At 55.3% G+C, this 50,468-nt stretch carries 46 protein-coding genes and 1 riboswitch; of the genes, 27 read left to right on the top strand and 19 right to left on the bottom strand.

Annotation, left to right across the window (positions count from 1 at the left end):
- The 11 genes from B1757_RS06150 to B1757_RS06100 all read left to right on the top strand — a co-directional run.
- A partial coding sequence (locus B1757_RS06150; protein ID WP_101537485.1) for an MFS transporter occupies positions 1 to 1,209 on the top strand: 1,209 nt, incomplete at its 5' end.
- Between the two features lie 189 nt (positions 1,210 to 1,398).
- Complete coding sequence (phnG, locus tag B1757_RS06145) at positions 1,399 to 1,869, top strand: phosphonate C-P lyase system protein PhnG (RefSeq protein WP_101537484.1); 471 nt, start codon at positions 1,399 to 1,401, stop codon at positions 1,867 to 1,869.
- Positions 1,866 to 2,423 carry a phosphonate C-P lyase system protein PhnH gene (phnH, locus tag B1757_RS06140; RefSeq protein WP_101537483.1) on the top strand — a complete coding sequence of 186 codons (558 nt, stop codon included), beginning with the start codon at positions 1,866 to 1,868 and terminating at the stop codon, positions 2,421 to 2,423. The genes phnG and phnH overlap by 4 nt, the downstream gene beginning before the upstream one ends.
- A 3-nt stretch (positions 2,424 to 2,426) precedes the next feature.
- Entirely contained in the window at positions 2,427 to 3,548 is a 1,122-nt protein-coding gene (locus B1757_RS06135) for a carbon-phosphorus lyase complex subunit (RefSeq protein ID WP_101537482.1), read from the top strand.
- On the top strand, positions 3,538 to 4,359 hold the full coding sequence (locus tag B1757_RS06130; RefSeq protein ID WP_101537481.1) for an alpha-D-ribose 1-methylphosphonate 5-phosphate C-P-lyase PhnJ: 822 nt from the start codon (positions 3,538 to 3,540) through the stop codon (positions 4,357 to 4,359). Before B1757_RS06135 ends, B1757_RS06130 begins: the two co-directional genes overlap by 11 nt.
- The gene (locus B1757_RS06125; RefSeq protein ID WP_101537480.1) at positions 4,353 to 5,168 is read left to right on the top strand and encodes an ATP-binding cassette domain-containing protein; all 816 of its coding nucleotides are present in this window, start codon (positions 4,353 to 4,355) and stop codon (positions 5,166 to 5,168) included. The genes B1757_RS06130 and B1757_RS06125 overlap by 7 nt, the downstream gene beginning before the upstream one ends.
- Positions 5,165 to 5,881 (top strand): phosphonate C-P lyase system protein PhnL, encoded by a 717-nt coding sequence (gene phnL, locus B1757_RS06120; protein WP_101537479.1) that lies wholly within the window; start codon positions 5,165 to 5,167, stop codon positions 5,879 to 5,881. The genes B1757_RS06125 and phnL overlap by 4 nt, the downstream gene beginning before the upstream one ends.
- Positions 5,859 to 7,016 carry an alpha-D-ribose 1-methylphosphonate 5-triphosphate diphosphatase gene (locus B1757_RS06115; RefSeq protein WP_101537478.1) on the top strand — a complete coding sequence of 386 codons (1,158 nt, stop codon included), beginning with the start codon at positions 5,859 to 5,861 and terminating at the stop codon, positions 7,014 to 7,016. Before phnL ends, B1757_RS06115 begins: the two co-directional genes overlap by 23 nt.
- Positions 7,017 to 7,020: 4 nt before the next feature.
- Entirely contained in the window at positions 7,021 to 7,698 is a 678-nt protein-coding gene (locus B1757_RS06110; protein ID WP_101537477.1) for a DUF1045 domain-containing protein, read from the top strand.
- Positions 7,695 to 8,237, top strand: coding sequence for a ribose 1,5-bisphosphate phosphokinase PhnN (locus B1757_RS06105; protein WP_101537476.1), 543 nt, complete (start codon positions 7,695 to 7,697; stop codon positions 8,235 to 8,237). Before B1757_RS06110 ends, B1757_RS06105 begins: the two co-directional genes overlap by 4 nt.
- Positions 8,234 to 8,986: a GntR family transcriptional regulator gene (locus B1757_RS06100; protein WP_101537475.1), complete on the top strand. Its 753-nt coding sequence runs from the start codon at positions 8,234 to 8,236 to the stop codon at positions 8,984 to 8,986. Before B1757_RS06105 ends, B1757_RS06100 begins: the two co-directional genes overlap by 4 nt.
- On the opposite strand, the gene B1757_RS06095 is transcribed toward B1757_RS06100, so the two are convergent.
- Entirely contained in the window at positions 8,934 to 9,872 is a 939-nt protein-coding gene (locus B1757_RS06095) for a YihY/virulence factor BrkB family protein (RefSeq protein ID WP_101537474.1), read from the bottom strand. The genes B1757_RS06100 and B1757_RS06095 overlap by 53 nt on opposite strands.
- Positions 9,869 to 10,600 (bottom strand): DnaA regulatory inactivator Hda, encoded by a 732-nt coding sequence (gene hda, locus B1757_RS06090; protein WP_101537473.1) that lies wholly within the window; start codon positions 10,598 to 10,600, stop codon positions 9,869 to 9,871. The genes B1757_RS06095 and hda overlap by 4 nt, the downstream gene beginning before the upstream one ends.
- Positions 10,601 to 10,905: 305 nt before the next feature.
- Here hda and B1757_RS06085 point away from each other — a divergent pair, with 305 nt between their 5' ends.
- From B1757_RS06085 to purN, 3 genes are all read left to right on the top strand, one after another.
- Positions 10,906 to 11,523: a superoxide dismutase gene (locus tag B1757_RS06085; RefSeq protein WP_101537472.1), complete on the top strand. Its 618-nt coding sequence runs from the start codon at positions 10,906 to 10,908 to the stop codon at positions 11,521 to 11,523.
- Between the two features lie 141 nt (positions 11,524 to 11,664).
- Positions 11,665 to 12,702 (top strand): phosphoribosylformylglycinamidine cyclo-ligase, encoded by a 1,038-nt coding sequence (gene purM / locus B1757_RS06080; protein ID WP_101537471.1) that lies wholly within the window; start codon positions 11,665 to 11,667, stop codon positions 12,700 to 12,702.
- The gene (gene purN, locus B1757_RS06075; RefSeq protein ID WP_101537470.1) at positions 12,695 to 13,360 is read left to right on the top strand and encodes a phosphoribosylglycinamide formyltransferase; all 666 of its coding nucleotides are present in this window, start codon (positions 12,695 to 12,697) and stop codon (positions 13,358 to 13,360) included. The genes purM and purN overlap by 8 nt, the downstream gene beginning before the upstream one ends.
- A gap of 1 nt (position 13,361) precedes the next feature.
- On the opposite strand, the gene B1757_RS06070 is transcribed toward purN, so the two are convergent.
- Positions 13,362 to 14,033 carry an SIMPL domain-containing protein gene (locus B1757_RS06070; RefSeq protein ID WP_101537469.1) on the bottom strand — a complete coding sequence of 224 codons (672 nt, stop codon included), beginning with the start codon at positions 14,031 to 14,033 and terminating at the stop codon, positions 13,362 to 13,364.
- 15 nt (positions 14,034 to 14,048) lie between these two features.
- On the bottom strand, positions 14,049 to 14,645 hold the full coding sequence (locus B1757_RS06065; RefSeq protein WP_101537468.1) for a cytochrome b/b6 domain-containing protein: 597 nt from the start codon (positions 14,643 to 14,645) through the stop codon (positions 14,049 to 14,051).
- Between the two features lie 232 nt (positions 14,646 to 14,877).
- Here B1757_RS06065 and ppsA point away from each other — a divergent pair, with 232 nt between their 5' ends.
- Genes ppsA through B1757_RS06050 form a run of 3 tightly spaced genes read left to right on the top strand, consistent with a single transcriptional unit; the run spans position 14,878 to position 20,281 of the window.
- A complete protein-coding gene (gene ppsA, locus B1757_RS06060; RefSeq protein WP_101537467.1) occupies positions 14,878 to 17,283 on the top strand; it encodes a phosphoenolpyruvate synthase in 2,406 nt (801 codons plus the stop codon).
- A complete protein-coding gene (gpmI, locus tag B1757_RS06055; protein WP_101537466.1) occupies positions 17,280 to 18,803 on the top strand; it encodes a 2,3-bisphosphoglycerate-independent phosphoglycerate mutase in 1,524 nt (507 codons plus the stop codon). Before ppsA ends, gpmI begins: the two co-directional genes overlap by 4 nt.
- Positions 18,800 to 20,281 carry an MFS transporter gene (locus tag B1757_RS06050; protein ID WP_253253744.1) on the top strand — a complete coding sequence of 494 codons (1,482 nt, stop codon included), beginning with the start codon at positions 18,800 to 18,802 and terminating at the stop codon, positions 20,279 to 20,281. The genes gpmI and B1757_RS06050 overlap by 4 nt, the downstream gene beginning before the upstream one ends.
- Positions 20,282 to 20,321: 40 nt before the next feature.
- Here the strand turns inward: B1757_RS06050 and B1757_RS06045 are convergent, their stop codons facing one another.
- A complete protein-coding gene (locus tag B1757_RS06045; protein WP_101537465.1) occupies positions 20,322 to 20,711 on the bottom strand; it encodes a hypothetical protein in 390 nt (129 codons plus the stop codon).
- Positions 20,692 to 21,138 carry a DUF423 domain-containing protein gene (locus B1757_RS06040; RefSeq protein ID WP_101537464.1) on the bottom strand — a complete coding sequence of 149 codons (447 nt, stop codon included), beginning with the start codon at positions 21,136 to 21,138 and terminating at the stop codon, positions 20,692 to 20,694. Before B1757_RS06040 ends, B1757_RS06045 begins: the two co-directional genes overlap by 20 nt.
- A gap of 125 nt (positions 21,139 to 21,263) precedes the next feature.
- On the opposite strand from B1757_RS06040, the gene B1757_RS06035 reads away from it, so the two are divergent.
- On the top strand, positions 21,264 to 22,313 hold the full coding sequence (locus B1757_RS06035) for a complex I NDUFA9 subunit family protein (RefSeq protein ID WP_101537463.1): 1,050 nt from the start codon (positions 21,264 to 21,266) through the stop codon (positions 22,311 to 22,313).
- Between the two features lie 60 nt (positions 22,314 to 22,373).
- On the opposite strand, the gene B1757_RS06030 is transcribed toward B1757_RS06035, so the two are convergent.
- From B1757_RS06030 to B1757_RS06015, 4 genes are read right to left on the bottom strand one after another with little or no spacing between them, the layout of a single operon-like run.
- Positions 22,374 to 22,826, bottom strand: coding sequence for a tetratricopeptide repeat protein (locus B1757_RS06030; RefSeq protein WP_253253743.1), 453 nt, complete (start codon positions 22,824 to 22,826; stop codon positions 22,374 to 22,376).
- A complete protein-coding gene (mdoH, locus tag B1757_RS06025) occupies positions 22,798 to 24,885 on the bottom strand; it encodes a glucans biosynthesis glucosyltransferase MdoH (RefSeq protein WP_101537461.1) in 2,088 nt (695 codons plus the stop codon). Before mdoH ends, B1757_RS06030 begins: the two co-directional genes overlap by 29 nt.
- 1 nt (position 24,886) lies before the next feature.
- Positions 24,887 to 25,390 carry a DUF885 domain-containing protein gene (locus B1757_RS06020; protein WP_101537460.1) on the bottom strand — a complete coding sequence of 168 codons (504 nt, stop codon included), beginning with the start codon at positions 25,388 to 25,390 and terminating at the stop codon, positions 24,887 to 24,889.
- Positions 25,391 to 25,395: 5 nt separating this feature from the next.
- Positions 25,396 to 26,940 (bottom strand): OpgD/OpgG family glucan biosynthesis protein, encoded by a 1,545-nt coding sequence (locus B1757_RS06015; RefSeq protein WP_101537459.1) that lies wholly within the window; start codon positions 26,938 to 26,940, stop codon positions 25,396 to 25,398.
- A 348-nt stretch (positions 26,941 to 27,288) separates the two neighbouring features.
- Here B1757_RS06015 and B1757_RS06010 point away from each other — a divergent pair, with 348 nt between their 5' ends.
- Positions 27,289 to 28,722: a dihydrolipoyl dehydrogenase family protein gene (locus B1757_RS06010; protein ID WP_101537458.1), complete on the top strand. Its 1,434-nt coding sequence runs from the start codon at positions 27,289 to 27,291 to the stop codon at positions 28,720 to 28,722.
- Between the two features lie 9 nt (positions 28,723 to 28,731).
- Here the strand turns inward: B1757_RS06010 and B1757_RS06005 are convergent, their stop codons facing one another.
- From B1757_RS06005 to B1757_RS05995, 3 genes are read right to left on the bottom strand one after another with little or no spacing between them, the layout of a single operon-like run.
- Positions 28,732 to 29,208, bottom strand: coding sequence for a DUF4149 domain-containing protein (locus B1757_RS06005; protein ID WP_101537457.1), 477 nt, complete (start codon positions 29,206 to 29,208; stop codon positions 28,732 to 28,734).
- Positions 29,205 to 29,873, bottom strand: coding sequence for an alpha/beta hydrolase (locus B1757_RS06000; protein WP_253253742.1), 669 nt, complete (start codon positions 29,871 to 29,873; stop codon positions 29,205 to 29,207). Before B1757_RS06000 ends, B1757_RS06005 begins: the two co-directional genes overlap by 4 nt.
- On the bottom strand, positions 29,866 to 31,194 hold the full coding sequence (locus B1757_RS05995) for a sigma-54 interaction domain-containing protein (protein WP_101537455.1): 1,329 nt from the start codon (positions 31,192 to 31,194) through the stop codon (positions 29,866 to 29,868). The genes B1757_RS06000 and B1757_RS05995 overlap by 8 nt, the downstream gene beginning before the upstream one ends.
- A gap of 255 nt (positions 31,195 to 31,449) precedes the next feature.
- On the opposite strand from B1757_RS05995, the gene B1757_RS05990 reads away from it, so the two are divergent.
- The 4 genes from B1757_RS05990 to B1757_RS05975 are packed head-to-tail and all read left to right on the top strand — an operon-like array spanning position 31,450 to position 35,179.
- Positions 31,450 to 32,175: an MBL fold metallo-hydrolase gene (locus B1757_RS05990; RefSeq protein ID WP_101537454.1), complete on the top strand. Its 726-nt coding sequence runs from the start codon at positions 31,450 to 31,452 to the stop codon at positions 32,173 to 32,175.
- A 10-nt stretch (positions 32,176 to 32,185) separates the two neighbouring features.
- The gene (locus B1757_RS05985) at positions 32,186 to 33,820 is read left to right on the top strand and encodes a cytochrome ubiquinol oxidase subunit I (protein ID WP_101537453.1); all 1,635 of its coding nucleotides are present in this window, start codon (positions 32,186 to 32,188) and stop codon (positions 33,818 to 33,820) included.
- Positions 33,821 to 33,832: 12 nt separating this feature from the next.
- Positions 33,833 to 34,966, top strand: a complete 1,134-nt coding sequence (gene cydB / locus B1757_RS05980; protein ID WP_101537452.1) for a cytochrome d ubiquinol oxidase subunit II — start codon at positions 33,833 to 33,835, stop codon at positions 34,964 to 34,966.
- A 15-nt stretch (positions 34,967 to 34,981) separates the two neighbouring features.
- Entirely contained in the window at positions 34,982 to 35,179 is a 198-nt protein-coding gene (locus tag B1757_RS05975) for a cytochrome bd oxidase small subunit, CydX/CbdX family (protein ID WP_101537451.1), read from the top strand.
- Between the two features lie 233 nt (positions 35,180 to 35,412).
- Here B1757_RS05975 and thiC read toward each other — a convergent pair whose 3' ends face one another.
- Positions 35,413 to 37,299, bottom strand: a complete 1,887-nt coding sequence (thiC, locus tag B1757_RS05970) for a phosphomethylpyrimidine synthase ThiC (protein WP_101537450.1) — start codon at positions 37,297 to 37,299, stop codon at positions 35,413 to 35,415.
- 62 nt (positions 37,300 to 37,361) lie between these two features.
- Positions 37,362 to 37,458: riboswitch (TPP riboswitch) on the bottom strand.
- A 152-nt stretch (positions 37,459 to 37,610) separates the two neighbouring features.
- Here thiC and B1757_RS05965 point away from each other — a divergent pair.
- A complete protein-coding gene (locus B1757_RS05965; RefSeq protein WP_101537449.1) occupies positions 37,611 to 39,236 on the top strand; it encodes an ABC-F family ATPase in 1,626 nt (541 codons plus the stop codon).
- Here the strand turns inward: B1757_RS05965 and B1757_RS05960 are convergent.
- Entirely contained in the window at positions 39,199 to 39,489 is a 291-nt protein-coding gene (locus B1757_RS05960; RefSeq protein ID WP_101537448.1) for a hypothetical protein, read from the bottom strand. The genes B1757_RS05965 and B1757_RS05960 overlap by 38 nt on opposite strands.
- Complete coding sequence (locus B1757_RS05955) at positions 39,482 to 40,933, bottom strand: phosphomannomutase (protein ID WP_101537447.1); 1,452 nt, start codon at positions 40,931 to 40,933, stop codon at positions 39,482 to 39,484. Before B1757_RS05955 ends, B1757_RS05960 begins: the two co-directional genes overlap by 8 nt.
- Before the next feature lie 175 nt (positions 40,934 to 41,108).
- Here B1757_RS05955 and B1757_RS05950 point away from each other — a divergent pair, with 175 nt between their 5' ends.
- From B1757_RS05950 to B1757_RS05940, 3 genes are all read left to right on the top strand, one after another.
- Positions 41,109 to 44,435, top strand: coding sequence for a DEAD/DEAH box helicase (locus B1757_RS05950; protein ID WP_253253741.1), 3,327 nt, complete (start codon positions 41,109 to 41,111; stop codon positions 44,433 to 44,435).
- 115 nt (positions 44,436 to 44,550) lie between these two features.
- Complete coding sequence (locus B1757_RS05945) at positions 44,551 to 44,922, top strand: hypothetical protein (RefSeq protein WP_101537445.1); 372 nt, start codon at positions 44,551 to 44,553, stop codon at positions 44,920 to 44,922.
- Positions 44,919 to 46,868 carry a lytic transglycosylase domain-containing protein gene (locus B1757_RS05940; protein WP_253253740.1) on the top strand — a complete coding sequence of 650 codons (1,950 nt, stop codon included), beginning with the start codon at positions 44,919 to 44,921 and terminating at the stop codon, positions 46,866 to 46,868. The genes B1757_RS05945 and B1757_RS05940 overlap by 4 nt, the downstream gene beginning before the upstream one ends.
- A gap of 9 nt (positions 46,869 to 46,877) precedes the next feature.
- Here B1757_RS05940 and B1757_RS05935 read toward each other — a convergent pair whose 3' ends face one another.
- The 3 genes from B1757_RS05935 to B1757_RS05925 form a co-directional block, all read right to left on the bottom strand.
- Complete coding sequence (locus B1757_RS05935; RefSeq protein WP_301179156.1) at positions 46,878 to 48,539, bottom strand: EAL domain-containing protein; 1,662 nt, start codon at positions 48,537 to 48,539, stop codon at positions 46,878 to 46,880.
- Between the two features lie 202 nt (positions 48,540 to 48,741).
- The gene (locus tag B1757_RS16015) at positions 48,742 to 49,134 is read right to left on the bottom strand and encodes a hypothetical protein (RefSeq protein ID WP_368233151.1); all 393 of its coding nucleotides are present in this window, start codon (positions 49,132 to 49,134) and stop codon (positions 48,742 to 48,744) included.
- 43 nt (positions 49,135 to 49,177) lie between these two features.
- A partial coding sequence (locus tag B1757_RS05925; protein WP_101537243.1) for an ISAs1 family transposase occupies positions 49,178 to 50,468 on the bottom strand: 1,291 nt, incomplete at its 5' end.

The raw sequence follows: 50,468 nt of genomic DNA, 5'->3' as shown, positions 1-50,468 counted from the left end.
GCTGCGACCCTTGCCGGAGCGGCGCTGGGTGGCCTGATTGGTGGACGCATAGCGGATCGCTTCGGTCGCAAGGTGCTTTATCTGATTGATGTCGCTACATTTTTTATAGCTGCGATTGTTTCCGGTTTTGCCTGGGATGTGACTTCTTTGATTGTTTTGCGTTTTGTGCTTGGCATTGGCGTCGGCATGGATTATCCGTTGAGTTCCAGTTATATCGCCGAATTCATGCCCAAAATGCAACGGGGCAGTGGGCTTTCCTGGGCTTTTACGCTGTGGATGATTGGTGCGGCGGTTTCTGCCGTGGTCGGGCTGCTGCTCCTGCAAACCGGACCCGAAGCCTGGCGCTGGATGTTTGTCAGTGGTGCTCTACCGGCGCTGGCAGTGCTGTGGTTACGCCGCAATCTGCCGGAAACACCGCGCTGGTATATTGCGCACAACCGACCAGAGGATGCGCTTCGCGTCCTGCGCCAGATTTCACCAGAGGTAGATGAGGCCACGTTGCATGCAGCCATGGCGGACCAGCAAAAAGACGAGCGTCCGCTGCGGGCCTGGGCAACTCTGTTTCAGTCTTCCTGGCTGCGCAGGACCCTGCTGATTTTGCTTCCCTGGATGATGATGGATATCAGTGGCTACGGCCTGATTATTTATCTGCCTACCCTGCTCGGCAGTTTTGGTGTGCATTCCCATACGGCGGCGCTGATATGGAATATCATTTTTGATCTGGTGGCATTGGGCGGCATCGCCCTGCTGGCTTTGACTACCCGCAGATTAGGGCGACTTCTGCCCCAAAACATCGGGTTTGCCCTGGACGTTCTGTTTCTCGGAACCCTCGGCCTGGTAGCCCTGTTTACCGCCCCACCCCTCTGGTTACTGGCCATTGCCTTGTTCGGCTATACCTTTGCCAATAACTTCGGACCTGGATCTACGACCTGGTTTTTGCCGGTGGAATTATTCCCGACGGATTTACGGGCTTCTGCCCACGGTCTCGCGACGGCTTGTTCGCGGGTGGCCGCCGCGACTTCGGTTTTCCTGCTGCCATCCGTACATGCAGCGGTTGGCGATGGCTGGTTGATGTTGATCCTTGCATCTACTGCACTTTTGGGACTGATTGTGACCTTGTTGCTGGGTAAAAACATGGAACCGGGCAACCGCAGTCTGGAAGAAATCAGTACGAGCCCAGAGGAAGAAGTTCTGCAACCTGCTGCTTGAGTGGGCAGCTAGCACTCAGCATTCCGGGCCGGAGCCATCTGAAGGGCTTGCCGGGAGCTTTGCCTATATCACTGCGCGGCAACTGACACTGATGCACCAGTAGAAGCCATGACTGAAAAGTTCAGCGCAGTTTGATGAAGCTTCTCCACCCTGATAAGATTTAGTTGTCTAGATGACTTATGGAATAGCATGGATAACAAAGCTAAGCAGGAACAAGCCACCCACCCGCAACGCGCCCTCTGGATGCAGGAGTTGGCACAGTCCAGCTTGAAGACGCTGCAAGCCCTGGCGGCCACTGTATCCTCCTGGCCCGATTATCAGGTTCTGGAAGGTCCGGCAATTGGTACTATCCTGATTCATGGCCCTATTGCCGGCAATGGCGGTACTTTTCCGGTGGGCGATTGTACGATCACCCGTTGCCGGGTGCAGGATAGTCACGGTCATGAGGGATTTTCCTGGATATTGGGCCAACAGCCCGAAATCGCTCTCTGGGCAGCCCGCTGGGATGCCTTGTTGCAGAACCCGGAGCAACTGGCGGTCCACTGGGACACCAGCATCAGACAACTGCGGCAGGAGCGTCGGCAACGGGAACAAGACACTGTTAGCACCATGCAAAAAACCCAGGTCCGCTTTTTCAGTATGGAAAACATGCGCACATGAACCCGGAACAACAACAGCAGATTTTTCGAACCCTGCTCAGCGCCATGTCGGCACCGGGCGAAATCATGAGCATACCAGCCCGTCCAGAACCTGCGCCGCTATCCCCTGCTTGTGCCGGCGTGTGCCTGACCTTATTGGATGCCAGCAGTGCCGTTGCTCTCACAGGCATGGCCCCGACAGTAGCGCCCTGGCTGAACGATCACTGCCGCGCCCCCATGGTTTCCTTGGATGAGGCGCAATTTGTGCTGGGCATGGGCAAACACTGGAACTGGGAATCATCCCAAGCGCCTATCGGCAGCGAGGAAGAGCCTGAGCAAGGCGCAACCCTCATTCTGGAATTGGATAACCTGAACGCGGGTATCCCTCTGCAACTCACGGGCCCGGGCATTTCCGGCACCCGCAATATTGCCCCCCGCCTCGGCACAGGATTTCTGGCCTTCTGGCAAAAACAGCAGTCCCAGTATCCCCGAGGCGTGGACCTGATATTGTGCAGTCAGGATCAATGCCTCTGTCTGCCCCGATCCGTCACCATTTGCCGCTTCGAGGAGGCATAACCCATGTCTTATGTGGCCGTAAAAGGCGGTGCCGGAGCCATTGGCGCTGCCCATCAACTTATCGCAGAGACGCTTTATCCCAAAGATAACGCCTCCGATACGCCCGTAGATCAGATCCAACAGCAACTGGACCAGCATTTGCGTCTCGGCATTGATCGCATCATGGCGGAAGCCTCTCTCTATGATCGCGACATTGCCGCCCAGGCGTTTTTGCAGGCTCAGGGGGATAGTATCGAAGCGGTGTTCATCGTCCGCGCATACCGGGCCACCCTCAGCCGTTTTCTGGATGCCGAGCCGCTCAAACTCTCCGACAGTCAGCCCCAACGCCATGTTTCTGCCGCCTTCAAAGACGTTCCCGGCGGTCAGCAGTTAGGGGCCACCTATGATTACTCCCATCGCCTGCTCGGCTATTTCCTGCATCTGCCCGCGCCGCAAAACGCTGCAGAACCAACCACCAAACCCGAAGATGACGCATCAGAAACCAGGCATTCCGGGGTCATGCAACTCCTCGAACAGGAAGGGTTAATCGAAACCAGCACAGCCGCACTGACCGAAGAAAATCGCGACATCACCCAGATTCCTCCCGGCTTTCCGGCCAGCCGCGCGCAGCGCCTGCAAACCCTGGCGCGGGCCGACGAAGGATTCCTGCTGGGCATGGCCTATTCCACCCAACGCGGTTACGGGCAGAATCATCCCTTTATTGCTGAACTTCGTCAGGGTAGCGTGAATGTGGAAATTACCCCTCCGGAACTCGGTTTCACGATCTGCATTGGCCAAATAAGCATGACCGAATGCCAGATGATCAATCAGTTCCACGGCGATACACCGGAACAAGCCACCTTTACCCGGGGCTACGGACTGGTCTTCGGACACAATGAACGTAAGGCCATTGCCATGGCATTGTTGGATCGCGCCTTGCGCGCCCCGGAATTGGGAGAAAAAGTCCAGGCACCGGCCCAGGATGAAGAATTTGTGCTCAGCCATTGTGACAATGTCGAAGCCACCGGTTTTGTGGAGCACCTCAAACTTCCCCATCATGTGGATTTTCAGAGCGAAATAGCTACCTTGCGGGCGCTGCGCGCGCATCCGAAAAAGGGCCGGACGGAGCATCCCGATGGACTATAATTTTGCCTACCTCGATGAACAGAGCAAACGCGCCATTCGCCGGAGTCTGCTCAAGGCCGTCGCCATTCCAGGTCATCAGCTTCCCTTTGCCAGCCGGGAAATGCCCCTGCCCTATGGCTGGGGTACGGGGGGTATTCAGCTCACTGCGGCCATTATCGGCAAAAATGACGTACTCAAGGTGATTGATCAGGGCGCCGACGATACGACGAACGCGGTTTCCATCCGCCAGTTTTTTGCACGCGTAACCGGGGTCGCCACTACCACTAAAACCGTAAAAGCCAGCATCATCCAGACCCGCCACCGGATACCCGAAACGCCTCTGCAAGAGGGGCAAATCATGGTGTATCAGGTCCCGATGCCCGAGCCACTCTTCAAACTGGAACCGCGCCGTACGGAAACCCGGATCTTGCACGCCCTGGGAGATTACAGCCTGATGTATTTGCAGCTCTACGACCATATTACCCGCTATGGACGGGTTGCCATTGGTTATGATTTTCCGGTCATGGTCCATGATCGTTACCTGATGTCACCCTCCCCCATCCCCGCCTTCGATGTCCCGAAAATGCACATGAGCCCCGCCTTGCAGATTTTTGGCGCGGGGCGGGAAAAACAGCTTTACGCCGTGCCTCCCTACTCCCGGGTCGTGCCGCTGGCCTTTGACGATTACCCCTTCGCGCCCCTACAAGCCCAGGCCCCCTGTGCCATTTGTGGTTCCCAACATTCCTACAAGGATGAAATCATCCTCGACGATAAAGGGACCAGACAGTATATCTGCTCCGATACGGACTACTGCGAGCAACACAGATGCTGACGTCTTCCAGCCCTGCGCACGCTCCCAAGCCTACCACAGCGCTCGGCCCTGTGCTGATAGCGCAAAATCTGTATTTTCAGTTCGGTAACCAGATAGTGCTGCGCGATGTTTCCCTAGAAGTCTTCCCCGGTGAAGTCCTGGCCATTGTCGGCGAGAGCGGCTCCGGAAAATCCACCTTGCTCAATCTTCTTTATGGCAACCTGACACCCAGTCAGGGGATCGTACAAGCCATCAGTACGACCGGACTCCAACCTTTGTCGGCCCTCAGCCAGCAGACACTCCGCCAGCTTCAGCGCAGCCGCTGGGGATATGTCTGCCAGAATCCCCGCGATGCCCTGCGCATGACCATCAGCGCCAGCGGCAACATCATCGAAAGACGCATGGCCATGGGCCTGCGCCATTATGGCACCCTGCGTCAGGAGGCCCGGCACTGGCTGGAAAAAGTGGAAATCGACCCGGCCCGTCTCGATGATTTACCCGAGACCTTTTCCGGGGGCATGTTGCAACGCCTGCAGATAGCCCGGACCCTCATCAGTCAACCCGCCCTGCTCTATCTGGATGAGCCGACCAGCGGCCTGGATGTGTCGGTGCAGGCCGCCCTGCTCGACCTGCTGCGCAAACTGGTCAGCAAAGAGCAGATGGCGGTGCTGCTGGTCACCCACGATCTGGCCGTAGCCCGCCTCCTCGCCCAGCGCATTGCTGTCATGCGCCACGGCGAAATCATCGAAGCAGGGCTCGCCGATCAGGTGCTGGATGATCCCCAGCATCCCTACACCCAATTGCTGGTCAGCTCGGTACTCCCCGCATGAATATTCTCGAAGTCGAAAATCTCGGCAAAAAATTTGTCCTGCACCTGCGCGGCGGCTGGCATTTACCGGTTTTGCAGGGGGTCGCATTCACTGTGGCTGCGGGGGAATGCGTGGCCATCACCGGCACTTCGGGTAGCGGTAAATCCTCCCTGCTGCGCACCCTCTACGGCAATTATCGCAGCGACAGCGGCACGGCACGGCTGCGCACCGAGCAGGGCATGGTCGATATTCTCCAGAGTTCCCCCCAACAAATCCTCGCGCTGCGTCGCCATGTCATGGCTTACGCCAGCCAGTTTCTGCGGGTCATCCCCCGGGTATCCACCCTGGAAATCGTCGCCCAACCCCTGATGGAGCAAGGTCTGGACCAGCAGATGGCCGGGGAGCGTGCCGCCGCCATGCTCAGCGCCCTGAATCTGCCCCGTCATCTGCACCCATTGCCACCCGCCACCTTCTCCGGCGGGGAACAGCAACGGGTCAATCTGGCCCGGACTTTCGTCGGGCAGCACCCCCTGGTCATGCTGGATGAACCGACAGCCTCACTGGATGGTGACAATGCCGCTGTAGTACAAAAACTGATCATGGAGGCCAAGCACTCCGGGCGGGCGGTACTCGCCGTATTTCATGATCCGGCCATGGTCCGGCAGGTCGCCGACCGGCAGTATTTCATTCCATCCCTATCGGAGCATTCTCATGAAAACCCTGAGCTTCAGTAATTTTCGCATGGTGCTGGCAGATCGGATTGTCCACGGCGCCCTCGAACTGGACGAACATGGCACTATTGTCGCCCTGGATGAAGACCCTCACCCCCGCCCCGGCAGTGAAGATGGGCAAGGTGACTGGTTGCTGCCGGGATTGGTAGATGTCCATACCGATAACCTCGAACGTCAGGTGCAGCCGCGCAGCAATGTCCGCTGGCCGTCCCGCTCGGCGTTTCTGGCCCATGACAGCCAGTGCGCGGCGGCGGGCATCACCACTGTCGCCGATGCTCTCTGTGTGGGCGATGCCGGTTTTGAAAGCCAGCGCATTCAGACCCTCCGCGATGCCATCGTCGATCTGACCTTTCTGGAAAAACAGGGCCTGCTCCGTTCCGACCATGTGCTGCATCTGCGCTGCGAACTACCCACCCCCAACATGCAGGCATTATTTGAAACCGCCATGGCCCAGGCACCGGTGCACATGATCAGTCTCATGGACCACACCCCCGGCGTCGGTCAACACGCCAATCTGGATAAATTCCGGGAAAGCCGGCGCGGCGATGGCTACAGCGAAGCCGAGCTGGAGCAGATGATTCAGGAATCCCAGCAACGCCGCGAAACCTATAGCGAAAAAAACCGCCATTACCTCCTGCACGCCCTGCAGGAAATGGCCGACAGACAAGGAACCCATTTACAGATCGCCAGTCACGATGACCGCACTGCCGAAGAAATTCAGCGCAATGCGAAAGACGGTATCCGCATCGCCGAATTTCCGGTGAGCATGGAAGCCGCTCAGGAAGCTGGCCGGCTGGGCATGGCCACGGTAGCCGGTGCGCCCAATGTGGTGCGCGGCGGTTCCCATTCCGGCAATGTCGCCGTGAAAGACCTCGTGGCCGCCGGACTGGTGCAGGTGCTGGCTTCGGACTATGTGCCCCATGCCCTGCTGGAGGCCGCCTTTGCCCTGACCCGGATGGGCTTGACGGATCTGCCCGGCGCGCTGCGCATGGTCAGCCTCGCGCCGGCGCAAATGCTCGGCCTGGAAGATCGCGGTGCCATCGCTGTCGGCTTGCGCGGTGATCTGCTCCGGGTCGGTAGCGCTGCCGATCTCCCCCACTTGCGCGCCGTCTGGAAAGCCGGCGAAAGGATCGCCTGAAGCCATGCGGGTCGCCATTTACTATCTGCCGGAAGCCGACGATCCCCTCTGGGAGGCGGGCTGTCGCTGGTTGGGCTGGAATCCCGAAAGCGCCCTGCCCTGTGCCCGCCCTGCCGTGGATGGCCTTGCCGAAGCTTCGCGGCGCGCCAGCCGTTACGGTTTTCATGCCACCATCAAGGCGCCCATGCCCCTGCAAGGTGACCTGGACAGCCTGGTCCAGATCCTGAGCAAAGAACTGGCTGCGTTTCCCGCTTTTACACTGCCGCCGCTGCAATGCGTCCAGGACGAAGGCTTTGTGGCTCTGCGCCTCAGTCGGGCCTCAGCCGAACTGGCCCGACTCGCAGACTCCTGCGTACGCAGCCTCGAACCATGGCGGCGCCCCTACACTGCTGAAGAACTGGCCGCCAGAAGCCGGAAACTGCAGCATGACCGCCAGCGCCAATATCTGCAGCAATGGGGTTATCCTTATGTGTTTGAGGAGTTCATCTTTCATATGACCCTCAGCGACCAACAACCCGACAGTCGCCTGCTGGAAGCGGCCCAAAGCTATTTCGGCAATCTGCCTGCACAACCACGCCTGGTCCGCAGCCTGGCGGTGCTTGTCGAAAACAGTCCCGACGCTCCCTTTACCCTCCTCCAGCGCGTACCTCTAGCACCTTGCCTCGTGCCAGGCCCCAGATGAAACTGGTTCTCGTAGCCGGACCTTCCGGTGCTGGTAAAGACTCGGTGATTCGTGGTGCAGCAGCTCTGCTGAAAGACGATCCCCGCTTTTATTTTGCCTGCAGAATGGTGACCCGCAGCCATCCCCAGCCGGGTGAAATCCCCGTTTCCACAGAGACTTTCGACCAGCTCACGGCCTCCGGCCAATTTGCTAAAATCTGGCAGGCCCATCAGCTTTCCTACGGATTGCCACACGAAGAAATGCAGCCCGTCCATCCCGCTGTGCAGATCATCATCGCCAATGTATCTCGCACGGTGCTCCATGAGCTACTTGCCGAACATGGGGGACATGTTTTATACATTACTGCATCACCCACGGAAATCCGCCGCCGCCTTGAAAAACGCCACCGCGAAAGCCCAACATCCATCCAGGGAAGAATCGAGCGCAGTGTGCCTTTGCCGGAACACCTGCCCATGACCACCATCCACAATGATGGACTCCTGGAAGAAGCGATCAAGCAATGCGTGCAAACCTTGCAGAGTCTACTGGAAGTCAGATGATACATCCCCACAAAGGGCACTTTGTCCCCGGAATCACCATCTGGAAACAAATCGTTGATGATCTCCAGGCGCGCATTGATTCCGGTGAACTCGTCGTCCATCAAAAGCTGCCCGGCGAAGCGGATCTGGCCGAAGCCTACGGCGTCAACCGCCATACCATGCGCCGCGCTCTACAGGAGCTGGCGGCCCTGGGCAAGGTGCGCATTCAGCACGGGCGCGGCACTTTTGTGGCCAACAATGTGTTTGACTACGAACTGGTAGAACGTCCGCGTTTTTCCGAATGGGTCAAAAAATACAACAAGCCGGGGCACAACCAGATTCTTGAAGCAGAAATTCTGCCTCTGGCCGATCTACCGGAGTTGCCGCGCATTCAACAGTATGGGGTTTTTCCCGAATATCCCCGGGTGGCCATGGTCAAAACCCTGGGGCTGGTGGGAGAAGAGCCCATCTCCATCGCCAGACACCTGTTTTTTGGCGCGGCCCTCCTGCCCCTGGTGGAAGATTTACGTAACGGAAGAGGCATCACCGAATCCCTGCGTCTGCATGGCGTGCACGATTACACCCGGATGCGCTCCACCATTTCTGCAGCACCTTCTGCAGCTCAGGATCGCCAACTCCTGAAACTCGACAAAGGTGAAACGGTTTTCATTTGTGAAAACGTCAATATTGATAGTGACGGGGTGGGGATTGAATTTTCTACGGTGATTTATCCGTCGGCGCGGGTGCGGCTGGTGTACGAGCCGGGTTAGCTTGCCCTGCCTGTAGATATGCTCCCGACTCGGCCATTTCCGCGCCAAACAAAATGCTGGCCCAGGCCACATACAGCCAAAGCAAAAACACCGGAAAAGCGCCCAATGCCCCATACACCGTTTCAAAAGTAGAAAAGCGCAGATAAGCCGACAATCCGAACTTATCCAGCTCAAAGAGCAGCGCCACGGTAATTCCCCCCAGCAACGCATCCCGCCAGCGCGGTGATGCGGCAGGCATAATCTTGTAGAGCAAGAGCATCATCACGGTCACCACCCCAAAAGTCAGCAGATGACTGAAAAAAGGCGGCAGTATCGGAATATCTCCCAGAAAGCGCAACAGCGGCTGGAGCGGCCCCAGCAGCGGCAGAAGCAGCGTTACACTCAGAGGTGCCACCACCAGCATGGCTAGGTAACGCAATGTCCGGCACCACCAGCAATGGGGCTGCACCCCCCAGATGGCATTGAGATGACGTTCCACCGCATGCAAGAGAAATACGGCAGTGACCGACAGGCCCAACACGCCCAACAGCCCCAGTTGCGCACCCCTGGCGGCCAGCAGATTGACTTCATGCAAAATGGTATAGCCCGTCTGGGGCACGAAACTCCGCAATATCAGCCGATCCACCTGGCCGCGATGAATGACGCTGAAACCCACCAGGTTCCACATGCTGAACACCAACACCGCCAAAGGGATCAAGCCAAATAACGTCGTGTAGGAAAGCAATCCGGCGCGATCAATACAGTCATCCTTCCAGAAGCCATGCCAGGCTCGATACACCCGAAAACCTGATCGTACCAGGAGACTGGCCTGCGCAGCCGCCCGGGGACGGGGTCCATCTCCTTTCTGCTTGAAGCATTGCTTACCGTCTTTGTGTTCCGTGCTCACACCCCGGCCTCCGTCTCCAGACAGTGACGTACAAAGGGAATAGTCAATTGTCTTTGCTGCGCCCAGCTGTGGGCATCCAGCTTTTCCAGTAAAAGCTCCAGAGCGCCCATGTCCCGGGTCTGGTGGCGTAACATGTATCGCGCCACTTCCTCATCCATGCGCAGGCCCCGGCGCAGAGCCATCGCCTGCAAAATCTGCAAGCGCTCGGCATCGTCCGGTAATTGCAGGGCTATCTGCAGGCAGGCTGTTACCCGACTGGCCCAATCGGGCAAAATCCAGGGCAGTTGCCGGGGCGACTCCCGCCCCGCCAGTAACAACGGGCGTCCGCGCTGGAAGCGCTCATTATACAAACCATACAAAAACATCTCGCGATCATGTCCGCCCACCCAGACATCCACATTATCCAGACAGACTAGCGGCGCATCGATCAGGCTAGCAAAAGCATCGGGTAGCAAAAATGCGCCAACCTCTTCCCCCATCACAGCACAGTCCAAATAGGGCACCCAGCTCGGACCGAATTGTGCCGCGCCCTGCAGCAGATGGCTTTTACCCACCCCCGCCGGTCCATGCAGGTATAGGCCAAATACTGGCGATGGCTGCTGCAACAGGCTGCGCACCGCATCCAGCGCCGCCCCATTGGCCGCGCGATAAAAAGTCTCGAGAGAGGCGGCCGCCTTCAAGCCCAGTGGCAACAATAACTGGCCGGGGGCGCCCGTGAAGGGTTTCACAGGCGTGGTTCCGCAGCGCTATTGCGTGCCGCTGGATCGTCCAGGCAGCAGCATAGCCGCTGAATACGCCAGTAATCAAAGATAATGTACGAGCAAAAATCGGACGTTGGCATGAGCAAGAAGCTAGGCAAGGGGTTACTGCATGTCAAGCAGATTATGATGATGAAAGCCTTGCCCGTAAAGGACAGGGCACACCTGGAACGGTTCAACGCAACATCAGACGACCATCAGGTCGTTTGCAGCGCCCCCTGCCACTGACTACAATCTAAGAGATTCCTTTCATCCGACAAGCAGGAGAGTAAGCAATGTCTGAATACACAGTACGTGAAGAATTGAAGCCCAGCGGTCTGGACGGTATTTCCGACGCACAGATCAACGATCACTGGGGTTTGTACACCGGCTATGTCAACCAGAGCAACGCCCTGCACAAAGAACTGGAAGAAATGCGAGCTGCCGGCAAAACCGCTTCCCTGACCTACGCCGACCGGCGCCGGCGTTTTGGCTTCGAATATAACGGCATGGTGCTCCACGAATACTACTTTGCCCAGATGAAACCCGGCGTCAGCCTGGATCAGGCTCCCGGCTTCAAGGCTGCAGTTACCGAACAGTTCGGCAGCCCCGAAGCTTGGCACGAAGATCTCGTGGCCGCCGCGAAAAGCCGGGGTATTGGCTGGGCTATCGCCTATTACGACGGTACCACCGGGCAGATCAACAATCATTTCATTCAGTTTCATGAAAATGGAAATGTGGGCGGTTTCGCACCGCTGGTGATCGTGGATGTCTGGGAGCACGCCTATATGGTGGATTGGAAAGCCATGGGCCGGGGTGATTATCTGGCCGCCCTGCACAAAAACATGAACTGGAGCATCATTGAAGCCCGCTTCCAGGCTGCCAAAAGCGGTCAGATTTTCAAGCGCTTCTAAGCAGCTTCTGTTACGCCTCTCGACGCAGTCACCGGCTGCGTCGACCCCAGTTTTCTCCCAAGAGCGGCCCTGCCGCTCTTTTCTTTTGACAGCCGCCAGATGCCCCCCTAACATGACCGAAAATCACCGGAGGAAGAAGCTGTGGACAGCCCCAAACCGCTCAGTTATCGCAGTGCAGGAGTCAACATCGATGCAGGAAATGCGCTGGTGGACCGGATCAAACCCCTGGCCCGCAGCACCCAGCGTCCCGGCGTGCTCGGTGGCCTCGGCGGCTTTGGCGGCCTGTTTGAATTACCCGGCGGCTACCGCGAGCCGGTGCTGGTATCCGGCACCGATGGCGTCGGCACCAAACTCCTGCTTGCCCTTGAAGCCCAGCAGCATGATGGCATCGGCATTGACCTGGTCGCCATGTGCGTCAATGATATTCTCGTATCCGGTGCCGAACCTCTGTGGTTTCTGGATTACTACGCCTGCGGGCAACTGGACACCCAGATCGCCGAAACGGTCATCGCGGGTATTGCTGAAGGCTGCCGACAGGCGGGCTGCGCCCTGCTCGGCGGCGAAACCGCCGAAATGCCCGGCATGTATCCCGATGGTCATTATGATCTGGCCGGTTTTGCGGTCGGTATTGTTGAAAAAAGCGAAATCCTCAGCAGTGCCGTCTGTCAGGAAGGCGACGCCCTCATCGGTATGGCCTCCTCTGGCGCCCATAGCAACGGCTATTCCCTGATCCGCGAAATTCTGGTTCGCAGCGGTGCCCATGCCCATATCCAGCTGCAGGGCGAAGGTCTGGTGGATCTGCTTCTTCGGCCCACCCGCATTTATGTCCGCGCCATACAGAATCTGCGTCAAGTCGTCCCGGTCCACGCCCTCGCCCATATCACCGGCGGTGGTCTCACCGAAAACCTGCCCCGCTCCCTGCCCGCTCATCTCAGCGCCCACATCGATCCGAAAAGCTGGCTCATTCCCGCTCTGTTCGGATGGTTACAGGAACAAGGGCAAGTCACGACGGAAGAAATGCGTCGGGTATTCAACCTCGGCATCGGTATGGTCGCCATCGTCCCCTGGGAATCCCGACAGAGCGCTTTGGAGTCCCTGGCGGCCAGCGGCGAGCAGGGTTTTATCATCGGTCAACTGGCTCCCAGACAGAAAGATACCGGAGTTGTTTATCTTGACTAACAGACTGGTGCTGCTCATTTCCGGGCGCGGCAGCAATTTGCAGAGTATCCTCAACGCCTGTCAGAGTGGGCAAATATCCTCTACGGAAATCGTCTGCGTCATCAGCAATCGCGCCGAAGCCCCCGGACTGGCTGTGGCTATCCAGGCGGGTATTCCTACGCAAGTCATCGCCCACCGCGACTATGCCAGCCGCGAAGATTTTGATGCGGCCCTGCGCCGGAGCATCGACGCCCATCACCCCGACTTGGTGGTATTGGCAGGCTTCATGCGCCAATTGACGGCAGCTTTTGTCAGCCATTATCTCGGCCGTATGGTCAATATCCACCCTTCCCTGCTCCCGGCTTTTCCTGGTCTTCACACCCATGCCCGCGCTCTGGAAAAAGGCGTATGCTGGCATGGGGCTACAGTTCACTTTGTCACTCCTGAACTGGACGCCGGGCCCATCATTGTTCAGGCTGCCGTCCCCGTCCTCGCTACTGATGACCCCGCCAGCCTTGCCGCCCGCGTACTCGAAGCCGAACACCAGATTTATCCCCAGGCGCTGGCGGCCATCCTCAGCGGCCGCTGCCGACTGGAAGCAGGCCGGGTACATTGGTCAACGCCATTGCCGGGCGCTGAGGGAACAGTGGTTCATCCGGTGTTGGCCGCGCCGGCCTGATTTAATGACTTCCCAAACACTTTACTGAACCGGACACTTCGACCGCGAGGGCAGATTCACCCGGAGCACTTGCCACTGGTGCCCGCACGGCCATCATCATTGGCACCGGACTTGGTGAAACTCGCGGGGTCGAAATACGGACCACATCCAGGATATTCTGGCTGTATCCAAAATCCCTACAATAATTGCTGGCACGTTCTCTGAATCGCGTTATGGCCTGCTTGGCGGCTTGCGCTTCGGCCGCCTGACGCGCGCTTTCACTGGGTTCAGCGCGCAGGGAAATCAGCTCCAGGCGAGACTGCAATTTACCGAGAACATGATCGAGCTGCGACGACTGGGCACCACGGATCTGCAATATCTGTTTTACCGTCCAGCCCGAGGGTTTACCATTTACATAATCGCGCTGGGAATTGTAATTCTGGGTTTGGCCCTGCAATCCTTGTTCAGCATTCAGCTGCTGCAAAGCCCAATGCATTTTGGCGTTGACTTGTTGCGCCAGATCCGCCGCGTTAGCTCCGCTGGCGCTGGCTTGCATTTGCGCCAGCATGACCGAATTTTTTACGTGATATGCTTGCTGTACTTCCAGTTGAATCAATTGTGTCCCCGTATCTGCTGAAGCCAGCAGTGAAAAAGGTAACAAGATCCAGAGTGATAATTTTATGTATTGATTCATGTTTTCCTCGCTTATTCAATTACCCAGACGAAAAATATCAAGAATCCGATCCCGCCGCAGCCAGTGCACACAAAACATTCCCACATGACCTATCCAGTAGGTCCATACCAGATAGACCAAGGCTTTGTGTAATGGAATCACATTCAACAACACTGCTCCCGGTGACGTGCCGCCCTGGGGCAGGAAAAAGAAAATAACGGTCCCCGTCAACGCCATCCAGCTAATCAAAAGCAAACCCAGTCCATGTATCAGAGCTGCCAATCCGGGAGCAGGCCCCGGTCGGCGGAGGCGACCATGATACAACGCCCGCAGATCATCCCAAACGGGCTGCCAGGGTCCTCGCCAAGGGAAAAATTGCCGGCGCATCGGGGCAGATGTGGCTATCCAAAGCCACTGCCAGAGCAGAAATAGCGCCGTTGTCAGACCTATCCAGGCATGAAAACTGAATAGCACCTGGGTGAAGCCGGCATAATCCGCATGTTGCCAGTCAGGCGTCATCCACAGAGAAGTCAGTAATTGCAGAGTCACCCCGGTGGCGATGCCCGCATGCAGCCAGCGGGCTTCCTGTGGCCAAAGATTTTGCTGTTTTACTGCAGAATCGGAGTCGTTCATCCATCCTTACCTGATTACATGAGTGCATTTGAAGGCTTAAACTACCTGACTTCAAGCGCGTATTCGAGAGGTCCTTCACGGCGACATGAAGATTTCCTACGCATCCTTGAATCAGCATCCGGAATCCTCGATAAGGACACCACCAGAATATCAGCAACGGGCTTGTCCAGAAGGCTTTCCTTGACTATCTTTAATTCAGAGTCCGCCCTCGGATTAATAGAGAGAAAATCCCATGCCTGGAAAATATATTCGTTTTTTCAAAGAAATACGCATTGAAGATGTCCCCCTGGTAGGAGGCAAAAATGCGTCGCTGGGGGAAATGTATCGGGAGCTTACTCCCCAGGGAGTCCGAGTTCCCAACGGCTTTGCCATTACCGGTGAAGCCTATCATCACCTGCTGGATCAGGCGGGGGCCTGGCCCGCCCTGCATAGGGCGCTGGATGACCTCGATCCCGATGACGTGCGCGATCTCGCCCGGCGCGGCGCCAAAGCCCGGGAAATTGTCTATAGCGCTCCACTTCCCCAGGACCTGCAGGATGAAATCCTTGCAGCCTACGCCCAATTGCGCCAGGAGTACGGAGACAATCTGTCTCTGGCCGTCCGTTCATCAGCCACGGCTGAAGACCTGCCCACGGCCAGCTTTGCCGGACAACAGGACACCTACCTGAACATTTCCGGAGAGGCTGCACTGCTGGATGCCTGCCGACGCTGCTTTGCCAGCCTCTTTACAGATCGGGCTATTCATTACCGCATTGACCAGGGTTTTGATCATTTCAAGGTAGCCTTGTCCATTGTCATCATGAAAATGGTGCGCTCGGACCTGGCTACCAGTGGGGTCATGTTTTCCCTGGATACCGAAACCGGATTCCGGGATGCCGTATTTATCACCGCATCCTGGGGACTCGGGGAAAACGTAGTGCAGGGTACTGTCAATCCTGATGAATATTATGTATTCAAGCCTGCCTTCAAGCAGGGCAAAAAAGCGGTGCTGCGCCGGGTGTTAGGCAGCAAGAAAATCAAGATGGTATATACCGAAGGAGATACCCGCCACGGAACGCGTAATGTGCCCACCCATCGCGAGGAACAGGAACGCTTTTGTCTGAAAGATGAAGATATATTCGTCCTCGCCGATTACGCCATCAAAATTGAAAACCACTACAGTCAAAAAATAGGGGAAAATCGGCCCATGGATATGGAGTGGGCCAAAGATGGTCTGGATGGATTTATCTATATGGTGCAGGCGCGGCCGGAGACCGTCGCCTCCCAAAAGAAAGGGCAGATTCTGGAAACCTATGTGCTCGACCAACGTGGAGAAAGCGTAGGAAGTGGCCGCGCCGTGGGCAGCAAAATTGCCTCGGGACTCGTCCGGATCATCCGGGATATTCAGCAGCTCGGTGACTTTCGTCCCGGTGAGGTTCTGGTGGCGGACACCACTACTCCAGACTGGGAGCCCGTGATGAAACATGCGGCAGCCGTTATCACCAATCGCGGGGGACGCACTTGCCATGCCGCCATTATCGCGCGGGAGTTGGGCATTCCTGCCGTTGTCGGTGCAGAAACAGCCACAGAAATATTGCATGATGGGGATGCCGTCACGGTTTCCTGTGCTGAAGGCGATCTAGGGATGATTTATGCCGGACGCCTGCCTTTTACTGTGCAGCATACGGATCTTGCTGTTCTGCCCCGACCCAAAACCAAAATCATGATCAATCTTGGCAATCCGGAAATTGCTTTCCAGACTGCCAGCTTGCCCAATGATGGCATTGGTCTGGCGCGGATGGAGTTCATCATCAGCAACACCATCAAAGCCCACCCCATGGCGCTGCTGTATCCCGAAAAAGTGCAAGACGCTCAGGAGCGTCTTGCCTTGATCCAGTTGACCCAGGGCTATGCACAACCACAGGATTTTTTTGTGGAAAGGCTTTCTGAAGGTGTGGGTACCCTGGCCGCCGCTTTTTATCCCAAACCAGTGGTGGTGCGCATGTCCGATTTCAAAAGCAACGAATATGCCTCCCTGCTCGGCGGCCGTTATTTCGAGCCCGAAGAAGCTAACCCCATGCTCGGCTTCAGGGGCGCATCCCGCTACGCCCATCCCGCCTACAAGGAAGGCTTTCATCTGGAATGTCTGGCCATGAAAAGGGTGCGCGAAACCATGGGTCTAGATAATGTCATTATCATGCTGCCCTTCGTCAGGCGTGTTCAGGAGGCAGACGCCGTGCTGGCGCAGATGGCAGAATTTGGTTTGCAACGGGGTGAAAATGGTCTGAAAATTTATGCCATGTGTGAAATCCCCAATAATGTGCTGTTGATTGACGCTTTCGCCCAGCGCTTTGATGGTTTTTCCATTGGCAGCAATGATCTGACCCAACTCACCCTCGGCGTCGATCGGGACTCGGAAATAGTGGCTTTTGACTATGACGAACGGGATGAGGGGGTCAAGACACTGATTCGTCTGGCAGTAGAGGGTTGCGCCCGCAACGGCATCCATTCCGGACTCTGTGGTCAGGCGCCCTCGGACTATCCGGAAATGGCAGAATTTCTGGTGGACATCGGCATCCAATCCATGAGTCTCAATCCCGATACCGTCATCAAAACCACCCTGCACGTACTGGAACTGGAAAAGCGAGGAACACATTGAATATTCAACCGGTATTACTGGTGATTTTTGACGGGTTCGGCCTGAATCCCAATCGCGCTTATAACGGCTGGGCCCAGGCCCATACCCCGCACCTCGATCATTATTTTGCCAGCTTCCCCCACACCGCCCTGCAGGCCTCCGGGCGGGCCGTGGGTTTGCCTGACGGCCAGTTCGGCAACTCCGAAGTCGGTCATTTGACACTCGGTTCCGGACGTATCCTGCTTCAGGATATGGTCCGCATATCCGACAGTTTGAGCGATGGCAGCTTCTCTCAAATTCCAGCCTGGCAAAACAGTCTCAAAGCTGCGAAGCGCCTTCATCTGCTTGGAATGGTCTCGGATGGAGGCGTACATTCTCATATTGCCCATTTGCTGGACATTCTCCCCTTGGTCGTCGATGCTGGTGTGGAACCCATCATCCACATGATCACTGATGGTCGGGATACTGCTCCACAATGTGCCGACCAGTTCGCAGGGATTCTGGAAAAGCGTTTACATGAATTGGGCAAGGGCCAAATTGCGACTATCTGTGGCCGCTATACGGCCATGGATCGCGCCAATCACTGGGAGCGCACCCAACAAGCCTGGGCGGCGGTAGTCAGGGGTGAGGGCCAACAGGCCGACAGTGTCGAAGCTGCCATCCATGCGGCCTGGCAGCGTGGTGAGGGTGATGAATTCATTCAGCCGACCATCATCGGTAATCCTCATGAAAACCGTATTGGCGAGCATGAACCGGTATTTTTTTTCAACTTTCGCTCAGATCGCATGCGGCAACTGAGCGCAGCTATCGCCATGCCTGAATTTTCCCATTTTGACCGGGGCTCCGAAAAAGCCCGTAATGCTCTGTGTATGACTTCTTATAATGATGAATACCCCTTCCCGGTTCTTTTTCCGCCGGAAATTCCGGAGAAGGTGCTCGCAGAAGTCATCAGTGAAGCCGGACTGCAGCAATTTCATTGTGCAGAAACCGAAAAATATGCCCATGTGACCTATTTTTTCAACGGCGGGCGAGAGGAGCCATTTCCCGGAGAAGATCGGGAGATCATTCCCTCACCCCAGGTCGCCACTTATGATCTCCAGCCGGAAATGAGCGCCGCCAAAGTGGCGGACCGGATTATCGCCGCTCTGGAATGCCAGAAATACCACTTTATCATCGTCAACTTTGCCAATGGCGACATGGTCGGCCACACGGCCAAAATTCCGGCCATCCTCCGTGCCGTGGAAACTCTGGATTTACAATTCCATCGGATTGTCCAGGTCGCGCAGCAACAGGACTTCAAAATTATCCTCACAGCGGATCATGGCAATTGTGATGAAATGATCGACCCCCTCAGCGGCGAACCCCATACCCAGCATACGGTCTATCCGGTACCCATGCTGCTCATAGGTCACGACAATGCCAGGCTGGGTATCGGCCGTGGAACGGCTGATATTGCCCCCACCATTCTCGATCTCATGGGCCTTCCCCACCCCCCGCAAATGACGGGGAAAAGTCTGCTCCTCAAGAATCATCCATATTGAACGGAAAGTCACTGGTGCTCGCTGGCCAGACAGTACACCCGGATCATGCCGCCATGACCGGAATTCTCGACACCAGTCCGATGCTGCCACTGCATTATCGGATATGGGCATTATCCACCGGAGGTACACTGTTAAGCGGGGTCTCCATGTTTTTATTGGGCGTTACCCTGCCCCTGGTCATCCCCCGCTTTGCAATGCCGGCCAGCAGTGTCGGCATGATGGCTGCCATGCTCATGGGTGGCACCGTGATTGGTGCCCTTCTCGGTGGTCATCTGGCTGATCGCTGGGGACGTAAACCCATCATGATCAGCGATATGATAGTGTTGATGGCGGCTGCAACATTGGCGGCCTTTGCGCCCAACGCGACCATCCTGACCCAGGCTGAATTATTGGTGGGAATTGGTGTCGGGATGGATTTCCCGGTTGCCAGCAGCTATCTGGCCGAATTCATGCCCCAGGGAAAACGGGGACGTATGATGGCGGCATCTATCGCTATCCAGTCCATCGGTATGTTGTCCGGAGCTGCCCTGGCTATTTTATGGTTGCAGCATGCCCATTCTGGTGATGAAACCTGGCGCTGGTTGCTGGCTGCTGAAATTCTTGTGGTTTTTCCTTATCTTATCGGGCGTCTGAGTTTACCCGAAAGTGTGCGCTGGTGCATGGGTCATGGCCGCAACGCGGAGGCAGCGAGCATACTGATGCGCATTGCTCCGGATAAAAAAATGCAATTACAGCAACTAGCCAAAAACCTTGGCAGAAAAAAACATCATGTGGCCAAAACCTCCCCTGGCCACCACTTGGGTCTGGCTACATTGTTTTCACCGGAATATCGCCGCCGGACCCTACTGGTCACTCTCCCCTGGTTTTTCATGGATGTGGCCACTTATGGTATTGGACTGTTCACGACTATCCTGCTCGGCAGCTTGCAGGACAACCCACTTGCTGTCAGCTCTACATTGAGTCGGGATCTCGGCAATGCCCTGGACAGCGGCAAAGTGGATTTCTTTCTTCTGCTCGGATCGCTGCTGTCCCTCTGGGTGATCCCCAAACTGGGCCGGATTCATATGCAACTCATTGGTTTTATTGGAATGATTCTAGGAATGGGATTGTTGCTGGATGCTGCCCTCCATAAACAGGGGACTGTAAACATGCATTACTCTCTTACGTTAGCTGGATTCATGCTCTTCAACCTGTTCATGACCATGGGTCCCAATGCCACTACCTTTATTTTACCCACGGAAATGTATCCTACTCAGGTCCGCGCCTTTGGGGCAGGATTTGCTGCAGCCGTCGCCAAAATCGGGGCGACCATCAGCGTCTTTCTGCTGCCCCTGATCCAGGCACACTGGGGAATATCTGCCGTTTTGGCGCTGATGATCCTGGTTAGCCTGCTTGGTCTGGGATTTACCTGGATTTTTCAGGTGCAGGGCCACGGCAAAACCCTGGAAGAACATCATGGTCCCGAAGTGCCAAAGTAATGGACAGAAGTTTTTCCCGTTTTCGAGAATACAGCGGTATTTATTCCTGCCGCTTTTCTACCCGACTGTGCCAGGCGAGAATGGCATCTACCACTTCCTGATCAAAATCACGGCTTTCATGATCCTTGATCAGCTTGCGAACCCATTCCACCTGACTACTGATAGCAAAAATTTTTTTGATCTCGGCAAAGTAGGGGTCGTTTTCCAGATAACAGTTTTCCTGCAATGAGCTGCGTTTTATTTTCAGATTTTTTCCTGCTTCAGAATGGCAAAGCACCTGTTTGGAGTGGATTTCGATAACTGTGTATTTTTGTATCCCCTTGATGGTACCACTGTAGGGAACGTGCTCAACAATCCAGAACACATCGCCGGTTTCGGCATCAGCAAAATCCAGTTGTTTATGATAGGCATCATTTTTGGCTATCAACATTATTTAATTCCTTGAGTTGCGCAGAAGCGCGCCAGAGCCCCAGTGCGAGCAACAACCAGGCTACAATCCAGGCTGTGCCCCCAAAGGGCGCGAATATAGCCCAGAACTGCTGCCCTGTGATGACCAGCAAATAAAGGCCACCACAGAACAGTAAAACACCCAGGGCCATGAGTAGAGCCGAAAGGCAGAGCAAGCGCCGGGCACCCCACAAGCGTATCAAGATTCCCACCAACACCAGGCCCAACCCGTTATACACCTGAAAATGTACGGCAATATCGTAGACATGCAGAGCACTTTTACTTACCTGCCCCGCCACCAGATGGTCACCCACTGCGCCGGCAATAATGGCCAGCGCGACAATCAAAGCACCCAGAGCGGCGATTTGCCCACCCCGACGCAGGCCTTTATTCATGGAACATTCTGCCATCGCAATCTCCTCAACAGACTTTCCTTATAGCCTACCTTCATGCCCTGATTCAAACTTTCTGCACACTCCGCCGTCAGTAACCTGTGCTATGATCTGTCAGGTGATTGGAAAAGGAGCGTGATCGCATGGCAGCACATAAAATCTGTATTCTGGGTGGTACCGGTTTTGTTGGAAGACACCTGGCGGAGCGGCTCAGCCAAGATGGGCATCATATCCGGATTCTCACCCGCAATCGTGAGCGTAACCGCGAGAATCTGCTGGTTCTGCCGCAGGTCGAAGTGGTCGAATGTAATGTACATGACGCCATTGCGTTGGAGCAGCAACTGCAAGGACGCGATGTCGTGATCAACCTGGTCGGCATCCTCAATGAGAATCATCCGGGACGCACCGACTATCCACCCGAACGCCATGGTGATTTTGAAAAAAACCACATCGAATTACCACGGCGCGTCGCCAATTTATGCGGACATCTCGGCATCCCCCGCCTTCTGCACATGAGTGCGCTGGGAGCGAACCCCGTTGCACCCAGCGCCTACCTGCGCTCCAAAGGTATTGGCGAAGAAATTGTGCGTCAGTCCGGCGAAAATAGTGCCAAAAATGGCTACTTCAATTATCTGAATGGTCCGAAACTGCTGTGGGGACGCGGGCTCAAAGTAACGTCGTTCCGTCCCTCCATCATATTTGGTGAAGGCGACAGCTTTTTCAACCGCTTCGCGCAATTACTGCGCAACATCCCTTTTTTCCTGCCCATGGCCGGTACCCAGGCCAAAATGCAGCCGGTATGGATTGAAGATGTAGTCAGCGCTTTTGTGCAATCCATGGACAATGAAAAAACCTACGGTAAAGCTTATGATCTGTGTGGCCCCAAGGTCTACACACTGGGAGAACTGATTGCATATACCCAACGCCTGATCGGCACGCATCGCAAGGTGATTCCCCTCTGCCCCTTGCTCGGCAATCTGCAAGCGGGGCTGATGGAAAAACTGCCCGGCAAGGTGCTGACCCGCGATAATTTGCGCTCCCTGTCTGTAGATAATATCTGCAGTAAAAAGGACTTGCAGGAAGTATTCGGTATCCAGGCAACCGCTATTGAAAGTATTGTGCCGGGCTATCTGGGCGGGAAAGGCCAGCATACCGAGCGTCTCTCGGAAATCCGCAATCGGCGCCAGAAATAATGCCTTTGATACTTGTGATCTGCCTGGACTAATCCATAGGTACTAAAGTTTAAAGATCACTTAATGCGTGCTTGCACCCTGGTCGCCACGCCCGAACTGGGCGATGAGCAGTTCTGCCTGCTCTGCTGAAACCTCACTGAGAATGGCGGTCATGCCTGCCTGGGCGCGAGTGTCTCCCTGGGCTGCCGCCAGGCTGAACAGCTCGTAAGCGCTGGGCAAATCCTGTTGCAGTCCCAATCCTTGATAAAACATGAGCCCCAGATTGAATTGTGCAGGCGCATCATTTTGATCTGCAGCAGCGCTGTACCAGCGCGCTGCTTCCTGATAATTCTGTGGAACATCAACACCTTCCGCATATTTCACACCCATGTTGAACTGTGCGACAGGATCTCCCGCCTGAGCCCGCGCGCGCATGTCTTCCAAGTCGTTACGAATACCTGCCAACGCCATGAGATCCAGCGTTTCCCCGTTTTTGGCCATGGTCTTACTGCCCCGCTTCGTGGATAAGTTCATCCTGATCGTCACTCTCCAGGCCCCAGGCCGTCAAGCGTTTCCGGTCATTCATGGACCACACGGCACGATGCAGGGACAGCATGGAATTGCGATCACTCAAAAGAATATTCCGCTCACGGTGACTGAGTTGCTGCGGGCCTTCTTCCAGCGCCTTGTGACAAAGGCTGGCCGCGCGCGGCCATAAGCCGGTGCGATTGCGCTGCAGGGCGCTATGAATAGCATTGAAGCGCGGATCTACCACGACCTGCACAAAGGCATCCCCCTCGATATGGGGCAGATAAGCCACACTGTCACTATCCAGGGCCTGCAACTCTTCGGGTACCCGTACTTCTTCCGGTATCACGAACAAGCGCTGCTGACGTGCCCAACGGCCCAAAGCAGGGCGACTGGTCCAGGCCCCCAGGGGCACGGCGGCAATCAGCCCTCCCAAAATCGGCACCAGCCAGACAAAATGCCAGAGGCCCAGAAAAGGATACAGGGCGAGTACAAGCACTATTCCCAGGGCAGAACACCAACCGAAAAAACGTAAGGCCACACGCCAACTGGTTTCCTGATCACCGCGTACCTGAGCGCCCCAACGCACCCCTTTTCCCAACAGAGTCTGAATGACAAACTGGCTGTGAAAGGCCATCCGGATGGGCGCCATCAGTACGGAAAACACACTTTCCATCAACATACTGAGCACCAGGTGAAACAGGCCCCCAAACTGTTGACGACGACCCGGCTGGCGGGCCACCCAGAGAATAGCCATCCATTTGGGTGAAAGCAGCAAAACTGCCGTCACGCCAAACAACCAGAAAGGGAGTGGATCGATGGCACTTCCCCAATGAAAAGGAGTGACCGTATCGTCATTGCTACCCCCAGCCCAATGCAGGGAGCCCAGGGCACCAATAATAAGAAACAATCCCCAGAGCGGTGCCGCCAGAAAAGACATGGCGCCATTGATGAACAAAAAGCGATGGGCAGAGCGCAGCCCCTCTCCCGCCAGCAGACGTAGATGCTGCATATTTCCCTGGGCCCAACGCCGATCCCGCTTCAAGTCATCAATCAAGGTAGGGGGCACCTCTTCATAACTGCCGGACAGACTGGGTACAAACCAGACTTCCCAGCCATTTCTGGCCATCAGGGCCGCCTCGACAAAATCATGACTCAACAGTGGACCCCCCAGAGGCGGGCGTCCGGGCAGCACCGGTAGCGCACAATATTCGGTGAAAGGTGCCGTACGCAAAATGGCATTGTGCCCGATATAATGGCCGTCACCCAACTGCCAGAAGCGTAACCCGGCGCTGAAAATGGGCCCATAAAGATGCTGTGCAAATTGCTGCAGACGGGCGTACAGGGTTTCCCGGTTCACCGCAACCGGCTGCGTCTGGATAATCCCCACTTGGGGATTGCCTTCCATCATTTCCAGCATCCGGTAGAGGGTTTCGCCATTCATGACGCTATCAGCGTCGAGCACCACCATATATTCATAATCGCGGCCCCAACGCCGACAAAAATCAGCAACATTGCCACTTTTGGCCTTGTTGTTGACGGGACGCCGCCGGTAATGAATTTTACCGAAGGCATCCAGGGATTCGCATAAAGCCGACCAGACCAGTTCTTCCCGGAGCCAGACCTCTGGATTGCGGGTGTCACTCAGCAAAAAAAACTCAAAATGGGCCAGCGCCCCGGCGCGCTGTAAGGACTTGAAAGTCGCCTGCAGGCCGGCTGCGACACGCTCTACCTCCTCATTGTAAATCGGCATGAGGATGGCCACTTTATGGTGCGGATTGGGCTCCGCCAGACGCAACTCCGGACTGCCCGGAGCGGTATCTGTTCTTCCGGTCATAAGCAGAATAAAGCCGACCAGGGCCGTCCAGAAACCCGCAGAAATCCAGGCAAAAAGCATGGAAAAAATCAGAAGGGTTGGAATTTCCAGCCAGAGGGGTAAACGATCAGCCAGCACCTGATCGAGCATCAAACCGGCACTGCAGGCCGGCAAAATAATAAAAGCACTGAGCCAATAGCGTCGGTATCGGCTGACGGTTTCCCAAGGCCGGGCCGAGGTCCGCAGCAATTCAGACTTCTCCAGTGAGAATACGGCGACTGACCAGAACCTTGCTGCGCTTGAACAAGGTTTGCCACAGGCGGGACACTGCGCCTAACCAAGAACGATCCATGGGAAGAGAGGCCATCGTGCTTCGCCGAATGGCCGGAGCCACCTGCTGCTGCAACCATCGGCAGGAGCGCACATCCTGGGCCGCATTGACCGGCTTGTTCAGAGAAAGGTCGAGCCGGGCATCCAGCTCGTCGCCATTACCCAGAGTCGCCAGTGCCTGATGGAGGCTGGCAAAAGCCCGGGCGAAAAGCGCCTCCTGGTCTACAGTCACTTCTTGCAACTGGCGGATTACCTGGGCGCGGATCCACACGCGCTGGGCGTCAGCGAGTGCCAAGCGCGCCATGTAACGCTCCATACGGGCAAGAACCGGTGCGCTATGGGCGACGACCATAGCCTCTGCCGACCAAGCCGGCAAGCCTTCGCCTGCAGGGTTGACGCTGTAGCTTGATTCATCTTTGAACATGACACCTACTCCTTTGCCGCATGAAGAAGATAAGTCCAGGTATTGGTCATCACCTGCTTATCGAGGGTTAAATAACAACGTACATTACTGGGTGTACCGGCCTGAGGTTGAATGACTGCAATCACTCTCCAGAAATGGGCTTTGGCATCCCATTCCAGTTTTTGACTAAGCACCTTACCCCCATTTTCCGCACTGAGATGCGCCACAATCGGCATACTGCCGGGCAGTTTCGTCAGCGCACCGCCTGCAAAATCAATCACTACCGTACGCGCCCCGGCCGTTTTGGTATCATCGCCCAAATAGGTACCCACCGGATGGGCCAGGGGAATCAAGCCATGGTTATCCAGGAAGAAACGCAGGTTGTAGGCAAAATGCAGGGGGGTCTTCGGGGCGGGTTCCCGGGCAGGCACCCAGAAAACATCAATATTGTCCATGTCGCGGTTGTTGGTCGGCAGTTCCACCAGACGAACCTGACCCTTCCCCCAATCACCCACCGGCTGCACCCAGACGCTGGGACGCCGCTGATACTGAGTTTCGATGCCTTGATAGGCAGAAAACTGGCGATCCTGCTGGATCAATCCGAAACCCACAGGATGATCCATGCTGTAAGTCGTGGTTTGAATTTGCAGCGGATTATCAATGGGTCGAGTCAACCATTCACCATTACCATCCGCCATGACCAGATCGCTGGAATCATGCTGGGCGGGATGCCAGTCACCGGCGGTAATACCGCGACCATGGCCATGCCAGTACATGCTGGTGAGGGGCGCGAGCTCCAGAACCTGCACCGGTTTGCGTAGATAGATGGTCGCCTGCACCTGCACCGTGGTACTGTCGCCGGGCTGAATGGTGAAACGATAAGCCCCGGTCGCAACCGGACTGTCCATGAGTGCGTAGACAACCATGTCCTGAGCGCCGGGTTGGGGTTTTTTCAGCCAGATTTCCTTGAAATACGGGAAAATTTCACCGGAAGGTTGGGCGGTATCAATCCCCAGGCCACGGGCGGAAGTACCATATATGGCGTGTTTCCCGACCGCACGGAAATACGTCGCCCCCAGAAAGGAAATAAATTCGTTATAACTGGGCGGCGTGTTGAGGGGAGCCAGCAAACGAAAACCGGCATAGCCCAGGTTGTCGGGCAGATCTGCGGGTACCTTGAGATCGCCGAAGCTGAAGTCGCTGAGTTTGAAGGGAATGGGACGCACCTGACCATTGACCACTTCCCGGATCACCTCCGGCTGATGAAACCAGGAACCCGGCAGGTAGAACTGCGCCTGGAAAGGGGTAGTGTCATTTTGCCAGAGCGGTGAAGTATCCTGAATCTGACTATATTGTTCAGGACTGAGATTCTTGAGAAAGGCAGGTATTGGCAAGGACCGGGAATCATAGGGTCTTTCCACCAAGCTATGCGCCTTGGACTCTACCGTATGCAAATTAAAATCGTCTGCGAGAGCCGCAGCACCATACACCCAGCCTGTCAGACCGAGTATGATGACTGAAACAAACTTCAGAGAGGATCGAGGGTGAGGATATTTATGCATATCAGCCATAAAGCAGGATCCATGCCAATATTTTAGATGCTTGTTAAAAATGATTTTTTTAAATTTATCATCATCAATCTGTCGCTTCAGCCCGACGTGCCGCCGCAGAATTGGTCGGAAATAATGCCACGAAACGTACTCCATGCAGCCCCATGATTTGGGCAGGAGATTACAACAGCCTGAAAATATTAATTTATCGTCAAATCCTGTTAAACTGATGGAGGAACAGTCATCGATCAGGCAGGGTCATAACAAATATTATGTCGTCGCCGAATAACAACAGCATTATTTATGGACGCCAAGAGCCTCATAATCAGCTTTTAAAAATATCTTCAAGCGCATGAAAAGGATGGGTTTATGACAAATCATCAAGTAGATCTCACCATTATTGGCAGTGGTCCCGGGGGCTATCGGGCCGCAGTACTGGCAGCTTTACGTGGCCAGAAAGTGGCTATTGTCGAAAGTGCTACTTGGGGCGGAACCTGTCTCAATCGTGGTTGTGTTCCCAAAAAGGACTGGCATGAAACAGCCAAATGGATAGAACAAAGTCGGCATTATGCGCAGCGCGGGGTGGTTGGTCCGGATTTGACGGGGGACATGACCCTGGCCTGGGAACACCAGCACCAAGTCGTCAATACGGTACGGAGTAGTTATGTCGATTACCTCAAGCGCCTGGGCGTGCAACTGTTGGATGGCCTCGGCAGTTTCCAGGATCCTCGGACCATTGTTGTGCGTGGTCAGGATGGTGAAACCCAGCAAATACAGACTAGCTACAGCATCATCGCCACGGGCTCCACGCCGGTACTGCCCCGTGGCATCCAGACCGTCCCCGGGAAAGTACTCACTAGCGATATGCTCTACGACGACGCAGCTCCTGCCGGCAAACGCGTCATTCTCATCGGTGGTGGCGTGATCGGTACCGAGTTTGCCTATATTTTCCGGCAGCTGGGTAAAGAGGTGCAGTGGCTGGTGAACTCCCCTTCTCTGTCCCATACCCAGTATTCACCCCAGGCCAAAGATACTCTGAAGGCCGCTCTCCATACCCTCGACATTCAGGCCCAAGAGCATTTCCGGGTGAGCCGCATTGATCAGGACGCTCAGGGCGTGTCCGTATTTGCGGAAGACGGACGGCAGGTTCAAGGCGACTGGGTGCTGCTCGCCACTGGGCGGCAGGCCTTCACCCAGGGACTGGACCTGGAAAACACAGCCGTTCAACTGGATGAACAGGGCTTTGTGGAAACCGATGCTTATCTGGAAACCGCAGAGCCTGGCATTTTCGCTCTGGGTGATGTGGTGGGTCCGATCATGAATGCCAACCAGGCCATGAGTGATGCACAAATCATTGTCCACAACCTGCTCAGCGAGGAAAAAACCGCACGCAATCCGGCCTGGGTACCGGAACTGGTATATTCCGCCGTAGAACTCGCGCGCATTGGCCTGGATGAAGATACCGCCGAGGATGAAGGCTTTGAACCCGCCGTGGGCTTCGCTGCCTTTGAGACTTCTCCACGCGCCCTCGGGCAGGATGACACCGCCGGTTTTGTGCGGTTGCTGGCGGACATGGACAGCGGTGAATTGCTGGGAGGCGAAATTGTCGGCCGGGATGCCGGTGAACTGATTCATCTTCTCGCCAATAGCGGCAATCGCCAAGAGGCGCTGCGCCGCATTGCCGAAACCCGCGTCAACCATCCCTCGCGCGCCGAGGAACTGGTCAACGCTACCGAAACGCTGGCAGCCCGCTGGGGACTGGAAGCACAGATTTTTGGTGCCGGTGAGCCAGAAGAGGATTAGGAGCGCAACTTACCAGGGCGTGCCGAACACGCCCCATATTCCTACCAGAATGACCACAAAAGACAGGCTGAGATTGGTGTTCGCCAACATTCTCACCTGTCCCAGCGCCTTGGCGCCTGCCTGCCAGTCCTGATCACGCACTGCCCTCCGCAAACGCTTGAGCGGCGCAAAAAAAGTATGCAAAACAATCATGACCATGATGGTGCCGAGAACAACCATCAGCCATACCGGAACAGACAGAGCGGCGAAACCTCCATAAAAAACAAATACCATGCTGTAACCGGTCACGAGTAACAAGACCGAGGCAATCAGCACCCAGAAAAAGAAACGCCGCAGCAGCACATGCATCAGAGCAATGCGCGTGCTGTTCTGGCTGATTTCCTTTTTCAGAGTCGGTGCCAGTACCATCGTCACGAAAAACAAACCGCCAATCCAGACGATCACCGCGAGAATATGCACAAACTGCTCAATCCAGAGGGTATTCATGATGTTACCTTATTATCCAGTAAAATATTGTCCAAAAATTGCCGTGCATCCGCTAGTTCATCCGCACAAATATGATGATCCATGGGATAAGTATGAGTACTGAGCACATACCCCTCTGATTCGAGGAGTTGTTGGGCAATTTCCATATATTGCAGAGGCAGAACCGGATCGGAACGACCATGCCCCCAAAAAATCGGAATAGGCTTTTGTGCTCTGGGTAGCTTCTGGCGTAGAGGCAAATAGGCGCTGAGAGCCAGGACGGCGGCCAGGGGATAAACCTGATGTAAGGCCAGGTAGAGAGACATCGCCCCACCCTGTGAGAATCCGCCGAGGATCAGGGGCTGACCGTCGGCTTTTTCATGATCCAGCAGTAAGGCCAGGCGCTGCCCCATCCTTTGCATGCCTGCAGCATCTTCTTCCGAATCCTGACCCAGGCCGTAAATATCATACCAGGCACGCATTTTGCGCCCGGCGTTGAGGGTGACAGCCTGCTCTGGCGCATCGGGGATGACCCAACGAAATTGTTTTTCTGGATCCATATGTTCTGAAAGCGGCATCAAATCTTCCTTGGAGGCGCCCAGACCATGCAGCAACACGATACAGGGTGCGTTTTCCTGACGGGCAGGACGAACCCACAAACCTTCCGGCCAGATATGCTCATTCATGGGAATGTTCCTCCTTCAAGGCATCCAGTTTACGATACAAGGTCCGTTCACTGACTCCCAAACGGGCGGCCAGACTCCGCCGGTCACCCGGAAAAGAGCTCCGCGCCCAGCGTAAATACTGTGCCTCCAGCTCAGCCAGAGGTACCAAAGCATCTACTCCGGGTGGTTTCTGCATATCCTCTGGGACGACTGAAGACGAGGGCTGTAAAACCGGTGGTAAATGCTGAGGAAGAATCCACTGCTCATCGGCCAGTAAAGCGGCTCTTTCGAGAATATTGCGCAATTCACGAATGTTGCCCGGAAAAGCATACCGTTCCAGTAACTGCAGGGTTTCCGGATGCAACTGCAAGCCCTTAGCCACCGGAATACGCTGGAGCATCGCTTCAGCCAACAGGGGAATGTCATCCAGGCGTTCACGCAAGGCCGGCAATGTGATGGGAAACGTGTTGATGCGATAATATAAATCCTGCCGAAAGCGTTCTTCAGTGACCATTTTTTCGAGGTTGCGGTGAGTGGCGGAAATCAGCCGGAATTGGGACCGCAGGGGTTCTATCCCCCCGACCCGGCGAAACGTCCCGGTTTCCAACAGGCGCAGCAGCTTCACCTGCAGACTCAAGGGGATATCACCGACCTCATCCAGAAACAGACTGCCTCCGTTGGCAGCTTCCACCAGGCCGATTTTCCGGGAGTGAGCCCCGGTAAAGGCCCCTTTTTCATGACCAAACAGCTCACTTTCAAAGAGTGTTTCCGGTAAACCGGAGCAGTCCACAGTGACGAAAGGACCGTGATGCCGGGTGCTGGCCTGATGAACAGCCGCTGCCGCGAGCTCCTTGCCGGTACCCGATTCCCCCAAGAGAAGAACGGAAGCCTCGCCGGGTGCAACCCGCCTGATCAGGCGCACCATTTCCCGCCATGCCGCCGATTGTCCGACCATGGCAGGGGCGGCTTGCGCCTCACCATCCGGAAGTACATTGAGCAGCTCCAGAAAATAGACGACTTCTGCGCGCTCATTGCGGATGGGATATAAATCAATATGGGTGTTCCCGGTTGAGTGCGTATGTACGACATGCTGATCTACACCCGTCTGTTGACAAGTATCGAGGGGACAATGGTTACCACTTTGGTGACAGGAAAAACCGGCCTCGGCCATGATTTCAGCACAACGTCGACCTTGCAGGGGTTTGCCATCCCCAAAAGTCCGTCGATAGGCCTGATTGGCGGCCAGGACCGAGTAATCACTGCATAACAGAACTGCCGGGATACTGAAGCAATCCAGCAATGAAGTCATTTCCGGTCGTAATTGCTTAAGCAAATCTGTCATGTACTCTCAACAATCCCGTATGTGCCCTGCCAATTGTAGCAGTCTCTGCCAGATCGTCCATGTCAATTTTGACAGTTTTCCGAGCCATCACTGCCTATCCATATCCGCTGATATCACCTTTAAACGCTTGGTTAAACAAATAACCATCTGAATAATATAAATTTGTAAATTATAAAAATATTGGCATATACACATCTGAAAATGGCACAGGCTTTGCTATAGCTGGGTACCAGAGTTACTGACAAGGATGGTCCCATGATTTTCAGACAACTTTGCCATGCGCGCAAAGGCACACTCAGTTATCTGCTGGGCGATCCTGTTACCCGGGAAGCAGTCCTCATTGATCCAGTTCCGGAGCTTCTGGACAGCCTGACTCGCTTCATCCACGAACGGGGGCTCATCCTGACCTACATTCTCCAGACCCATTACACTAAGGAGCAGTTTGCTGCCGGCGCGCAGTTGAGAACAGGCAGCGGCGCCCGCATGGTTGCCCATGAAAGCGCCCGGGATGAGGCTCTTGATCTGCGCCTGCGGCATCAGGATGTTCTGTATTTTGGTGAAGAAAGACTACAGGTATTGCATACCCCGGGGCAAAGCCCTTGCGCAGTGACCTATTTCTGGGAAGACCGCTTATTCACCGGCAAAACCCTGTTGGTCAACAGCACTCTACCCTGTTCCAACACGGATGCTGCGCGCATTTTATACCAAAGTATCACTCAGCATTTGCTGACATTTCCAGGGGAAACCTTGGTTTATCCTGGCCTGGAGAATAAAGGGAGGCGCCTGACCAGTATTGAAGAAATCCGCCGCAAAGACCAATGGTTCCATAATCAACACGGGCATCGGGAAATGTTGGGTAAATATTCCCGGCTGTTCAGCAAAGACGCACATAAAACCCGTCACATAGTAAAAAAACCCGGGGCATCGGATGAAGAGGTGCACCGTTATAGTCCGGATTTTAAAGCTCCGGTTTCTTTGTAGGAGGATGTTCATGGATATGTTAATCAATCCCACGGTGGTCGAGCTTTCGCGCCTGCAATTTGCGCTGACCGCTCTGTATCACTTTCTATTTGTTCCCCTGACCCTGGGCCTGACCTTTATCCTGGCCACCATGGAATCAGTGTATGTGATCACCGGAAAGCCCATTTATAAGGAAATGACCCAGTTCTGGGGCAAGCTTTTCGCCATTAATTTTGCCCTGGGTGTGGCCACGGGTTTAACCATGGAGTTCGAGTTCGGCACCAACTGGTCCATGTACTCTCATTTCGTGGGGGATATTTTTGGTACACCTCTGGCCATTGAAGGGCTGATGGCCTTTTTCATGGAATCCACTTTTGTGGGCATCATGTTTTTCGGCTGGGACCGGATCAGTGCCAAAGCCCATCTGGTCGTCACCTATCTGGTGGCACTGGGCTCCAATCTCTCCGCCTTATGGATTTTGATCGCCAATGGCTTCATGCAGGATCCCCGGGGCGGCACCTTTGATCCCAACACCATGCGTTTGGAATTCAGCAGTTTTGTGCAGCTGATATTCAATGAAGATGCCCAGGCCAAGTTTGTCCATACTTCCATCGCGGGTTTTGTGACCGGCTCCATGTTCGTCATGGGAATCAGTGCCTTTTACCTGCTCACCAACAAGCGCAAGGACATTGCTCTGCGCTCCTTCCGGATTGCGGCTGTTTTCGGCGTAATTTCCACCATTGGTGTAGTCACCCTGGGTGACGCCCTGGGCTTTATTGATGCCAAGGCTCAACCGATGAAAGTGGCGGCCATGGAAGCCATCTGGAACACCGATTACAACACGGCTTCCGCCTCCTGGAATCTGATTGCCTTCCCCGACAAGGCGGCTGGGAAAAACCTGTTCGAAATAGGTATTCCCTATGTATTGACGCCTTTGCTGACCCACTCCGAAGATACGGTCATTCCCGGCATTCACCAACTGGTGGATGAAGCCAAACCCAAGGTGGTCAATGGCATCAAGGCCATGGTGGCGCTGAAGGAATACAATCATGACCACAGCAACCTGCAGGCTCTGGCGACCTTCAAGCAATATCAGGCCGATATGGGTTACGGCTTCCTGGCCATGCAGTACGCTCCCGATCAGGATCTGAAAAAGGTGGATGCCAGCAATATGACCAGCGTGGTGGACAAGACTGCGCAGGAAACCGTGCCCAATGTCTGGGTGGAATTCTGGGCTTTCCGCATCATGGTGGCTTTTGGTTTCATCATGCTCGCCATTTTCGCCTTTGCGGCTTATTTCAGCCTCAAGAATGATATCGAAAAACATCCCCTGTTGCTGAAAGTGGCCATGTGGAGCATTCCCCTGCCCTGGTTCGCCTGCGAGTTCGGCTGGATTACCGCCGAAAATGGTCGGCAACCCTGGACGGTATACCACATGCTACCCACCTTTGTTTCCGCATCCAGTCATAGCGTCAGTTACATGATTTTTTCCCTGATCGGCTTTGTACTGCTCTACAGCTCTTTCATCGCCGCCGAAATGTACCTGATGTTCAAATATGCCCGTCTCGGTCCGCAAGTTTCGCATCACGGGCATGACAAGGCTCCGGCCGGTGGTGGTATGGCAGCTCAACCTGCTTTCGCCAAGCCCAGCCTGAACAAGCAATAAGGAGTCAACATTATGGATCTTTATATCGGACTCAAAGTATTGTGGTGGGTGCTGCTGGGCGTACTGCTCATGGGGCTTGCCATCATGGTGGGCATGGATATGGGCGTCGGCACTCTGCTGCGCTTTGTCGGCAAAAATGACGGCGAACGCCGCCAGGCCCTGAATGTGGTCGGCCCGCACTGGGATGGCAATCAGGTCTGGTTCATTCTCGGGGGAGGAGCGATTTTTGCCGCCTGGCCTACCCTCTATGCCACGTCTTTTTCGGTGTTTTACATTGTCATGATCCTGCTGCTGTTCAGCATGATTTTGCGGCCAGTGGCTTTTGAATATCGCTCCAAAGTGGCAGCCAGCAAATGGCGGGATTCTTGGGACTGGGTGTTTCTGGTTTCCGGATTTCTGCCCATGTTTGTCTATGGCGCGGCCATCGGCAATATTCTCGAAGGCGTCGGCTTTCATTTTGGCTGGGACGGCCAGTATTACCAGACCGAGTCTTTCATCTGGTATCTGCTCAATCCCTTCGCCATTCTCAGCGGTCTGCTGGCAGTCAGCATGTCCATCTATCAGGGCGGTGCCATGCTGATGCTGCGCGGGACTGACCCCATCTCCAGCCGCGCGCGCAATTATGCCAGTACTGCCGGACTGGTGGCGATTGTGCTTTTTGTGATCGGTGGCTTCATGATTGCCGGTATGCATGGTTATCGCCTGATCAGTGGCGATCCGGGTATGCCTGCCAATGCGGTGAGTGGTCAGGTCGTGCACTTGGCGTCCGGTGCCTGGTTGGATAATTATGCGGCCCAACCGATTTTGTGGCTTGTACCTTTAATAGCCATTGCCGGCATGCTCCTGGGGGCGATGATGCTGCGCGCCAACAAGCCGATCATCGGCTGGTGGCTGGGTGCCATTGCCTGGATCGGTATTCTGGGCACGGTAGCTGCTTCCATGTTCCCTTTCCTGATGCCTTCATCAGACAATCTCAATCAGAGCCTGACCATCTGGAATGCTTCGGGCAGTCGTTACAACCTGATCTGGATGACCATATTTACGGCCATTTTTGTACCGACCATTCTCTCCTACACCACCTGGTGTTTTCGGGTCATGCGCGGCAAGGTCATCAAACCGGATCCCGCTGATGATCATGCCTATTAAAGGAGGTATTGCATCATGAAAAATCTATTCACTTTTGCCGGGATGGCGCTGATTTTGGCCTTATCCCTGTTTCTGGCAGTGATTACCGGTGACTACGGCCCCTGGTACTTTGCCTGGCTGGTAGGAACCACCATGATTGTGCTAATTGCCGTCGCCGGCGCGGTCATGTACGAAAAACAGGATGGGGAGCGCCAGGGTAAAACCGGCCATTGACACTAAGGAGCCTGCAGATGCATCTGGAAGACTATATTTTCTTTTTACCTGTGGTCTATTTTTTCATCACCGTTATCGCGTATTTTTATACCCGTAAGCGGTTCTGAGGACTATCCTTGACCAGATCATGATCTGGTTATAAACAAAGGCCCTGATTTTCAGGGCCTTTTTATTGGGCTTGGAAACTATGTAGTGACCGTTGGTCGCGCCCTTTTCAGGAATCAACGCAGGCTTCAACGCAAATAAATATTTTTCCCCAATTTCCGGAAGTCTTGGGCTTTTTCCTGCAAACCCTGGGCACGGGCTTTTTCCAGATCTTCTGCTCCCTGACCACGCGCATATTCCTGCAAATCCTGAGTGATTTTCATGGAACAGAAATGCGGCCCACACATGGAACAGAAATGCGCGGCCTTGGCGCCTTCCTGGGGCAGAGTTTCGTCGTGGTATTCCCGGGCTTTTTCCGGATCAAGACCGAGATGAAACTGATCTTCCCAGCGGAACTCGAAACGGGCCTTGGACAGAGCATTATCCCGCACCTGAGCACCGGGATGTCCCTTGGCCAGATCGGCGGCATGGGCGGCAATCTTGTAGGTGATAGCCCCTTCCCGCACGTCGTTTTTATCAGGCAGACCGAGATGCTCCTTAGGGGTGACGTAGCAGAGCATGGCGGTGCCGTACCAGCCGATCTGCGCCGCACCAATGGCACTGGTGATGTGATCATAGCCGGGGGCAATATCGGTGGTCAGCGGTCCCAGAGTATAAAAAGGCGCTTCGTAACAGTGCTGTAGCTCTTCGTCCATATTGGCGCGAATCATCTGCATGGGCACATGTCCAGGGCCTTCAATCATGACCTGTACGTCGTGTTTCCAGGCAATCTGGGTCAATTCGCCCAGGGTATGCAATTCGGCAAACTGGGCTTCGTCATTGGCGTCGGCCAAAGACCCGGGCCGCAAGCCATCACCCAGGGAAAAACTGACGTCATAGGCTTTCATGATTGCGCAGATTTCCTCAAAGTGGGTATAGAGGAAACTTTCCTGGTGATGGGCCAGACACCATTTGGCCATGATGGAACCGCCTCGCGACACGATGCCGGTGAGGCGGTTCGCCGTCAGCGGCACATACCGCAGCAGCACACCGGCATGGATGGTGAAATAATCCACACCCTGCTCAGCCTGTTCAATGAGGGTATCCCGGTACAATTCCCAGGTAAGATCCTCGGCCTTGCCATCAACTTTTTCGAGCGCCTGATAAATGGGCACCGTGCCAATGGGTACCGGGCTGTTACGAATGATCCACTCGCGGGTTTCATGAATATGCTTGCCGGTAGACAAATCCATGACCGTATCGGCGCCCCAGCGAATGGACCAGACCATTTTTTCCACTTCCTCGGCGATAGAAGAAGTCACTGCCGAATTACCAATATTAGCGTTAATTTTGACCAGAAAATTACGGCCAATAATCATGGGTTCCAGTTCCGGATGATTAATATTGGCAGGAATGATGGCCCGACCCCGGGCAATTTCATCGCGGACAAATTCCGCTGTCACTTTTTCTGGTATCTGAGCTCCAAAGGATTCGCCACGATGCGCCCGAAACAGTTCAGGATGCGTAGCCCGCAGTTTTTCCAGGCCCTGATTTTCGCGAATGGCGACGAACTCCATTTCGGGAGTGATGATGCCGCGCCGGGCATAATGCATCTGAGAAACATTGGCACCTTCGGCTGCACGGCGGATTTCCCGGCGCTGCTGGAAGCGCAGATCAGCGGTTTTGGCATCGGCCAGGCGGGCGCGACCATAGGCAGAACTGGGTTCGGGCCGATGCTCCAGAGGGGTATCCATCGCCGTCCACTGCCAGCGGGTAGCCGGAAGTCCGGCATGAATATCGATGGACGTTTCGGGATCCGTATAGGGACCGCTACAGTCATAGACGGGAATGGCGGGATTATGTTCAACACTGCCATCGCGATTACGGGAGTCGGTCTGCTGGATTTCCCGCACGGGAATACGCAATTCCGGATAGCGTTCCCCTTGGAGATAAGTTTTGCGGGAACCCGGGATAGGCCCTAGGGTGACTGAGGTTTCCTGCAGGGTGTTGGTCAGATCCGTGGGACGTGTAGCCATTGCGATTTCCTCCATGTTTCATTGCCTTGCATGAAACCTGATCTGAATAGAAAACGCGGACACACCACCCTACTGCGCTTCCCTACGCCGGCATGACCCGGATCAGGTTCCAAGGGTTCCTCTCAGCCTGCCCCCTGGCAGACGCCCCCAGCGTTGTTAATCTGTTTCAAAGTAATGGATAGTATGACTGACTGTCAACTCTTAGCTTTTCCCAAGGACGCATGTGTCCTTGGGCAAGGCTGAATGTAGCAACAGACTATTCATTCAGTGTTATCATCCCGCCCATTCATGACCGCTTTGTGGAGTTTGCCGTGCTCAGCACCCATCAACTGACTATGCAGTTTGGTTCCAAGCCTTTGTTTGAAAATGTGTCCGTGGATTTTGGTGACGGCAATCGCTATGGCCTGATAGGTGCCAACGGCAGCGGTAAAACCACCCTCATGAAAATTCTCGGCGGCGATCTGGAGCCCAGCTCCGGGAATGTCAGCCTGAGTAGCGGCGAGCGCCTGGGCAAGCTGCGTCAGGATCAGTTTGCTTTTGAGGATTATAGTGTGCTCGACACGGTGATGATGGGGCACGCCGAATTCTGGAAAGTCAAACAGGAACGTGATCGCCTGTATTCCCTGACCGAGATGAATGAAGAAGATGGGATGGCGGTCGCCCATATCGAAAGTGACTTTGCTGAACTGGGCGGTTATTCAGCGGAGGCACGCGCCGGTGAACTGCTGACTGGCGTAGGTATCCCTCTGGAACAGCACAACGGCCTAATGTCGGCCGTGGCTCCGGGCTGGAAATTGCGGGTGCTGCTGGCGCAGGCATTGTTTGCGGACCCTGATATTCTGCTACTCGATGAGCCCACCAACAACCTCGACATTCACACCATTCAATGGCTGGAAGAATTGCTGGCGACAATCCCCAGCACCATCATCATCATTTCCCATGATCGACATTTTCTGAACAGTGTTTGCACCCACATGGCTGATCTGGATTATGGCGAATTACGCATATATCCCGGTAATTATGATGAATACATGCGGGCCTCCACCCTCGTCAAGGAGCAACTCCTGGCCGATAACGACAAGAAAAAAGAAAAAATGGCGGAGCTGCAAAGTTTCGTCAGTCGTTTTTCCGCCAACGCCTCCAAGGCCAAACAGGCCACTTCCCGCGCCCGCCAGTTGGAGAAAATTCAGCTGGAAGAAGTCAAACCTTCCAGTCGACAGAATCCCTATCTGGTTTTCCAACAGGAACGCAAGCTCTATCGCTACGCCCTGGATGCCAAGGATTTATCCAAATCTTTCGACGAGTTGCATCTTTTCCATAAAATGCGCCTGCATATTGAGGCTGGTGAACGCGTGGCCATCATCGGTGCTAACGGCCTGGGGAAAACCACCTTGTTACGTTGCCTGATGGGCGAAGTGGAACCCGACGCCGGCGTCATCAAATGGGCGGAAAATGTCAACATCGGTTATTTTGCCCAGGATTACGCACCGGAATTTGACGAGGACATGACTCTTTTCGACTGGATGTGTCAATGGCGGAGCGAAAAAGATGACGATCAGGTGATTCGTGGCGTACTCGGTCGCCTGCTTTTCGGCCAGGATCAGGTGGGTCGTTCGGTCAAGGTATTATCCGGCGGCGAAAAGGGGCGGATGCTCTTCGGCAAGCTCACCCTGCAAAAACCCAATGTGTTGATTCTGGATGAACCAACCAATCATCTGGATATGGAATCCATAGAATCCCTGAACAACGCTCTGGAAAAGTTCGATGGCACTCTGATATTTGTCAGCCATGACCGGGAGTTTGTCTCCTCTCTGGCTACCCGCATCATCGAATTTACGCCCCAGGGCATTGAAGATTTCAAGGGCAGTTACGAGGACTACCTGCTGAGCCAGATCAGCGTCAGTGACGCCGGAAAAAAGGGCGTGAAAAGCCGATAACCAACAAAAAAACAGCCAGCAGGAAAATGCCGCCGATCCATTTCCAGCGCACCATATTGAGAATATTGGCCAGATGCAACAGACTCTGGGCTTCGGCATTCACACCATGATGTACTGCCAGCACGGCGACGGCGTTGGTTTTGAACACTACCCCCAGATAACGAACGACCATCAAGAGCAAGTCGATAACAAGCAACGCGGTCCCTACATATATCCATCCGGTCCGGGTAAAACGTGGCCACACCTTAAACATGCCAGCCCTGCATAATCTGCAAGGCGGCACGCAGCATTCTTTCGGCTTCCTCCGCAGAATCCGCTTCCGTATAACAGCGCAGTTCCGGCGCATTTCCCGAGGGGCGCAGGTGAATGATGGAGCCGTTTTCCAGAGTCACCCGCAATCCATCGGTGCGATCTATACTCCGGGCAGGACCGGACACTGTGCCAAAAGACTGATCAAAAACCAAGCGATTGTGCTTCTCATCGTCGCCATTGAAGGTATCCAGATGCTGCTGGCTGAGAGTGCCCGGAAAATTCTGGAGACGGTCACTGGCGGTAAAACGCGGCGGTAGAGTCTCCAGCAACGCGGCAAGGGCCACGCCGCGCTCCTTTGCCGCTGTCAGCACAGTAAGCATGGGGAGAATCGCATCCCGGGTCGGTAGGGGCTGCAAGGTATGACCATGCCTCTGCAGGGGACTACCCAGCAGGAACCCGCCGTTGGCCTCATAACCGACCACCGGTGCTTCACCGGCAACCAGCGCCTCCTGCATGGCGGCAATTACGTAAGGTGAACCTATGCGGGTGCGGCGAATCCGGGCAAATAGTTGCGCACGTTCCAAAGCGCTGTTGCTGCTGACTGGCGTGACGACACTATGGGCACCCAGGGCTTGGGCCGTCAGCACGCCCAGCACATCCCCCCGCCACCAGCGACCGCTGGCATCGGCAATCATGGGGCGGTCCGCATCTCCGTCAGTGGTCAGCAAGGCATCCAGTTGATGTTCGAGCACCGCTTGCCGGGCCAGTAGCGTATCTTCAGGGCGCAGGGCCTCCGTATCCAACGCCACGAAGTCCGCTGAGCGTCCCAGAGGAAGCACTTCAGCGCCCAGATCTTTAAGCAAGTCCACCAGAAGATCCCGGGCCACCCCGGAGTGCTGATAAACACCCAGACGCAGTCCAGACAAGCTACCCTTACCAAAAAAATCCCGATAACGCTGCTGATAAGCCTGCAGATAACGGGTATCTGCTTCCGGTAAATGCGGCGCCTGCAACAAGGCGCCCGCCTCCGTAAACAATCCCGGTGCCACCTCCATGTCCTGGGCAAGAATACCGGCTTCGTCAGCTTTCATCAGTTCGCCGTGGGGGCGATTAAACTTGATACCATTGCGGTCAAAAGGAATATGACTACCGGTGACCATCAGCGCCGGGACACCGGCCGACAAACCGGCATAAGCCAGAGCGGGTGAGGGCAAGTAGCCAGCGAATTGCGGCATCCCGCCCTCGACCAGCACTGCAGCCCAACTGGCAGCGAGAATACGAGGCGTGCTGGGGCGCAGATCCCCGCCAAGAACGACCTGATCACCTTGGCGAAACTCGCCGATGTCTCGGAGATAACGCAGGAAGGCCCGCACATGGACGTAAACCACCTGATCTGTCAGATCGCTCACCAAGCCCCGCAACCCGCTGGTGCCAAATGCTGCCATGTTCACTTTGCTCCTTTTTCCACGACCAATTTCCACGACTTATGCGCATGATAACTAGTTCAGGGCCGTGACGATATAACGAACCCCTCCCCAGACGGGTTAGGCCTGTGTATGATGAAAGTTTCGCCTTCACAAGAATTTTTCGCTCGAAATTATGGCAAATAATGATGACTGGATGAACTGGAGCCATGGTCCTGCTGTGGCTCCCAGCCTGGATACTTACGATCAAAATACCGTCAGGCACTGGCTGGGCGAGCAAGAGATCCGCAAAGCCCTCCCCTACCGCCAGGCAGTCCAGCATCTGCAAAGACTTACCGCCACGGAACTCAGCGCCCAGGTACAGGGTAGTGCCCGTGTTCCCTATCGAGTGGACATTCACCTCAGCCAGGGCCCCCTCATCAGCTTGTGTACCTGCCCGGTCGGCAGACACTGTAAACATGTGGCGGCCGTTTTGCTGGCCTACCTGCAGGAACGCGGTACACCGCAACCCGTCGATGGTCCCAGACCCCATGTCATGCAATGGTTGGGCGCTTTGCGCTCGCACCTGCATCCGCCACCGCGCAAAATCCCGAGTACCACCTATCGCCTGCACTGGATTCTCGAAATACGCCAACATCTGCAGCAAGGCCCTATCCTCTATTGTCTGAAAGCCCGCTTCACTAAACAGGGCGTTTGCAATGAACTCACCCCGTGGAGCAACTTTGAGCCGGCGCTGCGGCGTCCGCCCAGCTTTCTCGATGAAACAGATCAGGCCGCCATCCGCCGCCTGCTCATCGAAGACATTTACGCCAGTCGCAGTGGTCACTTCATGCTGGGACCCCGTCATGGCAGCGCGGCACTGAACATGTTAGCCGCCAGCGAACGTCTGTTCATGAATAAACCCGGTTCTTCACCACTGCGGATGGGGGACGTCCGCAGCGCTAAGCTCATCTGGAAAACGGGCAAAGCAACCGGCTCCAAGGACAGCGAGCAATTTCCGGTACTGATCACCGAGCCGCCCGCCGAGGTACTGCTGGCCCTGGATACCCCCTGGTATCTGGACAGTGATAATCTGGAGATCGGCCCCGTGGATACGCCCATCAAGATGGCGGTTCTGCAGGACTTGTTGCAGGCTCCTCCCCTCAATATCCAGGAGGCCGCCCTGCTCCGCAATCTGCTTGAAGAAACGGCCCCGGATCTGCCGGCGCCGGTTGTAGACCCCATCAAAGATCTTCCGGTCATTCATGCACCACTCCAGCCCCAGCTGTACTGTGACACCCTGGCGTTGATGGGCATGCAGTCCTATCGCCAGTACCCCAGCCTGTGGAGCTCCAGTTGTCGTTTTGATTATGGGCAACCCAGTTTTATTTACGGCCCTGCCCAAATTGCCGTGGATGACGACAGTGAAATCCAGACCCTGGACAATGGTGAAACCGTGCGGATTCAACGGGATCGGGAAGGCGAAAAAAATGCTCTGAAAATCCTCGCCAAAACCGGCATGAAAACTGCCAAGGCCAGTCTTTTTCATAGTCTGTCTTTACTTCCGCAAAACATGTACGGACTGGCGAGCGAAGGTGACTGGACCGAGTTCATGCAGGAAGGGGTGCAAATACTGCGCGAGCACGGCTGGGAAATACGCTGGCCGGAAGGTTTTCGTCATCACTTTTTGCAGATTGACGCCTGGGACATGCAGGTTGACGGAGAAGAAGCGGGTTGGCTGGGCCTGGATGTAGGTATTGTGGTTGAAGGAGAAAGACTGGCTCTGGCCCCCCTGCTCGGTGCTCTCTTTGCCCGGGACGGGCGCTGGCTCAGCCCCGGGGGCCTGAGCAGCATCCCGGATACGGAAAGCATTCACTTACACACTCCCTCGGGCGTACCCATTCAAACCCTGGCGCATCGTCTCAAACCCCTGGTCGGCACCCTGATTGATCTTTTCAGTCTGGGCACTGCCGGTCCTTTACGGGTTTCCGCCTATGATGTTACCCGCCTGACCCACATGGATATGGATCAGTGGCGCAGTGAAGGCATGGAAGCTATCCGCCGCCTGAGCCAGCGCCTGCCCCAGAGTGGTGAAATCCCCCCCGTCGAGGCACCACAGGGTTTTGCTCTGCCTTTGCGGCCCTATCAACAGGAAGGTCTGGCCTGGCTGCAGTTTTTACGGGAACACGATCTGGGCGGCATTCTTGCTGACGACATGGGCCTCGGCAAAACGGCTCAGACTCTCGCCCATATCCTGCTGGAAAAAGAAAGTGGACGCCTGCAAAATCCGGCCCTCATCATCATGCCCACCTCGCTGATTCATAACTGGCGGGAAGAAGCTGAACGCTTTGCCCCGGCATTGCGGGTCCTTTCCCTGCACGGCAAGGAACGTCTGGGACTTTTCCAGGAAATGGTCAATCATGATTTGATTCTGACCACCTATCCGCTGGTCTGGCGGGATATTGACCTGCTGAAAGCCCAGCAGTTTCATCTGTTGATTCTGGATGAAGCGCAAATGGTCAAAAACGCCCAAAGCCGGGCTGCTGAAGCTATCCGCGAAATACCCACTCACCACCGCCTGGCCCTGACCGGCACACCCCTGGAAAACCACCTGGGTGAACTTTGGGCGCAGTTTGACTTTCTCCTGCCGGGATTCATGGGGGATTTGCCAAGCTTCCAGAAAATCTGGCGCGGCCCCATCGAACGTCATGGCGACGTTGACCGCCTGGATCTACTCGCCAAACGCGTCCGTCCTTTTATTTTGCGCCGCAAGAAAGAAGAGGTAGCCCAGGAACTGCCCGAAAAAACCATCATTATCCGTTCGGTGGATATTGAAGGTACCCAGCGCGATCTTTATGAAACGGTCCGCAGTGCCATGGACGAACGTATCCGCCAGGAAATTGCTGCCAAGGGTTTCCAGCGCAGTCAGATTGTCATTCTCGATGCCATGCTTAAATTACGACAAGTGTGCTGTGATCCCCGCCTGCTCAAAAGTGACAAGGCCCGCAAGGTTCAGGAAAGCGCCAAACTGACCCTGCTCATGGAGATGATTCCCGAACTCCTGGCCGAAGGTCGACAGATTCTGCTGTTTTCCCAGTTTACCGAAATGCTGGCGCTGATCAGTGGGCGTCTGGATAAAATGCATATTCCGTATGTGCAACTTACCGGGAGTACCCGAGATCGCAAATCGCCTATTGATCGCTTTCAACACGGCGAGGTTTCCCTGTTCCTTATCAGCCTCAAGGCGGGAGGTGTAGGGCTGAATCTGACGGCCGCCGATACCGTGATTCATTACGACCCCTGGTGGAATCCGGCCGCCGAAAACCAGGCCACCGATCGCGCCCATCGCATTGGCCAGCAGCGCCGGGTATTTGTCTACAAACTGATCGTAGCGGGCAGTATCGAAGAAAAAATACTGGCCCTGCAAGAACGCAAAGCGATTCTGGCATCCGGCGTACTGGACAAGGCGCGCAAGGACAAGTTGCAGTTTGGTCCGGAAGATCTGGCTTCGTTGCTTGCACCCTTGCCCGAAAACAACCGCTGAGGAACATATCTAAGCTTTCTGACAGGACCCGCTGATGGCACTATAATGGGAGCAGGTACATTATTTCCGGGATTGTTCATAGTGATCCATCCCTCATAAATATCAGGAAAAAGACATGAACCAGCAAGAAGAACATCGTCGCGATCGCTTCATTATCAGCGGTGCCCTGCATGGGGTTACCGATTCTGCTCTGGCAGAACTGAAGTTTTTTGAAGAAATGGGTGGGCATGTGGAAGTGCTCCCGGATAAACATCTGGTGCTGATCCAATATGATGGTCGCTGTGGTGCCGAAGTCGAGGCGAAAATGGTGCAGATTTTAAAGAAGGCCGGTGAAAACTGTGATTCCCACGGCGTCATCTGTCATGGTAAGGATCACTGCGAACCCCTGAACCTGCATGTGGGGCCGCTAGCCAAAGATCATCCGCAACGCTCTCATTCCCTGGCAAAACATCTGGGTCGCTGGCTGCATATAAAAAAGCAATCGTGAAAAACTATTTCACTCACACATTACTGGCGGCCAGTATTTTAGTGCTATCCAGCACTGCAGTCGCCGATCCTTCTTCACTTTCGGCAAGCCAGGAATCCTTGTTGCAGAATGCCGCCCAGGCTTTCGCTCAGGGCGATTACAAGCCTGCAGCAGCGGCTTTCCCGTTACTGGCAAACACCTACATGGGGGCGTGGGTCGGATACTGGTCCCTGCAACCTCGGCTCAAAACACTCACCCAGGAGCAGTATCAGCAATATTCTGCGCAGTTTCCTGATGGTGTTGCGCATCATTTGTTACGCCGGCAATGGCTGATCCAATTGGCCCATCGCCAGGACTGGAATGACTTTACGACAGTTTATCAGGCGGGAAACAAACCGGACCTCATACAGTTGCGCTGTGATGCCTTCCGTGATCCGGCCTTGCAAAGTACCTCAGTGGTTTCACCTTATTTTTTATGGCGCAGCGCTCCGGCCACTGATCATTCCTGTAATGCCATGGCTCGTGACAGTCTACAGCAAGGTCTGATTACTCAAGATCAGCTCTGGCAACGCCTGCAACAAATGTTTACCGCTACGGCTTTTACGGCTGCCCGCCAGTTTGCTCCCTACCTGAATGGCTTTGCCGGAGGCCAACTCACGGCCGTCATCGATCATCCTGACCAGTGGATTCAGGCCAGAATCCAGCAATATGACCATATATCCTGGCCGGCCAACTCCACCCGACTGCTGGAATTGGCCTTGTTGCGCCTGGCGGCCAGTCAGCCTGCTCTGGCCGTCCAATATGTCACCCAACTTCAGGCCCTGGATTCCAGCCAAAAGTCACGGGTTCTCTACCAGGCTGCCTTTCAGGCGACCCGATCTTTTCGTCCTAGTGCCGGTCAATGGTATCAACAGGCTTATACTACAGACCCGCAGTTACATCCGCGCCCTGAGGTGCTGGCCTGGATGATCCGCACCGCCATCCGTGATGGGCGCTGGGCCATGGTGAGTACGGCGCTCTCCCTCATGGATAACGCACAACGTCAGGATCGGCAGTGGCAGTTCTGGAAAGCAGTAGCCCACCAAAAAATGGGGCAGATCGCTCAGGCCAAGGCAGAATTTTCTACCCTCGCTTCACCCTGGACTTATTACGGACAATTATCCATGGCCGCCCTGGGACAATCCCTGCGCCTGGATCGGGTATCACCCGAGCTGGAGCCAGTGGCCTTGGCAGCATTGCCGGAAAATGATTCGGAGCGGGCCGCCATCAAACTCTATCAGCTGGGATTGTATTATGACGCCTTGAGCGCATGGGATCATGTTCTGAAAAATCTTGCCGGTCCATCCCAGATCAGGGCTGCGGCACACATGGCTTTCCAACAGCAGGCATGGCTTCTCGGCATTCATGCGAGCAGCCTGATTCCAGACGGCGGTGACTGGAAACAAGGTTATGTGCTCCCCTACGTCGGGGAAATCAGTGACGCTGCCATGCGCACCGGATTGCATCGGGCTTTTCTGGCGGGCTTGATTCGTCAGGAATCCGGCTTTGCGTTTGGTATCCGTTCGAATGTTGGCGCACAAGGGTTGATGCAGGTCATGCCGGCCACAGCCGCCTGGCTGCAAGCCCACATTCCCGCTGCGGCCAATGCAGATCTGCATAGCATTCGCGGGAATCTGGTATTGGGCTCCAATTATCTCAGCCTGCAGCAACAGAATTTTGGTGGCTCGGAGTTACTGGCTGCCGCCGCCTACAATGCCGGCCCCGGAGCTCCCAAACGCTGGCTGAGAAGCTGGACAGGACCGACCCAGGGCCCTTGGGCAGGCCCCATATTTACCGCCAACATCCCCTATCAGCAAACCCGCCATTATGTGCAGAGCGTGCTCACCAACACTGTCATCTATGCCGCTATTCTCGACCACCAGGCCCAGGATATCTGGCCCCATTGGCAACTGACACCCGGACAATAATTCGCCATTTCACTGGTTCGCCAGAAGCGGTTGGTAGCTGCGGACCCAATCAGGAATGGCTGCAGCCGGCATCGGCTTGGCAATGGCGTAACCTTGCAACAGATTCACACCCAGCCTTTCCAGCTTGCGCGCATGCTCCAGCGTCTCTACACCCTCCGCCACAATTTCCATCCCCAGCGCCTGGGCGGTAGAGGTGACGCCGGTGACAATGGCCAGATCCTTATCGTCCACCAGAATATCACGCACAAAACTCTGATCAATTTTAATGGTTTGCGCCGGCAATTTCTGCAAATAGGTGAGTGAGGCATTACCCGTCCCGAAATCATCCAGAGCGATGTGAATACCCAGCGCATTAATGGCCTGCAAGGTCATGATAGCGGAAGGAAAATCCAGCATCGGTGCACTTTCCGTCACTTCGAGTTCGATCAGCTCCCGGGGGAAATCGGGGTAACCTTCCAGAACAGCATGCATATCCTGCATAAAGCTGGAATCCAGCAAATGCCGGGCACTGATGTTGATACCAATTCGCAACCGAATCCCCTGCTCCAGCCAAAGCAGCCCTTGATGGATGGCACTATCCAGCACAAAGCGCCCGATTTTTCCTGCCAGCAGCGGATGATCCAGCGCACTGAAAAATGAATCTGGGCTCAACAGCGTACCATCCCCCCTATCCAGGCGTAACAGGGCCTCCACGCCGAGCACCGGACCGTGCAAGGCCACCAGGGGCTGATACCAGAGCACCAAGGCGCTTTCTTTCAGCGCTTCTTCGGCAAGGCGAACCCCCTCAGCAATGGCTTGCTGACGCGCTTCCAGAACCTCGTCATAAAAAGCAAAAGTATTGCGGCCCGCCGCCTTGGCTGCATACATCGCCAGATCAGCCAGACGCATCAATTGTCCGGGATTGTGCGCATCTTCGGGAAAAGCCGATAAACCAACAGTTGCTGAAACCGTGACCAGGCTGCCTAAAACTTCAACCGGATCAGTAATTTTTCTTAAAGCCTGAGCCAACATGGATTCTATGACGGGTTTGTCAAGCGGGGCAAAAAGAATCAAACCAAATTCATCCCCACCCAGACGGGCAATGATATTCTCCTTACCAAAAAGCCTTTTCATACGTTTCGCCAAGGCTTTCAGCAGCAAATCTCCACTATTATGACCAAACAGATCATTGATTTGCTTAAAACCATCCAGATCAAGGATAGCCACATAAAATTTTCGCTGTTTTCGGTCATCACACTGACAGACATTTTCCAACTCATGTTGAAAGAGGAGTCGATTGGGTAATTGGGTCAAATAATCATGGCCCGCTTGATGCGCGAGTTGTTCTGCCAGTTGACGACGTTGCGACACATCATGAAAAACCAGAACTACCCCGAGTATTTCCCCGCTCCGCGAACGGATCGGCGCAGCCGAGTCTTCAATGGCATATTCTGATCCGTCGGCACTGATCAACGTGGTATGATTGGCCAGTCCCATAACCCGACCTTCATCCAACACCCGGTGAACGGGATTAGGGACCGCCTCCCGGGTTGTTTCATTGATTATCTGAAATACTGTGTCTAAGGGCTGACCTTGTATTTGGGAGATTTTCTGACCGAGCAAGTTTTCTGCCACAGCATTGGCACCGGTTACTCGCGCCTGGGTGTCTGTGGTAATGACAGCATCACCGATGGAAGCAGGGCTCCGTCAAGCTCGCCAGATATAGTAGCAGAGGTTTTCGCCACTGATTTTAATGGTGGTTTGAAGGGGCTATAGTTGGTGGAAATGCGGCATTTTCAGGCGATTTTGGGTGCAGAATCGTGAATGGGGTGGCTGACGGACGCAGCTCGCCCTCCGGAGCTATTCTCGGATAGGTAAACCCCGTGGTGGCGCCTCAGTATCCGAGTTGGCGGAGCGTTTTGTGCGCGCTGGCGGCGAAATCCCGGCACGCTTTGGCGATATTCTTGACGCCAGTGAGACGCATAATGCTCATGGCCAGTTCGCGCAAGGTCGCCATCATATGGGGACCGTTCTGGGTACGGACTTGGGAGAGGTCCTCGTGGAAAGTCACATCGCGGACATGATGGTTCCGGTTTTCAATTTCCCAGTGACCACGGGCCAAGCCCAACAGATTTTCGGGCGTGGCACGATCCGGGGTCAGGCTGGTGAGTCCGAAGGCATAATCATCCCGAATCGTGCCCTCTTTGCTGTTGATGGTGGAGCGTTGGATCAGGAAAGCTTGTCCGACATGCGGAAAATGGAGGCCGGTTGCCCGGGTGGCGACGATGATTTTGCGGTATTCAAAGCGGCCATGCCCGACCTCTGTGGTTTCAGCGTTGAGGGGGAAAATCGCCCCAAGGGAGGCACGTCAGACGGTCGCGGAGTTTTCGTTGATTGCCTTTGACGGCGGTGAAGAGATAATCGGCTTTCTTGTCTTCGACGAGGAAGCGGGCGGTCTCCCGCTGGGTATGCAGGGCATCGGCGGTGACGACCTTGCCCGCGATGTTGACGTCCTGGAGCAGGTTGCGCAGTTCTGGAATTTCGTTGGTTTTCCGGGCGATTTCTTTTTGCGCGATGGTGGCCCCCTGTCCATGCAGGAACGCGCTGAGCAGATGCACCTGAGCGCCGTCTGCGCGTGCGGCCCCTTTGAGGACTTTGCCATCGACGGCCACCGCTTCAAAGCCCGCCGTACCCAGTAGCCAGGCGCCGATCGCCGCATCCAGCGCCTCCACATCGGCCCCTTGCAAGACGCGCCGGATGGTCGGTTCGGAGGGGGCGAGGTAGCGCTTGGTTTTGGGATCGAATCGGGCGCGGATGCGCTTCAATTGAGCCTGGGTCAAGCGACCGCCCCACTCGGCGATGGCGGCATAACTTTCGGCCCGCGTCAGGACAGCGGCCACGGCCACCGTCAGGATGGCCGGGAGGGGATGCTGCTTGCCTAGTTTGCTGCGGGTATCGGGAAGGCGGAAAAAGATTTGGCGCAAGCCTTCCATTTGCGCGTCGCTCAACGTCACGGTTTGCATGGGGGTATGGGTCCATTCGAGTTGGGGCTGCGGCTGGGCCAACCAGGCCCGCGCCTGTGGATGGAGAGGAAAGAGCAGAAGACGTTTAGGTTGGCCGTGGTGGACATAGCCACCACCGGGACGGCGGGCGAAGCCCTTGGTTCCGCCGACATCCACCCAGTTGGCGGCCCGGTAGCAGGCACCGGTAAAACGGGGGGATTCCACAAAGGTCTCAGCCAGCACGATGGGATGCCCATAGACGGATTGCCAGTCCGCAGAGAGCCTGTGCAGGTTCAGCGCCAGAATACGGGACGCCAGATTCGGGAAGGATTCTCCGGGCAGGATCAGAAAACGGGCATTGTTGGCGATGAGATGCAAGCGCTGGCGGCGCAAGATCCAGGACCAGCCGATCCACCGATCCCGCGCCTGGCATTGAAAAGCGGCGGCATGCCAGCCCAGTAACGCTACCCAGCGACCATCGAGCGTAGCCACATAGCGCAGGTTACGGCCCGCCAAGGTGCGAAAGCCCCGGTAGTGATACGTTTGCATCAGCGTATTCCAGCGTTCCCGCTCCGTGGGCAGGATGGGTCGCACCTGAACACGGTGCAGGCTGGCTTGC

The organism is Acidithiobacillus marinus (assembly GCF_002847505.1).
GTDB classification, from domain to species: domain Bacteria; phylum Pseudomonadota; class Gammaproteobacteria; order Acidithiobacillales; family Acidithiobacillaceae; genus Acidithiobacillus; species Acidithiobacillus marinus.
The sequence above is the reverse complement of the archived record's forward strand: the minus strand, read 5'-3'. Positions and strand labels throughout refer to the sequence as shown.

Bases quoted from the DNA above. Each gene is read 5' to 3' on its own strand.
- B1757_RS06085 (WP_101537472.1), top strand. From the start codon at position 10,906: ATGTCTGAATACACAGTACGTGAAGAATTGAAGCCCAGCGGTCTGGAC.
- B1757_RS06070 (WP_101537469.1), bottom strand. From the start codon at position 14,033: ATGAATCAATACATAAAATTATCACTCTGGATCTTGTTACCTTTTTCA.
- B1757_RS06005 (WP_101537457.1), bottom strand. From the start codon at position 29,208: ATGAATACCCTCTGGATTGAGCAGTTTGTGCATATTCTCGCGGTGATC.
- phnL (WP_101537479.1), top strand. From the start codon at position 5,165: ATGAATATTCTCGAAGTCGAAAATCTCGGCAAAAAATTTGTCCTGCAC.
- B1757_RS06000 (WP_253253742.1), bottom strand. From the start codon at position 29,873: ATGAATGAGCATATCTGGCCGGAAGGTTTGTGGGTTCGTCCTGCCCGT.
- B1757_RS06035 (WP_101537463.1), top strand. From the start codon at position 21,264: ATGGCAGCACATAAAATCTGTATTCTGGGTGGTACCGGTTTTGTTGGA.
- B1757_RS05995 (WP_101537455.1), bottom strand. From the start codon at position 31,194: ATGACAGATTTGCTTAAGCAATTACGACCGGAAATGACTTCATTGCTG.
- B1757_RS06135 (WP_101537482.1), top strand. From the start codon at position 2,427: ATGTCTTATGTGGCCGTAAAAGGCGGTGCCGGAGCCATTGGCGCTGCC.
- B1757_RS05990 (WP_101537454.1), top strand. From the start codon at position 31,450: ATGATTTTCAGACAACTTTGCCATGCGCGCAAAGGCACACTCAGTTAT.
- B1757_RS06105 (WP_101537476.1), top strand. From the start codon at position 7,695: ATGAAACTGGTTCTCGTAGCCGGACCTTCCGGTGCTGGTAAAGACTCG.
- B1757_RS06030 (WP_253253743.1), bottom strand. From the start codon at position 22,826: ATGAACTTATCCACGAAGCGGGGCAGTAAGACCATGGCCAAAAACGGG.
- B1757_RS06065 (WP_101537468.1), bottom strand. From the start codon at position 14,645: ATGAACGACTCCGATTCTGCAGTAAAACAGCAAAATCTTTGGCCACAG.
- cydB (WP_101537452.1), top strand. From the start codon at position 33,833: ATGGATCTTTATATCGGACTCAAAGTATTGTGGTGGGTGCTGCTGGGC.
- B1757_RS06045 (WP_101537465.1), bottom strand. From the start codon at position 20,711: ATGTTGATAGCCAAAAATGATGCCTATCATAAACAACTGGATTTTGCT.
- B1757_RS05955 (WP_101537447.1), bottom strand. From the start codon at position 40,933: ATGGCAGCATTTGGCACCAGCGGGTTGCGGGGCTTGGTGAGCGATCTG.
- B1757_RS06010 (WP_101537458.1), top strand. From the start codon at position 27,289: ATGACAAATCATCAAGTAGATCTCACCATTATTGGCAGTGGTCCCGGG.
- B1757_RS06110 (WP_101537477.1), top strand. From the start codon at position 7,021: ATGCGGGTCGCCATTTACTATCTGCCGGAAGCCGACGATCCCCTCTGG.
- B1757_RS05945 (WP_101537445.1), top strand. From the start codon at position 44,551: ATGAACCAGCAAGAAGAACATCGTCGCGATCGCTTCATTATCAGCGGT.
- B1757_RS05960 (WP_101537448.1), bottom strand. From the start codon at position 39,489: ATGTTTAAGGTGTGGCCACGTTTTACCCGGACCGGATGGATATATGTA.
- B1757_RS05950 (WP_253253741.1), top strand. From the start codon at position 41,109: ATGAACTGGAGCCATGGTCCTGCTGTGGCTCCCAGCCTGGATACTTAC.
- B1757_RS05975 (WP_101537451.1), top strand. From the start codon at position 34,982: ATGAAAAATCTATTCACTTTTGCCGGGATGGCGCTGATTTTGGCCTTA.
- thiC (WP_101537450.1), bottom strand. From the start codon at position 37,299: ATGGCTACACGTCCCACGGATCTGACCAACACCCTGCAGGAAACCTCA.
- B1757_RS06015 (WP_101537459.1), bottom strand. From the start codon at position 26,940: ATGGCTGATATGCATAAATATCCTCACCCTCGATCCTCTCTGAAGTTT.
- B1757_RS06020 (WP_101537460.1), bottom strand. From the start codon at position 25,390: ATGTTCAAAGATGAATCAAGCTACAGCGTCAACCCTGCAGGCGAAGGC.
- B1757_RS06040 (WP_101537464.1), bottom strand. From the start codon at position 21,138: ATGGCAGAATGTTCCATGAATAAAGGCCTGCGTCGGGGTGGGCAAATC.
- phnH (WP_101537483.1), top strand. From the start codon at position 1,866: ATGAACCCGGAACAACAACAGCAGATTTTTCGAACCCTGCTCAGCGCC.
- B1757_RS05985 (WP_101537453.1), top strand. From the start codon at position 32,186: ATGGATATGTTAATCAATCCCACGGTGGTCGAGCTTTCGCGCCTGCAA.
- phnG (WP_101537484.1), top strand. From the start codon at position 1,399: ATGGATAACAAAGCTAAGCAGGAACAAGCCACCCACCCGCAACGCGCC.
- B1757_RS06115 (WP_101537478.1), top strand. From the start codon at position 5,859: ATGAAAACCCTGAGCTTCAGTAATTTTCGCATGGTGCTGGCAGATCGG.
- B1757_RS06125 (WP_101537480.1), top strand. From the start codon at position 4,353: ATGCTGACGTCTTCCAGCCCTGCGCACGCTCCCAAGCCTACCACAGCG.
- B1757_RS06100 (WP_101537475.1), top strand. From the start codon at position 8,234: ATGATACATCCCCACAAAGGGCACTTTGTCCCCGGAATCACCATCTGG.
- ppsA (WP_101537467.1), top strand. From the start codon at position 14,878: ATGCCTGGAAAATATATTCGTTTTTTCAAAGAAATACGCATTGAAGAT.
- B1757_RS06130 (WP_101537481.1), top strand. From the start codon at position 3,538: ATGGACTATAATTTTGCCTACCTCGATGAACAGAGCAAACGCGCCATT.